This window comes from Actinoplanes couchii, assembly GCF_016862075.1.
Lineage (GTDB): Bacteria > Actinomycetota > Actinomycetes > Mycobacteriales > Micromonosporaceae > Actinoplanes > Actinoplanes couchii.
Window position 1 is genome coordinate 57,672 of sequence record NZ_BOMG01000024.1, and the last position, 57,671, is coordinate 115,342.

Genomic DNA, 57,671 nt, shown 5'->3' on the forward strand with positions numbered 1-57,671 from the left:
CACCTGCGTGGTCACGTCGGTGCGGCGCTGGTCGGCGTGCACCTTGCGGGCCCGCTTGATCACCTCGAGGAGGGCGGCGCGGACCTCCGGCTCGAGGGTCGCCTCGGCCGCGGCGATCGCCTCGGCCGGCACCCGCAGGCGCTCCAGGGCGACACCGTCGAACTTCTCGGTCGCCTCCCGGATCGCGCTGAAGCCATGCTCATGGACCGCCTCGACGAGCGGGCGAATCCTCTCGACGGCCACGGAGACGTCGAGCTGGGCACGGGGCAGCAGACCACGCGGGTCACGGCGGGAGCTGTGCCCGTCCGTGGAGCTGCGAAGGTCGATCCGGTTCAGCACCCGCCCAGTCTATGCGGCCACCCAACCGGGTTTCCGCCCCGACTGCCCAGGCCCAGGCGTTGGGATACCGACCCGATCCCGGCGGGTTGACCAAGGTCCGCCGCGGACTAGGCTGACAGCGTGAGCGATCGGCTACCGGTCTTCCCGCTGAGTACGGTGCTCTTTCCCGGTCTGGTGCTGCCCCTGCACATCTTCGAGGAGCGTTACCGCTCCCTCGTGCGTGAGCTGGTGGCCGCCCCCGAGGAGGAGACACCGCACGAGTTCGGCGTGGTCACCCTCCGGCACGGCAGTGAGGTCGCCCCCGATCCCGGTGAGGACGGCGCCGTCCCGGTGCCCCCGATCGGCGCCGACGACCTCTACGACGTGGGCTGCACCGCCGAGCTGCGGCACGTCACCGAGCTGCCGGACGGCCGGTTCGACATCATGACCGTCGGCCGCCGCCGGTTCCGGGTGCTCGGGGTCGAGCAGGGCGCCGAGCCGTACCTGACGGCCCACGTCGAGTGGCTGCCCGAGGAGGACGAGCCCAGCCCCACCGCGCAGCTCTTCGCGCCACGGGTGCTCGCCGCGTTCCGTGCCTACCTGGAGCTGCTGCGGCCGAACAGCGAGGTGCTCGACCAGGTGCCCGACGACGCGACAGTGCTGTCCCACCTGGTCGCGGCCACCGCCCAGCTCACCGTCGAGGAGCGGCAGATGCTGCTGGCCGCCCCGGACACCGCGTCCCGGCTGCGGGCCGAGTTGAAACTGCTGAACCGGGAGGCCGGCCTGCTGGCCCGGGTGCGCGCGGTTCCGGTCCCGTTGTCCGACCTGGCCCGGCCGGCCAGCCCCAACTAGGGGCCCGGCTGGGGGCGGGACGCCGGATCGGCCTGCTCCCCCTCGTACGGCGCAGGGCCGGTCTCGTAGTGGGGTTCCGGGTGGTTGGCGGCGTAACCCGGCAGCGCGCCCGGGTGGTCCAGGTCGGGGTCGTTGGACCAGCCCGCGAGCAGGGTCAGCACGATCGCCGCGACGAAGGCCGGCACCAGTTTCGGCCCGAGTGACTGCACCTCCGGCGGCGCCAGGTAGGTCGCGCCCTGCACGGCCGTGGCCCGCCACTGGTCGTAGGCGTCGCGCCCGAGGTACTCACCGACCAGCGGGGCCACCCAGCGCCCGGACAGCAGCGTCCCGGCGACCACGCCGAGCAGCAGGAACGGCCCGCGGTCGCGGCGCAGCACCAGCCACGTGCCGATCGTGACGATCAGCCCGAAGCCCAGCCCGAGCAGCGTGAACCAGCCGTCGGCGGCGATGTACTGCTCCGGGGAGGGGTCGGTGACCAGCGTCCCGGCCCGGCCGGCGAAGACCACCGGGACACCCGGGGCCACCCAGGCCCAGAGCAGGCCGAGCAGCACGCCGAGGACCGAGATCGCGGCGGTCACGCCGAAGCCGACCGCCAGGTTGCGCCGCCACGACCGGCGGCTGCCCTGCTGCACCCGGAACCACTGCTGCCACTCCGGTCCGGCCGTGCCCGGCCCGGCCGGGACCGGCTCGCCGGCCGGCTGCTCGACGGCCGGGGGCACACTGACCGGCTGCTCATTCGGATACGCCACCGTACGATCCTTCCAGAACGGTCCGCGCCGTCAGGCCACGGCCGTCGGGCCGAGGATCATCTTGAGGTCGGCGCGCAGGGCCGGCGTCGCCGCCACCCGGAAGGCGCCGAGCCGCATGACCGTGGTCCGCTTGCCGTTCTGCAGGTGAACGTGCACTTCGGTGTCGCCCGGGTGGCTCACCAGGATCTCCTTGAGCTGACCGACCATCGGCGGCGTGCACCTGGTGATCGGCATCGTCAGGGTGACCGGCTTGCTGTCCGGGTTGTGGGTGATGTCCGGGAGGGACATGTCCATCGCCATGATCCGCGGGGTGTCGTCACGCCTGTCGATCCGGCCCTTGACGACCACGATCGCGTCCTCGGCGATGTACTGCCCGACCAGCTCGTACGTGTTCGGGAAGAACAGCGCCTCGACCCCGCCGGCCAGGTCCTCCAGAGTGGCCGACGCCCACGACTTGCCCTGCTTGGTGATCCGCCGCTGGACACCGGTGAGGATGCCGGCCAGGGTGACGACCGCGCCGTCCTGGACCGAGCCCTCCTCGTTGAGCGCGGCGATCGTGGTGTCCGCCGCGTTGGCGAGCATCGCCTCCAGCCCGGCGAGCGGGTGGTCGGAGACGTAGAGGCCGAGCATCTCCCGCTCGAACGCCAGCTTGTCGCGCTTGTCCCACTCGCTGTCACCGATCGGGGGCATGGTCACCGCGGCCGAGCCACCGCCGGCGTCATCGTCACCAAACGCTCCGAACAGGTCGAACTGGCCGGCCGCCTCGTTCTTCTTCACATCCGCGTACGCGTCGATCGCCTCGGCGTGCACGGCGAGCAGACTCTTGCGGCTGTGCCCCATCGAGTCGAACGCGCCCGCCTTGATCAGCGACTCGATCGTCCTCTTGTTGCAGGCCACCGCGTCGACCTTGGACAGGAAGTCGTAGAAGTCCTTGTACTCCGGCTTGTCGGTGCGGCACCTGACGATCGCCTCGACCACGTTGCCGCCGACGTTGCGGACCGCGCCCAGACCGAACCGGATGTTGGTGCCGACCGGGGTGAACGGGCCGGACGACTGGTTCACGTCCGGCGGCAGCACCTGGATGCCCATCCGGCGGCACTCCGCCAGATACATCGCCATCTTGTCCTTGTCGTCGCCGACACTGGTCAGCAGACCGGCCATGTACTCCGCGGGGTAGTGCGCCTTCAGGTAGGCGGTCCAGTACGAGACCAGGCCGTACGCGGCGGAGTGCGCCTTGTTGAACGCGTAGCCGGCGAACGGGACCAGCACGTCCCACACCGCCTGGATCGCCTCGTCGCCGTAGCCGTGCTCCCGGCAGCCGTCCCGGAAGGGGATGAACTCCTTGTCGAGGATCTCCTTCTTCTTCTTACCCATCGCCCGGCGCAGCAGGTCGGCCTGGCCGAGGCTGTAACCGGCCAGGATCTGCGCGGCGCGCTGCACCTGCTCCTGGTAGACGATCAGGCCGTAGGTGGGCTCGAGGATCTCCCGCAGCGGCTCCTCCAGCTCCGGGTGGATCGGGGTGATCTCCTGGAGCTTGTTCTTGCGGAGCGCGTAGTTGGTGTGCGAGTCGACACCCATCGGACCGGGACGGTAGAGCGCCAGGACGGCGGAGATGTCCTCGAAGTTGTCCGGTTTCATCAGCCGCAGCAGCGACCGCATCGGGCCACCGTCGAGCTGGAACACCCCCAGGGTGTCACCCCGGGCCAGCAGCTCGTACGCCTTCGGATCGTCCAGCGGCAGGGCCAGCAGGTCGAGCTTCTGACCGTGGTTCAGCTCGACGTTCTTGTTCGCGTCGTCCAGGATCGTCAGGTTGCGCAGGCCCAGGAAGTCCATCTTCAGCAGGCCGAGCGTCTCGCAGGTCGGGTAGTCGAACTGCGTGATGATCACGCCGTCGCTGGCCCGGCGCATCAGCGGGATGTGGTCGATGATCGGCTCGGCGGACATGATGACGCCGGCGGCGTGCACACCGGTCTGCCGGATCAGGCCCTCGATGCCGCGAGCGGTGTCGATGACCTTCTTGACGTCCGGGTTCTGCTCGTAGAGCGACCGGACCTCACCGGCCTCGTTGTACCGCTTGTCGTCCTTGTTGAAGATGCCACCGAGGGTGATGCCCTTGCCCATCACGTCCGGCGGCATCGCCTTAGTGATCTGGTCACCGACCGAGTACGGATAGCCGAGGACCCGGGCCGAGTCCTTGATCGCGGCCTTGGCCTTGATCGTGCCGAAGGTGGCGATCTGGGCGACCTTGTCCTCGCCCCACTTCTCGGTGACGTAACGGATCACCTCGGCGCGGCGCCGGTCGTCGAAGTCGATGTCGACGTCGGGCATCGAGATGCGCTCGGGGTTGAGGAACCGCTCGAAGATCAGACCGTGCGGGAGCGGGTCGAGGTCGGTGATGCCCATGGCGTACGCGATCAGCGACCCGGCCGCCGAGCCACGCCCGGGACCGACCGCGATGCCGTTGTCCTTCGCCCACTGGATGAAGTCGGCGACCACCAGGAAGTACGCCGGGAAGCCCATCGAGTTGATGACGCCCAGCTCGTAGTCGGCCTGCTTGACGTGGGTCTCCGGGATGCCGTCCGGGAACCGCTTGCGCAGCCCCTCGAACGCCATGTGCCGGAAGTACTCCTCCTCGGTGTAACCGTCCGGGATCGGGAACCGTGGCATCAGGTTCTTGAAGGTGAACATCCCCTCGGTGTCCACCTTCTCGGCCACCAGCAGAGTGTTGCGGCAGCCCTCCTGCCACGCCTCGGACGAGTCGACCGCGCGCATCTGATCGGCCGACTTCACGAAGTAGCCGGAGCCGTCGAAGCGGAACCGGTTCGGGTCGGCGACGTTGGCGCCGGTCTGCACACACAGCAGCACGTCGTGCGCGGCGGACTGTTCCTCGTGCACGTAGTGCGAGTCATTGGTGACCAGCGGCGGGATGTTCAGCTTCTTGCCGATCTCCAGCAGGCCGTCGCGGACCCGCTTCTCGATCGACAGGCCGTGGTCCATGATCTCCAGGAAGTAGTGCTCCTTACCGAGCGCCTCCTGGTACTTCGCGGCCGACTTGAGCGCCTCGTCGAAGTGGCCCAGCCGCAGCCGGGTCTGCACGATGCCGGACGGGCAGCCGGTGGTGCCCATGATCCCCTCGGCGTGCTCCGCGATGATGTCGAAGTCCATCCGCGGGTACTTACCGAGCTGGCCCTCCATGGAGCCGCGCGAGTTGAGCCGGAACAGGTTCTTCAGGCCGACCGCGTTACGCGCCCACATGGTCATGTGCGTATACGCACCGTTACCGGAGACGTCGTCCGACTTCTGCTCCGGACGGCCCCACTTGATGCGCTTCTTGTCCAGCCGGGACTCCGGCGCGACGTAGGCCTCGACCCCGATCACCGGGGTCACCCCGGCCGCCTTGGCCTGCGTGTAGAAGTCGTAGGCGCCGTGCATGTTGCCGTGGTCGGTGATCGCGGCGGCCGGCATGCCGAGCCGTTTCGCCTCCGCGAGCAATTCCTTGATCCGGGCCGCCCCGTCGAGCATTGAATACTCTGTGTGCACGTGTAGGTGCACAAACGAGTCAGACACCCGGACCCCCTCTTCCGCTTTTGCCGACGGCGCAGTTCCCGTCCAGCCCGACGAACTTACTCCGCGAAGGGCTCCAACATCACCGATGCCGCGCGGAGCCAGGCCTGCCGGGTCTCCTGCTGGAGGTCGCCGTACTCGATCGAGGAGCCCACTTCGAGCGCCGGGTCGTACGGCACCACGGCAACCGCCCTGGTCCGGGTCGCGAAGTGCCGCTTGAAGTCCTCCAGCAACGGCAGGTGACCCGGCGACGGGCAGGAGATGAGCGTCACGGCGTTGGCGACCATGTCACCCTGCCCGCCCTCCTCCAGCACGTCGAGCATCCAGTCGGCGGTGAAGGCGGCGTCCTCCCGGGGCACCGTGGTGATCACCAGCTGGTCGGCCGACCGCATCACGGTCTGCCAGTTCACGCTCTCCACGTTGTTGCCGGTGTCGACGCAGATCACGTCGTGGGTCCGGCGCAGCAGGTCCATCACCCGGCGGACGGTGCCCTGGTCCAGCCGCTGGGCGAACCGCGGGTTCTCCTCACCGGCCAGCACGTCGTACGACCCGTCCGAGGCGTGCCGCAGGTAGGCGTCCAGCTCCTGCAGCAGCGCGTCGCCGTGCAGGCTCTCGATCCGCATCAGATCGGCCAGCAGGTGCTTGATCGTCCGGGCGTGGCGGGCGCTGCCGGCCCGCAGGCCGAGGGTGCCGCGCAGCTCGTTGTCGTCCCAGGCGAGCACACCGCGGCCACGGACGCTGCCGATCGTCGCGGCGGCCAGCACCGTGGCGGTGGTCTTGTGCACGCCACCCTTGGGGTTGGCGAACGCCAGCACCCGGGGCTTGCCCAGCTTGCGCCGCATGATCGCGACGGCCCGGTCCATGCCGTCCTCGGCCCGGCTCTGCCGCCACTCGATGCGGGCGCCGGTGGTGGACGGCGAGAGCGGGGCGGGCTGCGCCGCCGGAGCGGGCGGCGGCGGGGCCGGAGCCCGGGTGGGCAGCGGCGGGGGCGGCGCCTGCGGCGACACCGGAGCGACCGGGTACGCCGAGGGCTGCGGCGGGTAGGCCGGGGGCGCCGGCGGCGCATAGCCGTTGGCGGGCGGCTGCTGGTATCCGTTCGGCGGGTACTGAACGGGCGCCCGCGGGTAGGCGGAGGCGCCGTACTGCCCGGCGGGGGGCTGCTGCGGCGCGGGCGGCTGCTGGTGCGGCTGAGGCGGCTGCTGATGCGGTGCCGGCTGCTGCTGATGGGCCGGCTGCTGGTGCTGCGGGGCGGGCTGACGGGCCGGCGGCGGCTGCGGGTCGAAGAAGCTGTGCGACTGCTGCTCCGGCTCGGCGCGGTTCTGCCAGCGCGGGTCGAGCGGGTTGATCGGGCGCTGCGGCACCGAGCGCTGCTGCTCGGACCGGGACTGGCCGCCGAAACCGCCACCCTGCGGAGCGGCCTGGCGGGGGTCGAGCGGGTTGACCGGGCGGCCCACCTGGGCCGAGCCACGACTGCCCTGCTGCTGACCCCACTGCTGCTGCTGTTGTTGCTGAGAGGGTGTCTCCGCCGGTTTCTGAGCCTCGTCGGGCTCCTCGCTGCGGCCACCATGCCGGGCCCGGTCGAGCAGCGCCCGCCAGCGCGGGGCTGGTTCCGCAGGCCGGCCCCAGCCGGTCTCGGTCCCGTCCACGGCTCGTCCTTTCTGCGCCTACCCGATGTCTTTCACGGCGAAAGTCTCGCTCGCCCCTGACAGGCTACGGATGAGAACCCTATTCGGGCCACCTGCGCGGCGCCCATCCTCCGGTCGTTCTTGATCACATGGCGGCACCCCGGCCCTGCACGTGCACCCGGCCGGTCATCGGCGCGGACGGAGAAATCAACGGCCGGAGCCGCCACCGGATGCTGCCGGAGACACATTCGAGCCCTCGTGAGCAGGGTTCGTGTCCGCAGCAGAGGGTACGGCAACGCGGGCCCCGGACGGGAGTACGGCAGCCGGAGACGGCACGCCTGAATTATCGGGTGAGGCAGATGTCACATCGTCCTCGATCGACGATGGTAACGGCGACGGGTCCGGTGGCACCACATCCACGTCCTCCGGGAGCGGTGGCCGGAACTCGGTCCGGTCCAGCTGCCGTACCTCCGGGGCCGGGTCCACCACCCGCACCCAGGGCCGGGCGGAGATCCCGTCCAGCACGTCGGGGGTGGCGCGGACCACCGCGGCGAAGACGCACTCGCAGCCGGCCCGGTAGGCGGCGGCCTCCGCGCCGGCCACCCGCGCCGCGCTGTCGTACGCCGCCCGCAGCCGGGCCTCGTTGCGCCCGCCGCCGGTCAGTTCGGCGCTCAGCCGCAGATAGTCGGCCTGTTCCCGGTCCCGGTCCCGGGCCGCCGCGAGCATCCCCGCGGTCACGTCACCCGGCAGCTGGTAGACCGCGATCCGGGTCACCGCGGTCCGGGTGGTCGCCATCGGCACCCGGGTGTAGACCTGGGCCACCTGGCTGCCGGCCAGCAGTCCGGGCAGCCGGTCGGCCACCGCGTACCCCCGGAAGGTCACCAGCGCCCAGGTCTCGCCCGCGGTCGGGCCGGACGGATCGGCCAGCCGGGACAGCTCCTGCTCCGAGGAGTGCAGGTAGCCGTCGACCGACTGGCCCTCCACGACACCCACCCGGAGCACATCGCCCGTCTCCTCACCTATCGGGAGATCCCGGTCGGCCCAGAAGATGATCAGGACCAGCGCCACGGTAGCGGCCAGCGCCGCTCCGGTCATGATCTGCAACCGGAGCGAGCCGCCCCCGAACCGGACGAGGACTGCCCGCATACGGTGCGCGGGGCCCACGGGTGTCTCCCGACGGTCAGCCGGCGTCCTGGAGGACGTCCAGCGCGTGTGCCAGGTCGTCAGGGTATTCGCTGACGAACCGGACCTCATCGTGTGTCCGCGGGTGCTGGAAGGCCAGCTCGCGGGCGTGCAGCCACTGCCGGCCCAGCTTGAGCCGGGTGGCCAGGGTCGGGTCCGCGCCGTACGCGGTGTCACCCACGCACGGGTGCCGCATCGCCGACATGTGCACCCGGATCTGGTGCGTCCGCCCGGTCTCCAGGTGCACGTCCACCAGGCTGGCCGACCGGAACGCCTCGATCGTGTCGTAGTGCGTGACACTCGGCTTGCCGCTGTTCATCACCGCGAACTTCCAGTCCGCGGTCGGGTGCCTGTCGATCGGCGCGTCGATGGTGCCGCGCAGCGGGTCCAGGTGCCCCTGGACCACGGCGTGGTACCGCTTCTCGACCTCACGCTCCTTGAAGGCCCGCTTCAGGAACGTGTACGCCACCTCGCTCTTGGCCACCACCATGAGCCCGGTGGTGCCGACGTCGAGCCGGTGCACCACACCCTGGCGCTCGGCCGCGCCGCTGGTCGCCACGTTCTGCCCCATCGCGGCCAGCCCGCCGATCACCGTCGGGCCGGTCCAGCCGGGGCTCGGATGCGCGGCCACGCCGACCGGCTTGTCCACCACCACGATGTCGTCGTCGCTGTAGATGACGCCCATGCCGTGCACCGGCTCGGCCACCACCGTGGGCGGGGCGACCGGCGACGGCAGGGTCACCTCCAGCCAGGAGCCGGCCGTGACCTTCTCCGACTTGAGGCGGGTCACGCCGTCGACCATCGCGTCGCCGGACTCGACCAGGGTGGCCGCGGCCGTGCGGGACAACCCGAACAGGCGTGACACCGCCTGGTCCAGCCGCATGCCGTCAAGTCCGTCCGGAACTGGAAGGGACCGCTGCCCACTCACGCCGTCTCCTCCGAGGTGCTCTTCTCGACTGGTTTCTCCTTGGTCAACCGGGTGCCGTCCCGCTGGCGGCCGGTCAACTCCAGCACCACGGCCAGCACGACACCGACGGTGAGGCAGCTGTCGGCGATGTTGAACACCGCAAACTTCTCCCCGTACGGCCCGAACACGCTGATCATGTCGACCACGTGCCCGTGCAGCGGGCCCGGCGCCCGGAACAGCCGGTCGATCAGGTTGCCGATCGCGCCGCCCAGCACCAGGCCGAGCGACAGCCCCCACGGCACCGACCGCAGCCGCAGGGTCATCCAGCCGATCACCCCCACCACCACGAACGTGATCAGCGGGAAGATCCAGGTGTAGTCGCTGCCGAGACTGAACGCGGCTCCGCTGTTGCGCAGCAGCGACAGGTAGACCAGCCCACCGAGGATCCGGACCGGCTCACCGGGCACCAGGTTCTCGGTGGAGAGGTGCTTGGTCCACTGGTCGACCGCCACGGCGACCACCACGGTCGCGGCCAGGACGGCCACCGCGCGGGGTGCGAACCCCGGGGTGGCCTTCTCTTCGGCGTTCAGCGTCTCTCCTCCAACTGCTTGCACTTGACACAGAGGGTGGCGGAGGGGAACGCAGCCAGCCGCTCGACGGGGATCTGGTTGCCGCACCGCTCACACCAACCGTAATTGCCCGAACCGAGCCGGTCGATCGCGTGTTCGACCTGGTTGATCCGCTCGAGCAGGTTGTTGGCCAGCGTGATCTCCTGCTCCCGCTCGAGCGTCTTGGTCCCGGTGTCGGCCTGGTCGTCCCCGGCCGAGTCGATGACCCGCTCGCGCTGCAGTTCGGTGATCTCACTGAGCGCCTGATCGTACTCGGCCTGCAGTTCGCCGAGCCGCGCGACCAGAGCCCGGCGGATCTCATCGGTCTCCGCCTCGCTGCGGTCGCGATCCGTCGTTGCGGGCCGGATGTCGGTTGCCTTGGCCATCGTCGCTCCCTTGGGCCGCGCGGGGCGCGGCGATCGGCGGTCTGCGGAACCGGCCGGCCGCCGTGTCCCCTGGTCTCGGTGATCTCGACCCGGCATCGCCGGGCCGCCGTCGATCTTCCCCCACCTGCGAAAACGGCGCGGCTGGAAAACGGCCGCGCACCCGGTGAGGGTGGCAAGGATACGGAAGGTGACGTGCACCGACAACCGGAGCCGAGCGGGGCGGGTGGCATAAATCCACAAACCACCTGGATGAACCCGCGGTGACCGTATAGTCACCCGGCGCTGTCGCGGAGGGTGGTGAGCCGATCCTGCCAATCCTGAGCCGGAGCGGTCACCGTGAAGACCTTGTCCCGGTTGGTCGCCCCGAGCCGCAGGGCGACCTCGCGGGGACGGATCTCCAGGGCCGCCGCGAGGGCCTTACGGACCGCCTCGGTCGCTTTGCCGTCGACCGCGGGCGCACCCACCGCGATGATCAGCGCGGGGCCGTGCGGGCCCTCGTAGCGGCCGCCGACCCTGGTCCGGCCGGCGCCCGGACGCACCCGGACCGGCACCGAGACGCCACTCACCGCCGCGCTCAACGCTGCTGGGCCACGGCGGCGACCAGACGGTCCACCGGCCGGCACAGTCCGCACGGGCTGAACCCGAGCTCGACCGCCTCGTTCGCCGGCAGCGGCTCGGTCAGCCGGCCGACCAGGTGCGGGCAGTCGGCCATGTGGTAGCGCGGGCGCCCGTCGACCACCAGGACCTCGGTGTCGAACCGGGCGACCAGCACCGCGTCGGCCGGCCGCACCGACTGCGGCAGCGGCTCGTCGTCGGGATCGTCGTCGTCCGGCTCGGCGAACTCGTCGGCCGGCTCCGCGGCGGCCGTGGGCGCGGCGGACGTGGCGGCGGCGGGCCGCCAGGCCTGCTCGTCCTCGTCGGACCGGGGCGGCACCGGCGGTCGCACGGTATCGGAGTGAGAGTCAGAATCGGCATAGTCTGCGCCGGCCGGGACAGAGGCCCCCGGACGGTCACCCGAACGGGTGGTGGCGTCCCGCGCACCGGCCGATCGGGCCTCGGCCACCTCGTCCTCGGAGGGCTCCGCCCACCTGCCGGATTCGCCTGCGGGCGCCGTCGGGGCGGAGGCAGAATCTTCGGCGAAGGCGACCGGCTCGTCGACCTCGGGAGCACGACGGCCGGGATCGTTCTGCCGCCGGGCCGCGGCCTGCCGGGTGCCGATGACAAGAGCGACCGCGGCCAGCAGGCTGACCACGATCGCGGTTATGAGAAGGCTGCTCGACCCGTTGACCAGGCCCAGCGCGAGAAACAGAACCGCGACGGGGATGAGCAGAAAAGTGGCAACGATCATGGCTCATCCTCGTCGCGGTGCGGGGGCTGCGGTCAGCGACCCGATTCGATGGAGGGGGTGCGGCCGCCGCTGTAGGAGCCGGCCAGACCGGCCGCGGCGAGACCGCCGGAGCCGCCCACCGCCCGGCTGGAGTCGGCCCGCGTCAGCTCGGCCTCGAGGCCCTGACCACGACCGTCCAGGTCGCGCAGCTGGCTCTCCAGGTAGGCCTTCAGCCGCGTGCGGTACTCCCGCTCGAACTGCTTCAGCTCCTCGATGTGCTTCTGCAGCGCGGTCCGCTTCGCGTCCAGGCCGCCCATGGCCTCCTGGTGACGCTGACGGGCGTCGCGCTCGAGAGCGTCCGCCTTGGCCCGGGCCTCCCGGGTGACCTCCTCCGCCTTGGAGCGGGCGTCGGAGAGGAGCTTGTCGGCCTCGCGCCGGGCGTCGGCGACGTGGTCGTCGGCGGTGCGCTGGGCCATCATCAGGACCCGCAGGGCCTGCTGCTCGCCGTCCGCACCGGCGGGGCCCGCACCGGGGCCGGGGCCCTGCGCGCGAACCTGCTCCAGCTCGGCCTGCATCTGGCGGGCGGCCTGCTCAGCCGCGGTCTTGTCCCGCTGGACTCGGTCCAGCTGGGCTTTCAGGTCGTTGAGCTCGGCTGCCAGGCGGGGGTCGGCGCCGGGCCCGGCGGGAGCACCGCCGCGGCCGCCGCGTTCCACCTGGGCGCGCAGCTCGTTGTTCTCCTCGATCAGACGGGCGAGTTCGCGCTCCACCTCGTCCAGGAAAGCGTCGACCTCCTCCTCGTCATACCCCCGCTTGCCGATCGGGGGCTTCTTGAAGGCGACGTTATGAACGTCGGCCGGGGTCAGCGGCATCGAAACTCCTCGGGTCAGTCGCGGCCGCGGTTGGGGCTGCTGTCTAGCGCTATTGCTGCAGGATCAGTCTTGCAAGTACCAAGTCCGTGAGCACGAACAGGATAACCAGCAGCACGATGGAAGCCAGGTCCAAACTCACGTTACCAATGCGCAGCGGTGGGATCACACGCCTCAACGCCCTGAGGGGTGGATCCGTGACGCTCCACACGGCCTCGAGGGCGGCCGAAGCGCCCCGGCCGGGCTGCCATCGCCGTCCGTACTGGAGCACCGCACTCAGCACGAACCTGGTGAGCAGCACGATGGTGAAGAGGTACAGCAATATGTAGAGGATCTGTAACACGATCGACAGCACGTCAGGTGGATCCCTCGTTCGGGTCAATCACGGTCGAAGGCGGCCCAGAGCCCGGTCAGCCCTGGGTGAAGAAGCCACCTTCAGCGATCTTGGCCTTGTCCTCCGCGGTGACCTGGACGTTCGCCGGGGAGAGCAGGAAGACCCGATTGGTGACGCGCTCGATCGTACCCCTCAGACCGAAGGCCAGCCCGGCAGCGAAGTCGACCAGGCGCCGGGCGTCCGACTCGTCCATCTCGGTGAGATTGATGATCACCGGAACGCCGTCCCGGAAGTGCTCGCCGATCGTGCGCGCCTCGCGGTACGTGGTCGGGTGCAGCGTGGTGATCTGATACCGCTGCTCGTCCTCGGCCGGCCGCTGGTGGACGACCGGTTGCGGGCGCACCGGCTCCGGCTTGAGGGCCACGTTGTCCCGGGTGGGGTAGGTCAGGGCGTTGGACTGCTCGGCCGCCGCCGTGGGCCGGGTGATGGAGCGGACGCTCGCCCGATCGAGGCGCTCGCTGTCATCCCGGTCACGGTGGTCCCGGTCGAGATCCCCCCGGGCGGTGGAGAGGCGGTCCCGGTCACGGCGCTCGGCACGTGCCCGCGGAACGGCGCGCTCCTCCTCTTCCTCCTCGTCGCTGAACTCGTCGGCGTAACGGTCGGTGGAGTAGCGGTCCCGGTCCCGGTCCCGATCGCGGTCCCGGTCGCGATCCCGGTCACGCTCCCGCGAACGGTAGGAACTCTCCCGGTAACCACGGTCGTCGTACCCGCGGTCGTCGTCCTCCTCGACGAGGCCGAGCCAGACGCCCGCCTTGCGAAACGCGCCGCCGCTCATGCTTTCTCCCCCTCATGAGAGTCGGAAGCACGAACTGCGGATGGCATGAGCTCCCTCCGGTCGCTGATGCCATCACACTCCTGCCGAGAGTCCATGCCCCCACCCTCCGTCCGCTGTACGGCCCGCGCCCCCTGGCGTGCCGCGTCCCCCCTTACGAGCCGGTAACCAGGATCCGTTTCGGACCCTCGACCCGCGCGACGCTGCGTCGTCGGACGCGCCGGCCGCCGATGCGGTTTGCCCGCAAGGCGCGTCGCGTTAAACAACACCTGTGTAGTTTGCTGCCCGCCGCAAGGCTACCGCAGCGAGTTTCGCATCCCGAGTAAAGATGTACCGATCCGTACGTGTGTCGCCCCGCGCTCCACAGCGGCCTCCAGGTCCCCGCTCATGCCCGCCGAGACGGTGCTCGCGCCGGGGTGCCGGGAGGCCATCTGACCAGCCAGGACCTCCAATCGGGCGAACGCCTGACGGGGGTCCTCACCGAGTGGGGCGACGGCCATCAGCCCGCCCAGGCGCAGACCCTCCGATGAGGTCACCGCGTCGGATACCCGCCAGAGATCATCTCCGAACACACCCCCGCGTGCCGGATCACCGTCCAGACTCACCTGGAGGAGCACCTCGATCGGGTTCTCGCGGGCGGCGGCGGCCCGGCCCAGCGCCTCGGCCAGGCGCACCGAGTCCACCGACTCGACGACATCCGCGTACGCGGCAACCGATCTGGCCTTGTTGCGTTGCAGTTGCCCGACGAAGTGCCAGCGCAGCCGAACCCCCTCGGCCCGCACGGCGTCCGCCTTGACGGACGCCTCCTGGTCACGGTTCTCGGCGACGTCGGTCACACCGAGCCCGGCGAGCAACAGGACGTCGCTCGCCGGGTAGGTCTTGGTCACCGCGGTCAGGGTGACCGCGTCCGGTGGCCGTCCGGCCGCCGTGCACGCACGCGCGATGCGATCCCGCACCCGGTCGAGAGAGGAGGCGAGTTCGGCTCGCCGTCCGTTGTCGGTCAAGGTTCAACCTTCTTGAGGGGTACGAGGGGTCGCGCGTGCGTGGCGCGTCAGGAGCCGTTCTTCAGGAAGTCCGGCACGTCCACGTCGTCGAAGAGCACCCGGGTCCGGGGCGGCGGCGTGGTCGTCACCGGCGGCGGGGTGACCGGCGGCGGCACCGGCGGCAGCGAGGCGCCCCCGGTGGACGGCGACGGCACCTTGGTGCGCACCGTCTCGGCCGGCTTGTAGGAGGGCGAACCCCCGTCGAAGCCCGCCGCGATCACCGTGACCCGCACCTCGTCACCGAGGGCGTCGTCGATGACCGCACCGAAGATGATGTTCGCGTCCGGGTGGGCCGCATCGGTCACCAGCTGTGCGGCGTCGTTGATCTCGAAGAGACCGAGATCGGATCCACCGGCGATGGAGAGCAGGACACCGCGGGCGCCGTCCATGCTCTGCTCCAGCAGCGGGCTGGAGATCGCCTTCTCGGCGGCCTCGACCGCGCGGTTGTCGCCACGGGCGCTGCCGATGCCCATCAGGGCGCTGCCGGCGTTGCTCATGACGCTCTTCACGTCGGCGAAGTCCAGGTTGATCAGACCCGGCGTGGTGATCAGATCGGTGATGCCCTGGACGCCGGAGAGCAGCACCTGGTCGGCCTGGCGGAACGCGTCCATCATGCTGATGCCGCGGTCGCCGAGGGCGAGCAGCCGGTCGTTCGGGATCACGATCAGGGTGTCGCACTGGTTGCGCAGTTCGTCGATGCCGGCCTCGGCCTGCACCTGGCGCCGCTTGCCCTCGAAGTTGAAGGGTCGCGTCACCACGCCGATGGTCAGCGCGCCCAGCTTGCGGGCGATGTTGGCGACCACGGGCGCGCCACCGGTACCGGTGCCACCGCCCTCACCACACGTCACGAAGACCATGTCGGCCCCCTTGAGGACCTCCTCGATCTCGTCCCGGTGGTCCTCGGCGGCGTTCTTGCCGACCTCGGGCTGGGCGCCTGCGCCCAGCCCACGGGTGAGTTCCCGGCCGACGTCCAGTTTGACGTCGGCGTCGCTCATCAACAGAGCCTGGGCATCGGTGTTGATCGCGATGAACTCGACGCCTTTGAGCCCAACTTCGATCATGCGGTTGACGGCGTTCACGCCGCCACCGCCGATGCCGACGACCTTGATGACCGCGAGATAGTTGTGCGGAGGTGTCATCGGGCTCAGCCTTCCCTTCCGGGGTTGGCGGATGTCGACGGCCCCTGCGGTCCTGGGAACCGCACTTTCGACATCCACTGTCCTACAAGGGAGGGCGAGGAAACCCTCACCCTCTACTAGAGGTTCACAGTTATGTCAACCATTCGAACCTCTCGAGGCAACGTATGCGGCATTGCCCCCTGAGCCAAAGACCCGGAGCGGCGTGTCGCGTCCGCTAACGAGGTGAGTATCCGACTCACCCGTAACCTCATACCTTTTGATCCGTTCACGATGTTTTGTCCGTTTAATCGGATAGTTAGCGAATGGTCACTACCGCCGGGGCGCTCACATCGATCTCGTCACCCTTCTGCCGGAGCAGCGCGGTGGCGACCTGACTCTTGCGATCGCTGTTGGTGTCGTCGCCCCAGACCACCACCCGGCCCTTGCGGAGCTCCAGCCGGATGTCGACCGCCTTGTCCACCGAGATCGCCACCAGCTGCTCGCGCAGATCGTCGCTGAGCGCGGTGAGAACGGTCAGCGCCGACGTGGTGTTCGCGTCCGCGCTGCCCGGGTTGTCCAGGCGGGCCAGCGGCAGGCCGGCCGGCAGCGCCGCCACCACCCGGAACGGCACACCCTCGTCGTCGATGAGCTGGAACTGCTCGCCGGCCGGCACCGCCGCCACCGGTGTGCGCTCCACCACCTCGATCACCACGGCGGACGGCCAGCTGCGGTCCACCACCACGTGATCCACGGCCGGCAGGCCACGCACCCGCGCGCCCACCTCGTCCAGATCCACCCGCGCCAGCGGCAGGTCGGGCTGCACCGCGGCGGCGGCCCGGATCTGGTCCGCGGTCAGGATCTCGGCGCCGACCACCCGCACGTCGCGGACACCGAGCACCGAGGTCCCGTAGACCAGCCAGGTCAGCCCGCCGACGGCCAGCGCCACACCGGCGCCGATCAGCCAGGGCAACGCGGCACGCAGCCGGCGCTGCCGGGCCCGGGCCATGAAACGCCGGGCCGACGGCGGCACCGCGTCGGTGTCGGCCCGCACCAGCCGCCAGTTACGCGTGCCGCCGCCCGCCATCGCCGGTTACCGGCCCAGATCCGGCTGGTGGTCCGCCTCGGCGAGCGCGGCCAGCAGTTCGTCACCCATCAGCGAGATCGGCGGGGCGCCCATGGTCACCACCACGTCACCGGGACGGCTGCGCCGGACCACCTCGGCCGGCACGTCCTCCCAGTCCGGGACGAAGACCTTGCGCTCGGCGGGCAGCTCGATCGCCGCGGTCAGCGCCCGGCCACCCTCGCCCGGCCCGCGGGTCTCGCCCGGCCCGAACACCTCCATGCAGATCACCTCGTCGGCGACCGCGAGACCGTCGGCCAGCTCGGCCTGCAGGTCCCGGGTGCGGTACACCCGGTACGGCTGGAAGACCACCAGCAGACGGCCGTCGCCGGCCACCTCGCGCAGCGTGCGCAGCGCGGCCTTCACCGAGGTCGGGTGGTAGGCGTACTCGTCGTAGACCCGCACCCCCGCCGCGATGCCCTTGCGCTCGAACCGGCGGCGCACCCCCGGGAACGACTCCAGCGCCTCGGTGATCTTCGGCAGCTCGATGCCCAGCTTCAGCGCGGTCAGCACGGTGGCCGCGCTGTTCAGGCCCATGTGGGTGCCGGGCAGCGCCAGCTTGAACTCGCCCAGCGGCTCGCCGTTCAGCTCCGCGGAGTACCGCACGCCGCTGGTCGACGAGGTCACATCGAAGATCCGGAGATCAGACCCTTCGCTTTCGCCGTACGTGTAGACGGTGCGTCCCGCGGCTTTGAGCCCGGCGATCAGCTCCTCGGTGCCCGGACCGTCGGCGCAGGTCACCACGAAGCCGTCGGCCAGCGTGCCGAACTCCAGGAACCCGGCCTTCAGCGTCTCCAGGTCACCCCAGTTGTTGAGGTGGTCACCCTCGACGTTGGTGATGATCGCGACATGCGGCCGGTAGATCAGGAACGACCGGTCGTGCTCGTCGGCCTCGGCCACGAAGTGCGGCCCGGTGCCGTGGTGCCCGTTGGACCCGGCGGCCGACATCTCGCCACCGATCACGAAGGACGGATCCTGCCCGGCGTGCTGCAGGATCACCGTCATGATCGACGTCGTGGTGGTCTTGCCGTGGGTGCCGGCCACCGCGATGGTCTGCCGGCCGGTCATCGTCGCCGCGAGAGCCTCGGAGCGGTGCAGCACCCGCAGCCCGCGCCGGCGCGCCTCGACCATCTCCACGTGATCCTTCGGAATCGCCGTCGAATAGACGACCGTGTCGACACCGTCGAGGTTGGACGCCTCGTGGGCCATGTGCACCGTGCCACCGAGGGCGCGCAGCGCGGCCAGCGCGGGCCACTCCCGCAGCTCGCTGCCGGAGGTCGGCACACCCCGGGTGAGCAGGAGCCGGGCCAGGCCGGCCATGCCGACCCCGCCGATCCCGATCAGGTGCACACTGCCCAGGTCCTCGGCGGTCATCTCACCGGCCGGCGTCAGCTCCGCCGTGTTCACAGGTCCACTCCCTCGGTAACGCTCATCAGTTCACGGCTTCCAGGCTCATCCCACGGTTTCCCGTCCATGTCACGGTTTCCCGTTCCTCAGTTCACGACTTCCGGTACTTCAGTTCACGGCTTCCAGTACGAAGCGCAACAACTGCTCGTCACCGTCCCGCCGGCCGTACCCGGAGGCGGCCTCGCCCATCGCGGCGAGCCGCTGCCGGTCCCGGGCCAGCGGGATGATGTTGGTCTCGATCCACTCCGGCGTCAGCTCGCTGTTGTCCACCAGCAGGCCACCACCGGACTCCACCACCGGCAGCGCGTTACGCCGCTGCTCCTGGTTGCTGAACGGATAGGGCACGTAGACCGCCGGCATGCCGAGTGCGGTCGTCTCGGCCACCGTGATCGCGCCGCCCCGGCACAGCATCAGGTCGGCGGCAGCGTAGCCGAGCTGCATGTCCGACAGGTAGGGCACCACGACATAGGGCACCGGCAGGTCGTTCGGCACGTCGAACGGGTCGTTGCGCCCACCCTGCACGTGCAGCACCTGGATCCCGGCGTGGGCGAGCCGTTTCGCCGCCGCGGCCACCGCCAGGTTGATGGTGCGGGCGCCGGACGAGCCGCCGGAGACGAACAGCACCGGCAGGTCCGGCCGCAGCCCGAAGTGGTAGAGCGCCTGCGGGCGCAGCGCCGGGCGGTCCATCCGGGTGATCCCGGTCCGCAGCGGCACCCCGACCAGGCGGGCGTTGCGCAGCGACTCGGCCTGCTCCAGCTGGTGCGGGAACCCGACGGCCAGGCGCTTGGTGAACTTCATGCCCATCCGGTTCGCCACACCCGGCGGCACGTTCACCTCGTGGATCACGATCGGCAGCTCGCGGCGCCAGGCGGCCAGGTAGGCCGGGACCGACACGTACCCACCGAAGCCCACCACCACCTCGGCCTGCACCTCGTCGATGATCTCACCGGCCGCGGCGGCGGACTTGATCATCCGGTCCGGCGTACGGAAAAGATCGAGGTTGATCGATCGGGGCAGCTGGAACGCCGGGATGACCCGCAGGTCGTAGCCGGCCGCCGGGATCAGCTGGTTCTCCATGCCCTTGGGACTGCCCAGGGTGGTGATCCGGATGTCCGGGAAGTGACGCCTCAAGGCATCGGCGAAGGCCAGCAGTGGGTAGATGTGCCCACCGGTACCTCCACCAGCGAGAACGATCGACCGCAACGACGGCGCCATGGTCACCGTCTCCTTCCGCCCCCGGATCCAGCGGGCGCCTTCTTCTGGGGGGAAGGGCGCGATGTACCCGGCCGCCGAGGCGGGGGGACCGGCGGCAGCGGGGCCCACACTAGTCGTACCCATCGAGGGGTCGGACGGGCGTTCAGGGCCCGGGCCGCGTCCGGCTCGGCGCGGGCGAACGAGGCGAGCATCCCGATCGCCGCCATCGTCACCACCAGGGCGGTGCCACCGGCGGAGATGAACGGCAACGGCAGGCCGGTGATGGGCAGCAGCTTCACCACACCACCCATGTTGATCACGGCCTGCGCCACCAGCCAGGTGGTGATCGCGGTGGCCGCCAGGCGCCGGAACGGGTCGACCGACCGGCGGGCGATCCGGAACCCGGTGTACGCCAGCACCGACAGCAGCGCCAGCACCACGGTGCAGCCCATCACGCCCAGTTCCTCGGCCACGATCGCGAAGATGAAGTCGTTACCGGCCTCCGGCACCCAGCCCCACTTGAGCGCGCTCTTGCCGAGACCGACCCCGAACCAACCCCCTTCGAAGATCGCCGACCGGCCCTGTACGAGTTGATAGCAGTACTGCCCCGCCGCGCTGGTCGTGTCGCAGTCCTCCAGCGGCTGCAGGAACGCGGTGAGCCGCTTCCACCGGTAGTTCTCCTCGCCGGACGTGCCGGACCCGGCGCCCCGGGAGGCAGCCGCGATCAGCAGCCCCACCCCGGCCAGGCCGAGCACCCCGAGCGCCCCGAACACCTTCAGCCGCACGCCCGCCGTCCAGAGCAGGCCGACGATCAGCGCCAGCAGCACCAGCATGGTGCCCAGGTCGTTGTAGCCGACCAGCACGAACAGCAGGCCGATCACCGGGAACAGCGGCATCGCCAGCTCCCGCCAGTGCCCCAGCTCCGGCCCCTTGCGGGCGATCACGTCGGCACCCCACAGCACCATGCCCAGCTTGGCCAGCTCACCCGGCTGCATGCTGACCGGGCCGAAGTAGAGCCAGTTCAGGTTCGCCCGGACCGGCCCGATCCGCTCCACCACACCGGCGGACTTCAGGGCGGTCAGGGCGGCGAGCAACGTCAGCAGCAGCAGGGCCGCCCCCAACAGCGCCCGGCCCAGCACCCGCAGGGTGGTGGCCGGCAGCCGCTGGCAGATCCAGAACGCCACCAGACCGAGCAGCGCGTAGACGGACTGACTGCTGATCTCGGTGAACGCGTTACCGTTCTCCGCGAACGCCTTCACCGAGGTCGCCGAGAAGACCATGGTGAGCCCGATCAGCAGCAACAGGGCACAACTGGCGATCAGCAGGTAGTAAGACGACAGGGGCCGGGCCAGCATCCCGTGCACAGCGGGCAGCATCTGCCGGCTCAGCGACGGGCGGTCCGCTTGCGATCGGTCGTCCGCCATCCCCCCATCATCGCCGCCCCCTCACACCACGACGCACACCATCGATGGCGTGTCGCGCCGACCTTTGTCACGTGCGACACCAAGCAGCCGGCGGACGGTCTCCCGTCCACCGGCTGAGGCTTCCCCCGTCGCCGCTACGACTACGGGTACAGGGCGCAGAAGACCGTCAGGGTGATGTCCCCCGCCGTCGGGACGTTGGGAACGTCGAACAGCCACCGATAGCGGAACGTGGAATCTCTTCCGACGCTCGTCACCGTCGCGGTCTCGCCACCGTCCCGGGTGTAGATACCGCCGATCGCGTAGGCATTCGAGTTGGTGCAGTTGACCTCAACGTTCGCGAGCGGCACTGGCGTGTAGTTACTGGAAGTCAGGACCACGCTTTCGGTCGTCACCGTCGGTCCGACTCCGGCAGAACCTGAAGGTCCCGGCGAGCCGGAAGGACCGACGGAACCGGAAGGCCCGATGGGACCGGAGGGCCCGACAGGGCCGGAAGGACCGGTGGCACCAGCCGGACCAGCAGGGCCGGGCGGTCCCATGAGACCGACGGCACCGGCGGGGCCGGGCGCACCCACCGGGCCGGCGGGGCCCGCCGCACCGAGAGCTCCGGCAGCGCCTTCCGCACCGTCGTCGCCCTTCTCGCCGGCGACGTTCCACCAGCGCAGGACCTCGCCGGTGCGGCAGGTGGTCGTGCTGGGCAGCACCCAGCGCACGGTGCCGCCCTTGGCCAGCACGCACACTTTGATGACTTCCGGGTCCGCGGCGGCCGCGACCACATCCGGAGTCGGGCTGGGGGCGACATTCGGTTCCGGTGAGGAGCCGACGGCGCCCGCCGCCGCGGTGGCCACTCCGGCCACCGCGAACACCGCCGCCGTCACCCCGGCCGAGGCGAGCAGAGAACGTGAGATCATCGGAGATCAATCCTTCGCGAGTCTTGAGACTGCGGCGAGATCACCCTCAGTCGACCTCAGCCTAGGAACGAACCCCTCTATTCCGGCTGGGAATCCGCAATTCAGGCCCTGCCGATCACCCTGTCGTCGAGACCGCCACAGACCACGAACACCTGTGTGGTGATATCGGTCGGCGCGGCACTGAACTTGAATGGGCCCGGGAGCCCCGGCCGGTCCGGGAGCGCCGACCGGCCCGCCGGGGGCCGGGTCGCCGGGGGCCGGGTCGCCGACGGAACCCTGCCGTCCGGTGGGACCGGGATCTCCGTGGGGCCGACGGGGCCTGGCTTCGGAGCTACGGGAGACGTCACTCGCAGTCGGGGCCAGCCCAGGAACGGAACGGCCGCCCGTACCCGGGATCGAGGTTTTCCAAGGGGGGCGGCCGCCGTAACGGTTCGGCCGGCCTGGACCGGCAGGTGTCACCCGCGAAGACACGTCACCGCACGCAGATGGCCCACGCCGACGCCGGCATGGTCAGGGCGGCGGAGAACTCGAGGACCCATCCCCGGGAGTTGTCCGGGAAGCTCTTGTAAGGGAACATCCCGTCGTCGGCGGTGTCGAGGACATAGCCACCGTTCAGCGCGGTGCCGGTGGAGCAGGGCAGCGTGAAGGCCGCCTGGCCGGACGGCAGCGCGGTCGGCTGGAAGGTCACGGTGATTCCGGGACCGGAGGGGCCGACCGGGCCCGAGGGTCCAGCCGGACCGGTCGGGCCTGCGGGGCCGCTGGGGCCGGCAGGCCCAGGAGATCCCACGGGGCCCGCGGAACCGGCGGGGCCGACAGAACCGGCGGGACCGGCTGGACCGCTGGGACCGGGAACGCCGGAGGGGCCGGGTGGGCCGGACGGGCCGGTGGATCCGGCTGGGCCACGGGAACCCATCGGGCCGGCGGAGCCGACAGGCCCCGCGGAGCCGTTGGGGCCACGGGATCCGGCGGGCCCTACCGAGCCGGCAGGCCCGGCGGAGCCGTTGGGGCCACGGGAACCGGCGGGCCCCACGGAGCCGGCTGGTCCGGCGGGCCCTGGTGAACCGGCCGGCCCGGCGGGCCCCGGTTCGCCGTCGGAGCCGACGGCACCCGCGGCTCCGGCTGCACCGGCGGCGCCCGGTGGGCCGGCCTGGTTCCACCAGCGCAGAACCTCGCCCTTACGGCATTTCTTGGTGTCGGCGGAGACCAGGCGCATCTCGCCGGTCTTCGACTTGACGCAGACCTTGATCACGACCGGGGCGGCGGCCACCCGGACCTGCGAAGGCTGGGAGCCGGCCAGCGCCGCGGTGGTGCCGGCGAGTGCCAGCATCCCCGCGGAGGTGCCGATCGAGACGAGTACAACCCGTGGAATCACCTGGTCAGCGTAGGAAGACCAAGGCCTCGTACGAGGTGGATTCCGGTTATCGGGTCGTCTAGCCCATGACCGCCAGGTGTTCGCTGTAGAACAGGCCGAGGCCGATGGCCGCGCAGATGCCGGCGATGATCCAGAAGCGGACCACGATGTTGACCTCGCTCCAGCCCGCCAGCTCGAAGTGGTGCTGCAACGGCGACATCCGGAACACGCGCTTGCCGGTGGTCTTGAACGAGATGATCTGGATGACCACGGACATCGTGATGATGACGAACAGGCCGCCGATGATGACCGAGAGCAGCGTGGTGCGGGTGGCGACGGCGAGGCCGCCGATCAGGCCGCCGAGCGCGAGCGCGCCGGTGTCGCCCATGAAGATCCGGGCCGGGTTGGTGTTCCACCAGAGGAAGCCGACACATGCCGCGGCGGCCGCGGCGGCGATCATCGCGATCTCGAGGGGGTCGCGGACCTGGTAGCAGTGCTGCGCGGTCAGCGAGCCGGCCTCGCCGACGTAGTCGTCGTCGCCGCACCAGTGCCGGTACTGCCAGAAGCCGATCAGCGAGTACGCGCCGAGGACCAGGATGGACGCGCCGGTGGCGAGGCCGTCGAGGCCGTCGGTGAGGTTCACGCCGTTGGACATCGCCATGATCACGAAGACGAAGACCATGACCGAGCCGACCTTGCCGACGTTCAGCCAGTCCACGTCCCGGATGAAGGAGATGTTCTCGCTGACCACGGTCTGGCCGTTGGTGCTCGGGAAGTTGAGCGCGGCGATGCCGAAGGCGGTGCCGATCAGCAACTGGCCGAGGAGCTTGCCCTTGGCGCTGAGGCCGTCCGAGTTCTTCTTCCGCACCTTCAGGAAGTCGTCCAGGAAGCCGACGGCGCCACAGAACACGAACAGACCGAGCAGGACCAGGGCGGTCATGGTCGGTTTCTCCTGCGCGATCTGCCGGTCCGGCAGGGTGGTCAGCGCCAGGTGCCCGGCCACGTACGCGAAGACGGTGGCGATGATGAATGCCACGCCGCCCATCGTGGGGGTGCCCCGCTTGCCCATGTGGGTGGCGGGGCCGATGCTGCGGATCGGCTGTCCGGCCTTGAGCGCCGAGAAGACCTTGATCGCGATCGGGGTGCCGAACAGCGAGATGAGAAAGGCGACCGCGGCCGCGACGATTACTGCCCTCACGGGCTCAGACCTCCTCGGTACGCCGCAGCCAGTCGGCGACGTCCCATGTGCGGTAGCGGGAACCCTTGACCAGCACGACGTCGTCGGCGCGCAGGTCGGCTTGCAGGATCTCGATCGCGCCGGCCTGGTCGGCGGCGAATCGGGCGGTACCCGTCCAGTCCGGCACTCCGGTGGCGCCGTCCAGGATCGGGCGGGCGTTCTCGGCTACCGCGATCAGCCGGTCCACGCCCAGTTCGGCGGCGAGCCGCCCGACCTCGGCGTGCCCGCTCGTCTCGTGTTCCCCCAGCTCGGCCATGTAGCCGAGCACGGCGGTGGTGCGACGCCCGGATCCCATCGCGGCCAGCGCGCGCAGGGCGGCGGCGGTCGACGAGGGGTTGGCGTTGTAGGAGTCGTCGATGAGAACGGCCCCGTCGGGCCGGGTCACGACATCCATCCGGCGGCCGGACACGATGCCGACCTCCCCGAGCGCGGTGACCAGGTCACCGAACTCCATTCCGGCGGCGAGGGCCACCGCGGCGGCGGCCAGTGAGTTCGCCACCTGGTGTTCGCCGGCCACGGCAAGCCGCACCCGGCCGGACTTTTCGCCGGAGATCAGAGAATATGAGGCTTTTCCGTAGTTATCAACATCCACATCCGTAGCCCGGACGGACGCCGACTCAGCGACACCGGTCAGAACCACCGGGGCCGCAGTACGCGAGGCCATCGCCGCCACCCGCGGGTCGTCCGCGTTCAGGATCGCCACCCCGGACTCCGGCAGCGCCTCGACCAGCTCGCCCTTGGCCTGCGCGATCAGGTCGACCGAACCGAACTCGCCGACGTGCGCGACACCCACGTTCAGCACCACGCCGATCGACGGGCGGGCGATCTCGGTCAGGTACCTGATGTGGCCCACCTTGCGGGCGCCCATCTCCAGCACCAGGAACCGGGTCGCCTCGGTCGCCTGCAGCACGGTGTACGGGAATCCCAGCTCGTTGTTGAGCGAGCCGGGCAGCGCCACGGTCGGGCCGAGACGGGACAGCAGCTGCCCCATCAGGTCCTTGGTGGTGGTCTTGCCGGACGAGCCGGTCACCCCGACCACGGTCAGCTTGTCCAGACGGGACACCACGACCCGGGCCAGCTCGGCCAGCGCGGCAAGGGGGTCCTCGACGACCACCCCGGGGAACGCGGTCTCCCGGGTGCTCAGCACCGCGGCCGCGCCCGCCGCCACGGCGGTCCCGGCGAAGTCGTGACCGTCCACCTTCTCACCGGGGAACGCCACGAACAGTCCACCGGGGCCGATCTTGCGGGAGTCGTACTCGGCGGCGCCGGTGACGGTCACCGAGGCGTCGCCGACGACGCGCCCACCGGTGATCGTGGCGATCTCGTCCAGGGTGAGAGGGATCATGCGCGAGCCTCCAGTGCGGCGGACAGTTCGATGCGGTCGTCGAACGGCAGCACCTCGCCGTTCACCTCCTGGCCCTGCTCGTTGCCCTTGCCGAGCACGGCGATCACGTCACCGGCGGACGCCATCCGGACCGCCTCGGCGATGGCCGCCCCACGACCGGCGACCTCGACGACCTTGGCCGCCGAGTGGGCGGCCTCGGCTCCGGCGCGCACGCCCGACCGTACAAAAGCCGGATCCTCGGTCCTGGGGTTGTCGTCGGTGACGATCACCAGATCCGCACCGTGCGCGGCGGCCTCCCCCATCAGCGGGCGTTTGCCCTGGTCACGGTCGCCGCCGGCGCCGATCACGCAGATCAGCCGCCCGCCGCGGGCCTCGGCCAGGTCACGCAGCGCGGCCAGGGCGGCCACGATCGCGTTGGGTTTGTGCGCGTAGTCGACGACGCCGAGGATCTCGCCGGACGCCGGGACCAGCTCCAGCCGGCCGGGCACACCGCGGCAGGCCGCGATGCCGTCCCCGGCGACCTGCGCGTCCACCCCGGCGGCGACCAGCAGCGCCAGCGCGAGCAGCGCGTTCGCCACGTTGTGCAGGCCGGGCAGCGCCACACCGGTCGCGACGGTGACCCCGTCCGGCCCGTGCGCGGTGAAGCGCTGACCGAAATCGGACGGCCGGACGTCGGTGGCCCACCAGGTGGCGTCCGCCGACCCGGCGGCCGAGTAGGTGATCGTGGCGTCCTTGAAGAGCGGCCGCAGCGCCGGGTCGTCGAAGTTGAGGACCTCGGCGGCGGACCGGCCGTCGAACAGCCGCGCCTTGGCCTCGAAGTAGTCCTCAGAGGTCGGGTGGAAGTCCAGGTGGTCCTGGCCGAAGTTGGTGTAGCCGCCGGCCGCGAACCGGATGCCGTCGGCCCGGCCCATCACCAGCGCGTGGCTGGAGACCTCCATGACGACCGCCTCGACACCACGCTCGACGCCGGCGGCCAGGATCGCCTGCAGGTCGGTGGCCTCGGGGGTGGTGCGCACGCTCTTGACCACCAGGTCGCCGAGCCGCGTCTCCACCGTGCCGACCAGACCGGTGACCTTGCCGGCCGCCCGCAGCCCGGCCTCGACCAGGTACGACGTGGAGGTCTTCCCGGCCGTCCCGGTGATACCGATCATGGTGAGCCGCCGGGACGGGTCGGAGTAGATCGCCGCCGATGCCGCGCCGAGCACCGCCCGTGGATCGTCGGCCACCAGCACCGGCAGCCCGGCGGCGAGCGCGCGGTCACGCCCGGCCGGATCGGTCAGGACGGCTGCCGCACCGGCGCGGGCGGCGTCCGCGGCGAACTCCGCGCCGTGCCGGTTCGCACCGGGCAACGCCGCGTAGAGATCACCCGGACGAACCTCTCGACTACTGTGAGTTACTCCGGTAACCGGGACGTCACCGCCGGTCAGCTCTGCCGATAACAGTTCCGCGAGCCGCGCCACCAGGCACGGCTCCACGGTCTCGGGACGTGGAATGCCGGACACGGCGTCAGACCCTACCCCGTCTCTGGGAGCGCGCTGTCAACGCCATGCGACCCGGGTCATTCCTTGATCTTGAAAGTGGGCGCCTCGGTACCGGACGGCGGCACATGGTTGTGCAGCAGCGCGTACGACATCATCTCGCTGAACGCCGGCGCCGCCACGTCGCCACCACCGCCGGTGCTGACGTCCATCGACACCGCGATCACGTACCGCGGGTTCTCGGCCGGCGCCATCCCGATGAACGAGCTGGCGTTGTGGCTGGTGTACTGCCCGTCGATGAGCATCTTGCCGGTGCCGGTCTTGCCCGCCACCCGGTAACCCTTGACCGCCGCGGCGCCACCCGTGCCACCCTTGACGTCGACCACCGCCTCCATCATCTCGCGCAGTTGCCGGGCCACCTCGGGCCGCAGCACCTCGTGCGTCTTCGGCGCGGCGGCCGGGGTCACCGCACCGTCCGTGCCGGAGATGGTGGCCTTGATCAGGTGCGGCTGGATGTAGGTGCCGTCGTTGGCGATCGCGCCGTACCCGGCCGCCATCTGGATCAGCGTGGCCGAGACACTGTGGCCGATCGGCACCGACCCGTACGACGACCCGCTCCAGTCCTCCGGTTTGAGCAGCTCACCGGCCGCCTCGCCGGGCATGCCCTCGCCGGTCGCCGCACCCAGCCCGAACTTCTGCTGGTACTCGTAGACCTTCTCCTTGCCGAGCTTGTCGGCGATCAGGATGGTGCCCACGTTGGACGAGTAGGCGAGCAGCCCCGGCAGCGTCATCCGGGTGCCGGGATCCTGCGGGTGGGTGTCGTTGAAGGGGGTGTCGCCCTTCTTGATCCCCGGACCGATCGTGATCAGATCGTCCGGCTTGATCAGGCCCTCCTGCAGCGCCGCCCCGAAGATGAACGCCTTGTGGCTCGACCCCGGGTCGGTGATCACGCTGGTCGGCACGTCGATCCGGTCCTCGGCGTCGACCTTCTGCCAGTTCGCCGCGTTGTACGACGGGTAGCTGGCCTGCGCCATCACCTCGCCGGTCCGGGCGTCCAGCACCACCGCGCCGGCGATCGACGCGTTCTTCTTCTTGGCCTCCGCGTCCAGCACCCGCTGCACCTGGTACTGCAGGTCCTGGTCGATGGTGAGCTGCAGCGAGCTGCCCGGCTGGGCCGCGGTGTCCTGCTGGAACCCGTCCGGGATCGGCTTGTTCAGCTTGCTGCCCGCGCCGACCTCGAAGACCCGCTTGCCGTCGGTGCCGTGCAGCAGGTCGTCGTAACGCGCCTCCAGACCCTCCAGGCCGCGCTGCTCGTCGCCCGCACCGGTGAACCCGATCAGGTTCGAGGCCAGATCCTTGCCCGGTACGTCACGCCGCTCGTCCAGGTGCGTGTAGATGCCCGGCAGCTTCAACGCGTCGATCTTGTCGGCCACCGCCACGTTCACACCACGGGCCAGGTAGCGGAACTTCAGCCACCCCTCCACCAGCTTGGTCCGCTGCATGTCCGCGATCAGCTCCGACTGCGCGACGCCGAGCAGCGGCGCGAGCTGGGCCGCCGTACCGGGGACGTCCTTCTGCAGGTCGGGGTTCTCCGGGTCGGCGTAGACGTACCGCGCCTCCACGCTGTGCGCGAGCACGTTGCCGTTGCGGTCCAGGATGCTGCCGCGCGGCGCCGGGAGCGTCATGCTGCTCAGCCGGTTCTCCCGCAGCTCCAGCAGGCTCGCGGCCTCCTCCGGCGACGTCGCCACCTGCAGCACGACCAGGCGCACGCCGATGGTGACGAAGAGCGAAAGAGCCAAGACCGTGCCCAGACGCAGGCGACGGGTGCTGTTGGCGAGTTTCGGCGGTTCGGCGAGGGTCGGCCTTTTTTCCCTGCTGGTACGTCCGGAGGGGCCCCGTCCGCGGTCGGAGACCCGTCTGCCGGTGTCCCTGCGGTCCTTCGGCTCCCGCGACCGCTGCTGACGGTCGTCGCTCGTTCGCCGGGAACGGCCGTCCTCGCGGGACCTCGTCGTGCTCCGGCCGCGCGGCTCGGTGTCCCGCGGCTCGGTCTTTCGCTGCGTCCTCCTGGGCGGCTCGGTGTCCCGTGACGCCCTCTTGACCGGCTCGGTGTCCCGCTGCGTCCTCCTGGACGGCTCGGTGTCCCGCTGCGTCCTCCTGGACGGCTCGGTGTCCCGCTGCGCTCTTCTGGCCGGCTCGGTGTCCCGCTGGGCCGGTGGCTGGTCGGCCTTGCGGCCCCGGGCGCGCTGGGTGGTCTCGCCGCCGTCGAGGACCTGCAGGGCGGGGCGGAACGGGTCGGCGTTGCGGCCGTTGCCGCGGGGCACCCGGCCCCGCTCGGCCACGGTCCGGCCGCGCGGGGTGTAGGCCCGCGCGTCGCCGATGCTGGAACGGCCGCGACGGCCCTCGCGCGGGTCGTCACCCGGCTCCTCGCCGGGCAGGTCGGGTGACGAACCGCGCCGGGTCAGATTCCCCCGGCGCGGTTTCTCGTCGTCTCTCGGCGGCACTGTTCGCCTACTCCCCGGTCTTCGTGGCGTCGGCACCCGGCCCGCTCTGCGCGGTGTCCGTGCCCGAACCACTCTGCGCGGTGTCCGTACCCGAGCCGCTCTGCATCGTGTCCGTGCCGGCCTTCGCATCTCCGGCGCCGGCCTTCGTGGCGTCCGCGCCGGCGTTTGTGGCGTCCGCGCCGGCGTTTGTGGCGTCCGCGCCGGCCTTCGTGGCGTCCGCGTCCGTGCCGGCCTTCTCGGTGCTCTCGTCGGCCGGCTTCTCGCCGAGGCCCTTGCCGCTGGTCGGTGAGGTCGGGCCCTGGCCGGGGGTGAGCGGGCGGATGATGTCGCCGTTCGGCAACCGGAGCACCGCGGGGTCGTCGTGCGCGACCAGGCCCAGCCGGCGGGCGGCGGCGGTCAGGTTGCCCGGACCGGACGCCTCGACCAGCTGCCGTTCCAGCTCCTGCTGCTGCTTGTCGAGGACGGTCTTCTCGTTGCGGAGGGCGTCGAGACGGAACGACTGCTCCATGGTCTTGGTGCTGACCAGCAGGATGCCGACGATACCGACCAGGATCACGGCGATGATCGCGACGGCGAAGGTGGCGCGTGGCGCTTGGATCGGCAGCGGAGGAGCCACCCAGAGGCGGGGACGGCCACCCGGCACCGGTGGTGTCTCACCGGTCACCTCGATGGAGAGCGCGGCGGCGCCGTCGACGGGTGCGGCCGTGTCCCGGCCCTTCCCGCTCCGGATCCCTGACCGGCGCGTGTCGGCCCCCTCGGATCGGCGCGCCCGTGCGCCGCCGGTCCCGGTGTCGGCATCGCGGCTCACCCGGCGCTCCGGCCCCCCGGCCGTACCCCGCGTCCGCTCCCGGCCCCCCGACCGCGACGCTGTGGATCGCTCGCTCATGCTCTTCCCTCCCCCTCTTCTCTTCTCGCCCCCGGGCGTAACCGCCGCGTTCCCCCACCCGTTGGGAACTCGGTGTTACTCAGGCATCCCGGTCCGGGGATGCCCGGCGCTCCGGGACCGCTCGCGGCCGGCCCCCGGCGCCTTGCCTTCCGTCCCGGACCGCTCGCGGTCGGCCCCGGACGCCCTGCCTTCCCTTCGGGGCCGCTCGCGATCGGCTCCGAACGTCTTGCCTTCACTCCGGGGCCGCTCGCGGTCGGCTCCGAAGGCCTTGCTGAACTTCTGCGCCTGTTCCTGCTCGTCGATCCGTTCCACCGCCCGCAGCTTCACCGAGGCCGCCCTGGGATTGGCGGCCACCTCGGCCTCGCTCGGCAGCTCCGAACTCCTGGTCAGGAGTTTGAGGCTGGGACCGCTTCCGGGCAGCTCGACCGGCAGGTCGATCGGCCCGGTGCTGCGCGCCCTCGCGGCGAGCGCGCGCTTCACGATCCTGTCCTCCAGAGATTGATAACTCATCACCACAAGTCGCCCACGAGGCGCCAGAACGTCCAACGCCGCCGGAACCGCCCCTTCCAGGGCCTCCAATTCGGCGTTGACCTCAATACGTAGTGCCTGAAAGGTCCTTTTTGCCGGATTTCCACCTGTTCGCCGCGCGGCGGCCGGGATCGCGTCCTTGACCAGCTCGGCCAGCCGTGCCGTGGAGGTGATCCGCCCCTTCGCTCGCTCCCGCACGATCGACTGGACGATCCGCGGAGCGAACTTCTCCTCGCCGTACTGCCGCAAAACGCGAACAAGATCACCCGGCTCGTACGAGTTCACGACCTCCTCCGCGGTCACGCCCCGGGACTGGTCCATCCGCATGTCCAGCGGAGCGTCCTGGGAGTACGCAAAACCGCGGTCCGCCTCGTCCAGCTGCAACGAGGACACCCCGAGATCGAAGAGCCCACTGTGGATCGACGGAATGCCCAGCTCACCGAGGACCCGCGGCAACTCGTCGTAGACCGCGTGAACCAGATGCGCCCGATCACCGAACCGGATCAGCCGATGACGGGCGTGCGCCAGCGCCTCGGTGTCCCGGTCGAGTCCGACCAGGACGACGTCCGGGTACCGCTCGAGAACCGCTTCGGCGTGCCCGCCCAGACCCAGCGTGAAGTCGACGTGAACGGAACCAGGCAACCTGAGGGCGGGATCGAGCAGTTCCAAACAGCGCTCGAGCAGCACCGGCACGTGTGTGCCCCGCGGCTCCCCCATGAAGACCCCCATTGCCGTAACCGCTCGCGTTTCACTCGTTTGTTCCATGTCGCCGTTCGGCCCGGTCGCCCGTCCGTACCGCCAGATCCCCATCCGCTCTGAAGCCCCGGGCCGGCGAACCGGCCCCGGACACGCGCCTGGCGCCGGGGAAGAGGCGCCAGGAGCGGGAGCGGCTGGAGATCTCGCAGTACGGCGGCAGTGGCGTCCGGGCCGAAACAGCAGCCCACCGAGTGCCACGCCTTACAGTCCGCCGGGCAGCACCCCCTCCTCGATGTCGGCGAACTCTTCTTCGCTCGCCGAGAGGTAGTCGTCCCAGGACTGCTTGTCCCAGATCTCGACACGGGTGCTCGCACCGATCACCACGAGATCGCGATCAAGACTGGCATAACCCCGCAAATGGGCCGGAATCGTCACCCGGCCCTGCTTGTCGGGAACCTCGTCGTGCGCGCTCGCGAAGAACACCCGGCTGTAAGCCCGGGCGGCCTTGTTGGTGACCGGAGCCTCACGCAGCTGACCGGCGATGCGCTGGAACTCCGGCATCGGGAACACGTAAAGACAGCGCTCCTGCCCCTTCGTGATCACGACACCTCCCGCCAGCTCATCACGGAACTTCGCCGGGAGGATCAGCCGGCCCTTCTCGTCGAGGCGCGGAGTGTGCGTGCCGAGAAACACCGGCCCCCACCCCCTTGCCGTGGCGGCCGCCCCATCGCGGAGGGAGCGGATCGCCTGTCAACTCGGGCCGGCAGGTCCGGCGTCGCTCCTCCGCCCTGCCACTGTGCTCCACTCTACTCCACTTCCCTCCACCTGCAACCCGAACGCAACCCTTCCCGAGCCGTTTTCGCAGACGTAATCCCAGTTCAAAGGCGGTGGAGCGAACGCACCCCCACAGCCATGATCAACTCCGTCCAGTTTCCGACATCGAGCGCTCCCGGTCGCAAAACGCCCACACTTTCCCCCACCACTGACCGCCCCCCTTCCCCCACCCCGTCCCGTTCCGCCCGTTTTCCAGCCCACAAACCACCCCACCCCCACCACCGACCCCCTACCACCACCCACCGGTGGAGGGAAGTGGAGCGCCCCCGTGGAGGAAAGTGGAGCACCCTCAGGGAGCGAAGTGGAGCATCCCAGCGGAGTGAAGTGGAGCCACCGAGCAGAACGAAGTGGACCACCCTGACCGCCGAAAGTGGATCCCGCCTGGAGGGCCGCCCTGGAGGGCCACCCGCCTGGACCCCGAAAGACAAATCCCTCCAGGAGGCCGCCCCGCCGAAAAGCGGTCCCCACCAGAAGGCGGTCCCACCGAACAGCGGTCCCGCCGAAGGACGGAGCCCTTCAGGACGCTGCCTCACCAGAAAGCCGTCCTACCGAACAGCGGTCCCACCGGAGGACGGAGCCCTTCAGGACGCTGCCTCACCAGAAAGCCGTCCTACCGAAAGGCGGGATCCACCAGAAGGTGGTCCCACCGAGAGGCGGGGCCGCCAGAAGGTGGTCCTACCGAAAGGTGGGGCCGCCAGAAGGTGGTCCTACCGAAAGGTGGGGCCGCCAGAAGGTGGTCCTACCGAAAGGTGGGGCCCGTCAGGACGCCACCCCACCAGAAAGTGGTCCTACCGAAAGGCGGGGCCCACCAGAAGGTGGCCCTACCGGAAGACGGTCCTTTGGGAAGGCGGGGCCCGCCAGGACGCCGCTCCACCGGAAAGTGGCCCTACCGGAAGACAGTCCTTCGGGAAGGCAGGGCCCGCCAGGAGGCAAATCGCCGGCCAAGGGCGGAGGGTCGCCGGTCGAGCAGCCTGGAGGATTGAAGGCCCGGCCGACCTCGCGACGCGAGCCAGCCGCTCGACGCGAGGCCGACCGTGCAACGCAGGCCGGTTGTGTAACGCGGGCCGACCGTGCAACGCAGGCCGATTGTGTAACGCGGGCCGATTGTGACGCAGGCCGACCATGCGACGCGGAACAGCCCGCCCATCGATCCCTTGCGCTGTCCGGTTTCGGATCCCGCGCTTGCCGAGCATCCACCGGCCCACTCCCCCGCGTTGTCACCACGCCCACTCATCCCTGCCGTTGCCGTGCACATTCCTCGCTTCGCTGAGCGGGTTCCGTCTACTTCGCAAACCCACCACACCAGGACACGGCTGACGTCGAAGGCAGGTTGCACCCCAAACAGCCCAAGTTTCGCGATCGCCTGAAGGCAACCCTGGCTCAGCGAACCGCGAGGAAGAACCGCCGCAACGCGGGCCGCTTACGGTTCAGTTCGCGCCCAAACTCAACGTGGTGTGTTGCGGCCTGACCACCTACCACTCACCACACGCGATCGAGCTTTGGAGCACACGAAACAGGCCCGAGACGCGTGGTGAGGTTCGGATCCGGGACCGCGCCATGCGGGAGGCGCCGGCCACCACCCAGGCGCGCGGGGCGAAGGAGGGCGTGGGGCGTGGGGTGCAGAGGGCACGGGACGCGAGAGCACGGGGCGGGGGCGAGAGAGCGGGGCCTGAGGCAAGGCGCCTGGAGGCAAAGGTGCCTAGGGCCGCCCGGCCTGGGAGCGCCCGGCCTGGGAGCGCCCGGGTCCGGGGCCGCACGAACCTAGGAACGCACGAACCTGAGAGCGTGAAGGCGAAGGAGCCTGGGGCGCTGGGGCGGCGGGGCGCTCGCGTGGAAACCGGTTCGGACATGCCTGTGGGGCGTGACCCGAACCGGGTCACGCCCCACAGGAAGGCGTTGCTATTCCTTACTTACTGCAGCCGCTGCGCGACGCAACTCACTGGAACTGTTGCGCTGGGGAACCCGCTGCGGCCGTTGCGCGACGAAACCTACTGCCGCCCAACGACGAAACCTGCTGTCGCACCTAGACGAGTAAGTCCTAACCGGGGTCAGTGGTCGTAGGCGATCAGTGACCTGGTCAGGGGCTGACCGGTGGTGCGGTTGTGCCAGATCGCGGCGGTCATGGCGAGGATGCGCTGGGCGATGCGGACGGTGACGCCTTCGATGCTGCGGCCGCCGTGTAGTTCGAGGTCGAGTTGGCCTTTCAGCGTGTCGTTGACCGACTCGATCAGTTGGCGTACGGGTTTGAGCAGGTGCTCGCCGGGTCGTGGGGTCCGGTTGCGGTAGGACGGCCGTAGGAGTCGGGCTCCGCGTTCGGCGAGCCAGCGGTCGAGTTCGGCGGAGATGTATCCCTTGTCCGCGATGATCAGCTGTCCGGGACGTGTGGCGAGAAGACCGGGATCCTCTTCGAGGGCTGCGGCCAGGACCTGCCGGTCGTCTGCCTTGGCGTCGGCGAGCGACCAGCTGATCGGCAGACCGGAGGGTGTGCAGATCAGGTGCAGGCGCAGTCCCCAGAAGAACCGTGAATGCGATGCGCAGTAGCCGTAGACGGCCCAGCCGGCCAGGTCGGAGCGTTTCACGGTCGGCCTCGACCGGCCGCATTCGACCGGGGTGGAGTCGGTGACCCAGACGTCGTCGAACCACAGATCGGTGTCCGCCGCCACCAGGCGGATCGCCTTCTTCAACAGCGGCAACGCGGCCCGTAGCCGCTTGTTGTAACCCGACTGGCCCGGTAGGTACGGGAACGCTCCGGGCAGATGCCGGGGCAGAAACCGCAGCCACCGCGCCTCCGACCTGATCCCGAGCAGTGCCTGGGCGACGGCCATCGTGATCAGTTCAGCATCGGACAGTTTCGGCGGACGGCCGGTCCGGCGGGGCTTGTCGAGCCAGTCGTCGATCTTCACGTAGAGTGCGGTGAGAAGGGTGTGGATGTCTGTCGTCACAAACAGATCATCGACACCCTTCACCTTTACCCGGGTCACGCGCCCAACTGAGCGCTGGTCCCGCGTACAGGTCTCACACCGCAACTCACCAAGCCAACGAGTTAGGACTTACTCGTCTAGACCTGCTGTCGCACCAGGAAGGGCGTCGCACGTAGACCTGCTGTCGCATCAAGAAGGGCAACGGATGCCTGCCGCCACGCAACGGGGGACCTTGCGGGGCAGGCGCCGATGCCTGCTGTCACGCGACCGACCTGGTGTCGTACACCAAGCTGGGCCTTGTCGCCGTTGAAGTGGGAAACCGTTGGGGATGTCGGGGGAACGGTTCCCGCCGGAACGATGGCGCGGTGGGGCGATGGCGCGGTGGGATCAGCCGCGCCCACGCGACATCAGCCGCGCCTAGGCGGCGACAAGGCATCAGCTATCGGCGTACTAGGCGACCAGACGCCGTACGACATAGTTGCTGTTCCAGATCTTGTGCTTGCCGACCCGCGCACCGGTGTGGGGCGAGTCGTAGATGTAGCCGTTGCCGGCGTAGATCCCGGCGTGGTAGCCGTACGAGCCGTTGCGGAAGATGATCAGGTCGCCGACCTGCTTCTTGCTCTTGGCAACCGACTTGCCGTACTTCTGCTGCGAGTTCGCCTTGTGGGGCAGGCTCTTCCCGGTGGTCTTCTTGTAGACGTACTTGGTGAAGCCCGAGCAGTCGAACCGCTTCGGTCCGGACGCCCCGTACTTGTAGAGCGCGCCCTTGTGCTTCTTCGCCTCGGCGAGGACCTTGGCGCCGCTGGCGACGACCTTGACCTTGACCTTGGTCGTGACCTTCTGGTTGTAGCCGGAGCCGGTGAAGATGGTCCGGACCCAGAGGGTCGACTTCGGCTTGGCGGTCAGGGTGACCGCGCCGGTCTTGACGGTGTCGGTGTCCAGGTTGCGCCATGCGCCGTTGCTGTAGCCCTGGAGACGGACGGTGCCCTTGGCGACCTTGCCGGTGGCGGGGTCGATCACCTTGGCGGTGACCTTGAGGGTGGAGCCCCACTTGAGCTTCCGGGTGCTGGTCGTGGACGCCAGCGAGGGTGTGACCTTGACCGCGGCCGTGGTAGCGGCGACCGGGGTGACGGCGGTGGGCGCAGTTGCCGCCGAAGCGGGCGAGGCTGCGACCAGCTGGCCGGCACAAAGGCAGAGACCCAGGGACAGTGCGACGGTGCCGGGGCCGAATGCGGGCATGCGGCTGCGACGGCTCGAACTGTGTTCGTGCACGGTAGAGAGTTCCCTCCGGCACACCTGCGAGGTTAGCTGTCGGGTTCGGGCGGAAGGGCTTGCCCGGCCGCGGGTGGGCGGCTTCACCCCAAGGTCCGTCCCGGGGACGCCGCAGTGGAGCCGGCGTTTCGGGAAGGACCGCAATTGGGTCCCCCGTCCCTGCCCCCGATTGCCTGGTTGTCGGCTTGCTTGCTGTGTCGCACCGGTCCGGCCCGGGGCAGGGCTCGGCGTGAACCGATCCGGTGCGGCCGTCGGCGAAGTGCCGTCGGCGGATTCCTTGGTACCCGACTCAGCCCATGATCGTCAGCATGAAAACCATCACCCTCGGTAATTGCTCAAAATTCTCATGTCCATTTTGTAAGCTCCCGGAAACAAATGCCGTGACTCAAAGTGATTGGTTCACTACGAAAAGCATAAGGTTACGGGTGAACCAGAACACATAAAAAGTCCGGCACCGCCCCGACCGGGGAAATGACCGAAAGGATCATGATCTTGCCGGTCTGGCAACTCGCGGTAATGTTCCGTTCCGGTACCCTCGCTGGCGTGACGGACGGAATGCCTCTCATCGCCAAGGTCGCGACCTCCGTGTCGAAGACAGCCGCGGCACTCTCCAGGGCCGCGGGACGCGGCGACGGTTCGGTGATCGGGGGCTGGATCGGCCTCAAGATCGACCCTGACCTGCTCGCCCACCTGGCGGCCGGACGTGCCGTCGCGCTGGTCTCCGGCACCAACGGCAAGACCACCACGACCCGCTTCACCGCGGCCGCCGTCGGTGTCCTGGGCCGGGTCGCCACCAACGGTTACGGCGCGAACATGCCGACCGGCCACACCTCGGCGCTGGCCAAGGAGGGGCACACCCCGTTCGCCGTCCTGGAGGTCGACGAGCACTACCTGGGCCAGGTCATCGACCAGACCAAGCCGCAGGTGGTGGCGCTGCTCAACCTCTCCCGCGACCAGCTGGACCGGGCGAAGGAGGTGGCGATGATGGCGCAGATGTGGAAGACCAAGCTCGCCGCCCACCCGGAGATCAAGGTGGTCGCCAACGCCGACGACCCGCTGGTGGTCTGGGCGGCCAGCGGCAGCCCGCAGTCGGTCTGGTTCAGTGCCGGCCAGCGCTGGCTGGACGACTCGTTCGTCTGCCCGGAGAGCGGCCACCCGATCGAGCGCGCGCAGGGCGACTGGTGGTGCACCGGCTGCCCGCTGCGCCGGCCGCGCCCGTCGTGGGTGGTCGAGGACGGTGGCGTGTTCGACCCGAACGGTGACTGGCACCTGGTGCAGCTCCAGTTGCCCGGCCGGGTCAACATCGGCAACGCGGCCACCGCGCTGGCCGTGGCCGCCCAGTTCGGGGTCCGGCCGATCGAGGCGGTCCACACGCTCAAGCAGGTCGCGTCGATCGCCGGCCGCTACGCGCAGGTGGACAAGGAGGGCCGCAACATCCGGCTGCTCCTGGCGAAGAACCCGGCGAGCTGGCTGGAGGCCTTCGACATGGCCGACCAGGCGCCGACACTGCTCTCCATCAACGCGCGCGACCCCGACGGGCTGGACACGTCCTGGCTCTGGGACGTCGACTTCGCCCCGCTGCGCGACCGGCCGGTGCTGATCACCGGGGACCGGGCGTTCGACCTGGCCGTCCGCCTGCAGGTGAACCAGGTGCAGTTCCGGCACGTACAAACTTTCGACGAGGCGCTGCGGTCCGTGCCGCCCGGCCGCCTCGAAGTGATCGCCAACTACACGGCGTTCCAGGACATCCGAGCGGAGTTGGACCGTGTCAACTGAGGCCCTGCGGATCGTGTGGATCTACCCCGATCTGCTCTCGACCTACGGCGACCGCGGCAACCTGCTGATCCTCGCCGCGCGGGCCGCCGCCCGGGGCATCCCGGTGGAGACCTACGAGGTCCGCTCGGACCAGCGGATGCCGAACTCGGCCGACATCTACCTGATCGGTGGCGGCGAGGACGGCCCGCAGGCGCTCGCGTCCCAGCGGCTGATCGCCGACGGCGGCCTGCACCAGGCGATCCAGCAGGGTGCCTCGGTGCTGTCGATCTGCGCGGGTTACCAGCTGCTCGGTCACTCGTTCTTCGCCAAGGGGGTGCAGTGTGCCGGGCTGGGTCTGCTCGACATCCACTCCGACCGCGGCGAGACCCGGGCGGTCGGCGAGCTGCGCGGCGACATCGACCCCCGGCTGGGGCTGCCGCCGCTGACCGGCTTCGAGAACCACGGTGGCCGCACGCACCTCGGCCAGCACGCCGCCCCGCTCGCCCGGGTGACCGGCGGCATCGGCAACGACGGCCAGACCGAGGGCGCCTGGGCCGGCAAGATCCTCGGGACGTATTCGCACGGCCCGGCGCTGGCCCGCAACCCAGCTATCGCCGATCTGCTACTGAAGTGGTCGACCGGCGCGGATAGGCTTGCCCCTCTCGACGACACCTGGAGCGAGAAGCTGCGGGGAGAAAGGTTCGCGGCAGCGATCCCGGCATGACCTTGACCTGAGCCGACGACAGTGGGGCGGTAGGCCTGCATGACCGACAACCTGAACGCCCCTGAGCAGGCCAAGGCCGGCGGGTGGAAACGGCGCGCGATCCGTTTCACCCTGCTCGGTCTCGCTGTCGGCGCTCTCGCCGCCGCCGCGGCCGTCCTCCCCTTGCGGGAGATCGGCGACGCAGTGGTCGGCCTGGGCCCCGGCGCCGTGGTCGCGGTGGCGGTTCTGGGCGGCATGCTGCTGTCGGCGCTGGTCCCGCGGACGCTCATCACGATGACCTGCGGCGCGCTGCTGGGCGCCGCGGACGGCATGGCGGCCGCTCTGGCCGCCGCGGTGATCGCCGCGGTGGCCACCTATTACGCGGGCCGCTGGGCGGGCCGGGGCGCACTGCAGGCCCGGGCCGGCAGTCGTCTGGCCCGCTTGGACGGCTGGCTCAACCGCCGTGGCCTGGCCGCCGTGCTGCTGGTCAGGTTCCTGCCGCTGGCCCCGTTCGGCCTGGTCGGCTACGCCTACGGCACCACCAGCGTCTGCCAGAAGCGCTACCTGCTCGGCACCACGATCGCCGCGATCCCGTCCACGGTGACCTACGCCGTGATCGGCGCCGCAGTGGTCAAACCGGGCGAGATGAGCATGATCACGCTGGCCCCGGCGATCTTCAGCTTCGCCCTCTCCACCGCGATCATCCTCCGCTGGCGCCACACCGCCCGCCGCGACGCCACGCTCCGGCCGGCCGGCGCCTGACAAGCTGTCCCTGTGCCCCGCCCGGTCCGTCCGGCGCGGGGCACAACCATGTCAACCCCATTGCTCTTGTACGCCCCACGGCCCCACAAACGCAGCACTCCGTCCCGCTCCGACGACGCGAGGCGGTCCCGGCTCAGGGCCGAAGGCGCGACCGCCGGGCCGAATGCGTTCCAGACGCCCGTCTCAGACATTCGAACCAGACAACTGTCTGAGACGTTTGTCTGAGACGTCCGCCTGGTACGGGCGTCTGAGACGCCGGCCCAAGACAGGCGTCTGAGACGCCCAGGAGAAGACAAGCGTCTGAGACGCCCGTTTGAGACGGCCGTTTGAGACGCCCGGCTGAGACAGGCGTTTGAGACGGCCGTTTGAGACGCCCGGCTGAGACAGGCGTTTGAGACGGCCGTTTGAGACGCCCGGTTGAGACGGGCGTTTGAGACGCTCGGTTGAGACGGGCGTTTGAGACGCCCGGCCGAGACGGACGTTTGAGACGTCCGGCCGAGACGCCTGGCTGAGACGGGCTTCTGAGATGGGCGGCTCAGCCGGGCAGCTGAGACGGGCGACGGCTGTGTGCGGGGCTCAGGTGAGGGCTGTCAGGTCGGTGAAGAAGTTCGGGTAGGTCTTGGCCACGCAGCTCGGGTCGGCGATCTCGATGCCGGGGGTGCGGAGGCCCAGCAGTGACAGGCTCATCGCCATGCGGTGGTCGTCGTAGGTGGCGAAGCGGGTCGGGCGGGGTGTGCCGGGGCGGATGGTGAAACCGTCCTCGTCCTCGGTCGCGTCGATACCGGCCCGGCGGAGCTCGGTGACGATCGCGCCGATGCGGTCGGTCTCCTTCTTGCGGATGAAGCCGATGCCGCTGACCCTGGTCGGTGAGTCGGCGAAGACCGCGACCGCCGCCAGGGTCTGCGCGGTGTCCGAGATGTCGGCCATGTCGATGTCGATGCCCCGTAGCCGGTCGCTGCCGTGCACGGTGATCGAGTCGGTGGTCCGGACGACCGTGGCACCCATCCGTTCCAGGGCGTCGGCGAAACGCACGTCGCCCTGCAGCGAACCCGTGCCCAGCCCGGAGACCGTGACCCGGCCGCCGGTGACCGCCGCCGCACCGAGGAAGTAGGAGGCCGCGCTGGCGTCCGGTTCGATCGTGTAGTCCGCCGGGCGGTAACCACCGGACGCCACCGTCAGCCCGTCGACGTCCACGACCGCGCCGAAGGCGGCCATCACCGCCGTGGTCATCTCCACGTACGGCACCGAGACCAGCGGCGACGTCACGTCGACGGTCAGACCGCCCGGCATCAGCGGACCAGCCATCAGCAGACCGGACAGGAACTGGCTGGAGATGTGACCGCTGACCTCGACCCGGCCGCCGCCGGCCGGGCCGTGCACGGCCACCGGCAGGAAGCCGGGCTCACCCAGCTCCTCGATCGTCACGCCGAGCTGCCGCAGTGCCTCGATGACCGGGCCGAACGGGCGGGCCCGCAACTGCCCGGAGCCGTCCACCACGATCCGCCCGGTGAACAGGGCGGCGGCGGGGAGCAGGAACCGGGAGGTCGTTCCGGACTGACGGCAGTCGACCGCCGGCGGGTTCCCGGCAGAGCTGGGGAGAACCCCGGACACTTCCACCGTACGGGCAAGGGAATCGCTCTTGATCTCGGCGCCGAGCGCGGCGACCGCGCCCGTCATCGCTTCCGTGTCGTCCGCGAAGAGTGCCCCGCGCAGCGTGGAGGTGCCCGGAGCGAGGGCGGCGCAGAGCAGCGCGCGGTTGGTGATGCTCTTGGACCCGGGTGGTCGCACGGTCGCGTCCAGAGGCTTTGTCAGCGGCGTCACGGCGAAGGCGTCGGTCATGCCCCCGATCCAAACAGGCGAACGGCCCGCCCCTTCCACAAGGAGCGGGCCGTATCAGCAGATGATCAGACGACGACGCTGACCAGGCGACCCTTGACGACGATGACCTTCTTGGGCTCCTTGCCCGCCAGGATCTCCTCGACGGCGGCCAGTGCTGCCGACCGTACGTCCGCCTCGGGGGTGTCCGGGGAGACCTCGACCCGGCCGCGGACCTTGCCGTTCACCTGCACCGGGTAGGTGATCGCGTCGGCGACCAGCTGCGCCGGGTCGGCGACCGGGAAGTCCGCGTAGGCCAGCGAACCCCGGTGGCCCAGCTTGCCCCACAGCTCCTCGGCCATGTGCGGCGCGAACGGCGACATCATCAGCACCAGCGGCTCGATCGCCTCACGGGACACCGACGGCAGCGGGGTCAGCGTGTTGGTCAGCTCGATCAGCTTGGCGATCGCGGTGTTGAACCGCAGTTCGGCGATGTCCTCCCGGACGCCGGCGATGACCTTGTGCAGGACCTTGCGGGTCTTCGGGTCCAGCGGCTCGTCGGTGACCCGGACGGCGCCGGTCTCCTCGTCGACCACCAGGCGCCAGGTGCGCTGCAGGAACCGCTGCGAACCGACGACGGCGCGGGTCTCCCACGGGCGGGAGACGTCCAGCGGGCCCATCGCCATCTCGTACACCCGGAACGTGTCGGCGCCGTACAGCTCGCACATCTCGTCGGGGGTGACGACGTTCTTCAGCGACTTGCCCATCTTGCCGTAGCTGCGGGTCACCGCCTGGTCGCCGTGGAAGTACTTGCCGTCCCGCTCCACCACCTCTTCGGCGGGTACGTAGAAACCACGGTCGTCCTGGTACGCGTACGCCTGGATCATGCCCTGGTTGAACAGCTTCTTGAACGGCTCGAACGACGAGACGTGACCCAGGTCGAACAGCACCTTGTGCCAGAACCGCGAGTACAGCAGGTGCAGCACCGCATGTTCGACACCACCGACGTACAGATCGACGCCGCCGCAGTCGCCCTCGGCGCGCGGGCCCATCCAGTACGCCTCGTTGGCCGGGTCGACCATCGCCGACTCGTTGTGCGGGTCCAGGTAGCGCAGCTCGTACCAGCAGGAACCGGCCCACTGCGGCATGGTGTTGGTCTCGCGGGTGTACGTCTTCGGCCCGTCGCCCAGGTCCAGCTCGACCTGCACCCAGTCCTTCTTGCGGGACAGCGGGGTCTCCGGCTCGGTGTCGCCGTCCTCCGGGTCGAAGGTGCGCGGCGAGAAGTCGTCGGTGTCCGGCAGCACGACCGGCAGCATCGAGTCGGGCAGCGCGATCGGCAGGCCGGTCTCGTCGTAGACGATCGGGAACGGCTCGCCCCAGTAGCGCTGGCGGCTGAACAGCCAGTCCCGCAGGCGGTAGGTGGTCGCGCCCTGGCCCTTCCGGGAGGACTCCAGCCACTCGATCATCGCGGCCTTGGCGTCGTCCTTGTTCTTCCCGTCCAGGAAGCCGCTGTTGATCACCACGCCGTCGCCGGTGTAGGCGCCTTCGAAACCCTCGGGCGTCTCGATGGTACGGACCACCGGCAGCGCGAACGCGGTGGCGAACTCGTAGTCACGCTCGTCGTGCGCCGGAACCGCCATGATCGCGCCGGTCCCGTAGCCGGCCAGCACGTAGTCGGCGATGAAGACCGGGACCAGTTCGCCGTTCACCGGGTTGGTCGCGTAGGCGCCGGTGAAGACACCGGTCTTGACCTTGGCGTCGGCGGTCCGCTCCTCCTCGGTCTTGGCGGCCGCGGCGGCCCGGTAGGCGACGACGGCCTCGGCGGGCGTCGCGTGTCCCCCGGTCCAGACTTCCTTGCTGTTCGCCGGCCAGTTGCCGGGCACGATGGTGTCGACCAGCTCGTGCTCCGGCGCCAGCACCATGTAGGTGGCGCCGAACAGCGTGTCCGGGCGGGTGGTGAAGACGGTGATCTTGTGGTCGCCCAGGGCGAAGTCGACGTGCGCGCCCTTGGACCGGCCGATCCAGTTCCGCTGCATCAGCTTGACCGGGTCCGGCCAGTCCAGCGTGTCCAGGTCCTCGATCAGCCGGTCACCGTAGGCGGTGATCCGCATCATCCACTGCTTCAGGTTGCGCTTGAAGACCGGGAAGTTGCCCCGCTCGGACCGGCCGTCCGGGGTGACCTCCTCGTTCGACAGCACGGTGCCCAGGCCGGGGCACCAGTTGACCGGGGCCTCGCTCATGTACGCCAGGCGGTGGCCGTCGATGACCTTGCGGCGTTCGGTGGCGGACAGACCGGCCCACTCCGGGCCGCGCTCGCCCGACTCGTACGCCGCAATCAGGTCCTTGATCGGCTTGGCTTTGTTCTCCGCCGGGTCGAACCAGGAGTTGAAGACCTGCAGGAAGATCCACTGGGTCCAGCGGTAGTACTCCGGGTCGGTGGTCGAGAAGGACCGCCGGTCGTCGTACGCCAGGCCCAGGCGGCGCAGCTGCTGGCGGTAACGCTCCACGTTCGCCGCGGTGGTGACCGCCGGGTGGGTGCCGGTCTGCACCGCATACTGCTCGGCGGGCAGGCCGAAGGCGTCGAAGCCCATCGGGTGCAGCACGTTGTAACCGGCCATCCGCTGGAAGCGGGTGTAACAGTCGGTGCCGATGTAGCCCAGCGGGTGCCCGACGTGCAGGCCGGCACCGGACGGGTACGGGAACATGTCCTGTACGTGCAGCTTGGGGGCGCCCGCCCGGGGATGATCAGGATCGGCCAGCTCACCGGTGGGGTTGGGCGCGTGGAACGTCCCGTTGGCGGCCCAGAAGTCCTGCCAGCGCAGTTCGATCTCGCCGGCCATCGCGGCGGTGTACCGGAAAGGCGGGGTCTCGGTCTCGCTCATCTTCACCATCTCGTCTTTGTCGTCTCGTCTCGAGGGCACAAAAAAGCCCCTCGCACAGGAGGGGGTAGCCGTGCCTGGCCCGCGGTTTCAGCGGATCAGCACGGCCGGCTAAGGAGCAGAACGGACCGAGCCATGGCATGGATGATACCCCTCGCTCATCACGCACGGCGACCGGTATAGCGGGCGCGTGACATACTCCCCGCTGTCCACAGGCGACCGGCCTGGGACGGCGGAAAGCAGCCCGTTCGTCCGGATTCCCCCGAAAGCATCATCCACAGGGCCCCGATCAGGGCTTTCGGTGATGCGCAGGGACGGGGATAACCTGTCATGACGGGCGGCGAGTGCCGGAGGCCCACGGCCGCTGGGCGCCCGCGACCTTACGGTGCCCCTTGACGGTGGGTGATCACCGCCTGACGGGCGAGACACGTTATGGAGGAGGCCCGTGACAACGCCGACCTGGGGCGAGCCGGCAGGCCCGCTGACGAACGCCGAGTTCCGCACTGCGGCTCAAGCCATCATGGCCAACATCGAGCAGGTCATCGAGGGCAAGAGCGCAACCGTGCGACTGGCTGTCGCGGTGCTGCTGGCCGAGGGCCATCTACTGATCGAGGATGTGCCGGGCGTCGGGAAGACGAAACTGGCCAAGGCCCTCGCCCGCTCCATCGACTGTTCGGTGCGGCGTATCCAGTTCACCCCCGACCTGCTGCCCAGCGACGTGACCGGGGTCAGCGTCTACAACCAGGAGACGCGCGACTTCGAGTTCAAGCCGGGCGCCGTCTTCGCCAACCTGGTGGTCGGCGACGAGATCAACCGGGCGTCGCCGAAGACCCAGTCCGCCCTGCTGGAGTGCATGGAGGAGCGGCAGGTCACCGTCGACGGCACCACCTACGAGCTGCAGTCGCCGTTCATGGTGGTCGCGACGCAGAACCCGATGGAGATGGAGGGCACCTACCCGCTGCCCGAGGCCCAGCGGGACCGGTTCACCGCCCGGATCGCGATGGGTTACCCCGACCCACGCGCCGAGCTGGCGATGCTCACCTCGCACGGCGACCACGACCCGCTCAACGACCTGCGCGCGGTGGCCGACGCCGCGATGGTCCGGCGGCTGATCGAGACGGCCCGCGCGGTGCACGCCGCCGACGCCGTCCAGCAGTACGCGATCGCCCTGGTCACCGCCACCCGGGAGGCTCCGGAGATCCGTCTCGGCGCCTCGCCCCGGTCGACGCTGCAGCTGCTGCGCACCGCCAAGGCGGTGGCCGCGCTCGAGGGCCGGGACTACGTGCTCCCCGACGATCTGCAGGCCTTGGCCGTGCCGGTGCTCGCCCACCGCCTGATCCCGACGGCGGACGCCCAGCTCAATCGGCGGACCACCGACACGATCGTCTCCGAGATCGTGCACCGGCTGCCGGTGCCGCACGACCGCAACCGGAGCCCGTACGACGCCCGTGACGGTCGCGCTACGACGTACGAGTCCCGGGGGCGGTGAGCATGCGGGAGGCGCTGCGGGGACTCACCACGCGCGGCCGCTCGTTCCTGGCCGCGGCGATCGCCGCCGCGGTCTCCGCCATCATCCTCGGCGAGCGTGACCTGCTCCGGGTCGCGGTGCTGCTGGCCGTGCTGCCGCTGCTCGCCGCGTGGTACGTGGGGCGGAGCCGGTACAAGCTGGCCTGCACCCGGTCGCTGGAGCCGGGCCGGGCGCCGGTCGGGTCCAGCGCCCGGGTCGTGCTCCGGCTGCAGAACATGTCCCGCCTGCCCACCGGCACCATGCTGCTGGAGGACCGGTTGCCGTACGCGCTCGGCAGCCGTCCCCGGGTGGTGCTGGAGCGGCTCGGCGCGCACCAGGCCAGTTCGGTGGCGTACACGGTGCGTGCCGACATCCGCGGGCGGTACTCGATCGGCCCGCTGATGGTCCGGCTCACCGACCCGTTCGGGCTGTGCGAGCTGACCCGGTCGTTCCCGAGCATCGACAAACTGACGGTGATCCCGCAGGTCACGGCGCTCCCCCGGGTCCGCCTGGCCGGGGAGTACGCCGGCACCGGCGAGAGCCGGGCCCGCTCGGTGGCGGTGCACGGCGAGGACGACGCGGCCACCCGGGAGTACCGGCGCGGCGACGACCTGCGCCGGGTGCACTGGCGCTCCACCGCGCGGACCGGCGAGCTGATGGTCCGCCGCGAGGAGCAGCCCTGGGAGAGCCGGGCCACCGTGGTCCTCGACACCCGGGGCTACGCGCACCGGGGCGAGGGCCCGACCGCGAGCTTCGAGTGGGCCGTCGCGGCGGCCGCCAGCATCGCGGTGCACCTGCGCGAGAGCGGCTACAAGCTGCGGATGGTGACCGGTTCGGGCATCGACATCGACGCCGCCGAGGGCGGTGGGGAGGGCCTGATCCTGGACACCCTGGCCGATGTGAAGGCGGAACCCGACGGTGACCTGTCGTCCCTGGTCGAGCACGTCCGGCGGCGCAACGACGGCGGGCTGGTGATCGGGCTGTTCGGCGCGCTCACGGTCGCCGAGGCCGAGCTGCTCAGCCAGCTGCGCGGCAACGGGGCGTCCTGCATCGGCTTCACCATCGACAGTTCCACCTGGGTGCCGTCGTCCGGGAACGCGCCGGAATCCGACCGGGAGCACGCGGCCGCGTCACTGGCGCTGGTACGCAGCGGCTGGAAATCGGTGCCGGTGACGCACGGTGACTCGCTGGCGGCCCTGTGGCCGAGCGTGGCCCGGGGCTCGCAGGGCTTCGCGTACCGCGCGGCGATGGCCGAGACGGTCGGCGGGGTGATCCGATGACCGGGCGACGCCGTCTCGGACTGGTGGCCGCGGCCGCCACCATGCTCGCCGCCGCACCGCTGACGGCGATCTTCGAGTCGTGGACCTGGATGATCCAGTGTCTGCTGGTGGTGATCCTGATCGAGGGCGCGGCGGTCGCCACCCGGACCTTCCGGTTCCCCACCTGGGCCCAGGCGCTCAGCATGGTGATCGCCCTGGTCCTGGCCCTGACCTGGATCTTCCCGGCGGGCGGCGAGATGATCGTCCCACAGCCCAAGACGTTCGCCCACTTCGCCGACCTGATCTCCCAGGCCGGCGAGGAGACCCGGACGTACGGGGTGCCGGTCCCGGACCGGGACGGCCTGCTCTTCGTGGCCGCCCTCGGCATCGGCGCGGTCGCCATCGTGGTGGACCTGCTCACCGCGGTGTTCCGCCGGCCGGCCCTGGCCGGGCTGCCGATGCTGGCCATCTACTCCATCCCGGTCGCCGTCTACCTGGACAGCGTCCCCTCGCTGCCGTTCGTGGTCGGCGCGGCCGGCTTCCTGTGGCTGCTCGTCGCCGACAACGTGGACCGGGTGCGCCGCTTCGGCCGCCGGTTCACCGGTGACGGGCGCGACGTCGACGTGTGGGAGCCGTCCCCGCTGGCCTCAGCCGGCCGGCGGATCGGTGTGGTCGGCGTGCTGGTCGCGGTGACCCTGCCGCTGGCCGTGCCGACCGTCAGCGGTGGCCTGCTCACCCAGCTCACCCAGAGCGGCGCCGGAGTCGGCACCGGGCAGAACGGCACCGGCGGCGGGCGGATCAACCTGTTCGCCTCGCTCAGCGGCCAGCTCAGCCAGCCGACCACGGTGCCGCTGCTGAAGGTGCAGACGACCGAGCCGGATCCGTTCTACCTGCGGTTCGGGGTCGCCGAGGTGCTGACCGAGAACGGGTTCGGCAACGAGTCGCCGAAGGGCACCGCGCTCTCCCAGGGCCTGCCCGACCCGGCGCAGTCGTCGGCGCCGGAGGCCTCGTTCAGCAGGTACAACGCGACCATCGAGGTCACCGAGAACCTTCAGCAGAACATGGCTCCGCTCTATCCCTACGCCACCGACGTGAAGAACCTCAAGGGCGCCTGGGCGTACGACGAGAACCAGATGGTCCTCTTCTCCGGCCGCACCACCACCCGGAGCCAGCAGTACGAGATCACCTACCAGCGGGCCCGCTACACCCCCGCGCTGCTGCGGCAGGCCGCCCCGCTCAGCGCGAGCAGCCCGCAGCTGGCGTTCACCGCCACTCCCCCGGACCAGAAGGTCGAGGCCGAGGTGGCCCGGCTGATCAAGGGCGAGGACACCGACTACGACAAGGTCCGGGCGATCTACGACTCGTTCTCCACCAAGAACGGGTTCAAGTACAGCCTGACCACCGAGAGCAGCGGTGACGCCTCGGAGATCTCCGCCTTCCTGAACAACAAGACCGGGTACTGCCAGCAGTACGCCGCGGCGATGGCGTGGATGGTCCGGGCCGCCGGGATCCCGGCCCGGGTCGCGTTCGGCTTCACCCGGGGCACCCCCGGTGGGCAGGGCATCTACACCATCACCAACCGCAACGCGCACGCCTGGACCGAAGTCTGGTTCGAAGGCTTCGGCTGGGTACCGTTCGACGCCACCCCGGCCACCGGCGTCTACGGCAACGCCCGCTCCGCCTGGGCCCCCGACGTCGACCGGCCCACCGCCGCCCCGTCCGTGGGCAGCGACGGTGCCAGCGTCGCCCCCGAATCGTCGACCGACCCGGGCGCGGCCGGCGGCCCCAACCAGATCGACCGCGAGGGCGACGTCAACGGCGCCACCGGGCCGGTCGCCGAGGCCACCAACTGGACCGCCCTGTGGATCGTCGCCGGGCTCTCCCTGCTCATCGCGTTGCTGCTGGTCCCGGCCCTGCGCCGGGTCCTGGTCCGGCGGCGCCGGCACGCGGCCACGGCACCCGCCGCACCGGCCGTCGTGGCGGTCAGCGGCGCGCCCGACGCCGACATCACCGTCTCCGGTGACGTGGGGCGGGCGCGGGAGGACGCCCACGCGGCCTGGGACGAACTCATCGACTCGATGGTCGACTTCCAGGTGCCGGTGGATCCGGCGGAGACCCCGCGGATCACCGCCCAGCGGCTGATCCGGGACTCCGCCCTCACCGGCGAACCGGCCGAGGCGGCCGCCCTTCTGGGCACCGCCGAGGAACGGGCGCGGTACGCCCGGCAGCCTCTGCAGGGTGCCGAGCTGACGTCGGCGCTGACCCGGGTCCGCACCGGCATGGCGGCCACCGCTCCCACCAAGACCCGGCTCCGGGCCACCCTGCTCCCGCCGTCGGTCATGCTGTCCTGGCGCCGGGGCATCAGCGACTGGTCCACCCGGGTGGCGGAACGCCTGACCCGCCTGGCGGAGTCGGCATCCCGCCTCAACCCCCGCCGGTTCCTCACCCGGGCCCGCTGAAGCGCGGCCCCTGTCCGCGCTGTGAAGCGGCGTCGTCCTCTCCCGGAGGCCGGCGCCGCTCCTTTTTCTTTTCTCCCGCCGCAAAAGGAGGTCCCGCCGCAAAAGGGAGGTCCCGCCGCAAGAGGAAGTCCCGCCGCATGAGGAAGGGCCGCGCGGGATGAGACAGCCGTCGTCCAGGAACGAGGTGGGAGACCGCCGGTCAGGGTGGGACGAGGGCCGCGATGACGACGACGGTCGGGCGGCGGGAGGGCCGGGGTGCGCGGAGGGCGGCGGCCAGAGGCGGGAACGACGAAGGCGGCCGGGGTGCGGCCGCCTTCGTCGGGAGCCGGCTCAGCGGGCCGGCTCGGCCTGGGTCAGCGATGTCCTTCCGGGCGCTGGCGCCACCGGTCCTCGAGTCGTTCGAGGAAGCCGCCGCTCTTGCGGCTTGAGCGGGTGCGCCGCGATGCGGTGCCGCCGACCGATTTCAGGTCGGGGGCCTGGACCCGGCGTCGCGACTGCATCGCGAACGCGGCCGAGCCGAGCATGACGACGAAACCGGCCACGCCGAGCGGCGGGTTCTGGCTGACGGTCCCGTAGACGACCACTGCCAGACCAAGGACGATCACGAACGCGGCGATGAGGAGCCGGCGCCGTGCGTGGAAACGCGGGTCGCTGGCCCGCACAGCCGAGGCGAACTTGGGGTCCTCGGCAAGCGACCGCTCGATCTGATCGAACAGCCGCTGCTCGTGCTCCGAGAGCGGCACGGCATTCCTCCCCGGGCGCATGTCCGGCCCCGCGGCGGGGTCGGGGGTGGTACAGGTGTGGTGATGCGGGGCAGCCGTCGGCTGCCTTAACACGCAAGTCTACGAGCGGGTCGGCGGGTCGGAAAGCGGGACGACCGCCGAGTGCGGGTGATTTTCCGTGTCCGTAAGATCGGTTCGTCCCAAAAGACCGATGATCCGGCCGCGGATCGGCTCCGTGTGGCCCTGATCACGGCCGGTGACCTGCCTCAACACATGATCCGGAAAGTCAGCGCCGGAGGACGGCCAAATCGACTGACGCAAATCCACCTTACCGGGCGATCAGCAGCGGCACGGTCATCTCGGCCGCGGTGGCCGACCCGTGGTAGGCGATCAGCCGGCCGGTCGACGCCGGTTCCCAGTCGTTCGCCGTGACGATCGTCCGCTCCTGGCAGATGACGACCACGTCGCCGATGCGGGCGGCGTGTTCGGGCGGGACGATCGGGCCGAACCATCCCTCGGCGACCGCTTCCTCGCGTACCAGAACCCGGGCCTGGTCCTGCAGAACCGACCGGCACGCGGCCGTCACGTCGTCGCGGGCCCCGTCGGCGGTCCACAGGTAACGGACCCGCGGCTCACCGGCCGCCGCGACGATCCCGCCACCCAGGTCGGCCACGTCGTGACGCCCGTCGAGTGGCACGTTGAACTGCCCGTGGTCGGCGATCACCAGCAGGGCGGCCCCGGCCGGCAGCTCGTGGACGAGCCGGTCCAGGAGCCGGTCCACGCCGCGGGCGGCAGCCTCCCACTCCGGGGAGCCGACACCGGCCTCGTGACCGGCCTTGTCCAGGTCGGGGTGGTAGCCGTAGACCAGCCCCGGCCCGGCCCGCAGCGCCGCCAGCATCCCCTCGGCGACGGCCGGACCGTCGTCGGCGACGTGGTAGCGCCCGCCCCGGTTGGCCGCGACGCTGAGCCCGGTGCCCCGGTAGAGGCCCCGGCTGACCACGGTGACCGGCACCCCGGCGGCCGTGGCGAGTTCCAGAGTGGTGGGCACCGGCTGCCACCGGCGCGGATCGGGGTCGTCGGCCCAGGCGATGTGGTTGAGCACCCGCCCGTCCGGCCGCCGCACGGTGAACCCGAGGACGCCGTGCGCGCCGGGCGGCACACCGGCGCCGACGGTGACCAGGCTGACCGGCGTGGTCGACGGAAAAGCGCTGGTCAAGGTGCCGCCGCTGAGCTCACCGAGGACCGGTGCGTGCGGTTTCATCAGCGGCAGGTTGTACGCCCCCATGCCGTCCACCAGCAGCACGCCGACCCGGTCCACGCCGTCCAGCCGGGCCCCGAGCCCGAGGGTGTCGGTCATCCCGGGCACCCCGAGCACCGCGCACACGCTGGGCAACAGGTCGGCGAGGCTGCCGCCGCCGTAGGCCGGGGTGACGACCCGGAAGGCGTCGGACGGCAGGTGGTCGGCGGCCCCGGTCATGACTTGCGGGCGAAGAGGTGCAGCTGGGAGGCGATGTCCCGGAACGGGGCCCGGGCACTGAGCTCGATCTCCAGCTCCAGCACCGCCTGCGGATCCTCCTCCAGGACGGTGGCGGGCAGCAGGTCCGCGATCACCCGGACACCATGGGTCTCCTCGACCTGGAGCCCGGCCGCGGTGAGCAGCTCGCCCGCGGTGTCCGCGTCGTACCGCCGGAGCAGGGTGTCGCGCGGCCCGGCACGGCCCGCCGGGTCGGTGACCAGCGCGGCCGCCGCCCGCAGGTGCCCGTTGACGGCCCGGCCGAGGATCGCCGCGGCCCGGCCGGCCACCAGCACGCTGACCGCGCCACCGGGCCGGAGCGCCGTGGCGATGGCGGAGACCACACCGGACGGATCGTCGACGACCTCGATGACCGAGTGGCAGAGGACGAGGTCGGCGCTGCCCGGCTCGACCAGGGTGGCGAGCGCGTCGCCGTCGCCCTGCACGGCCCGGATCCGGTCGGCCACGCCGGCGTCGGCGGCCCGGCGGGTGAGGGCGGCCAGCGCGTCGGGGCTGGCATCGATCACGGTGACCCGGTGACCGGCTTCGGCGAGCGGCACGGCGAACCCGCCGGTGCCGCCGCCGACGTCGAGAACGGTCAGCTCGCGGCCGTCCTGCCGCTGCAGTTCACGCCGGAGCACGGCCCAGACGGCGGCGGTGCGGGCCGTGACGTGCGGTCGGCCGGTGCGCGCAGAAGTTTCCACCCGAGCAGCCTATAGCGCCTGTTTCGAAAGGGGAGCTGGGCTGCGGCGTGGCTCAGCCGCCGTCTGGCCGCACGGCGTGGGCGCCCGGATACAACCCCGGTATCCGGGCGCCCACGCCGCACACCCAGACGACACCTGAACCTCGCCTCGCTCCTGCTCCCCTTTCGAAACAGGCGCTGGTGCATCCGGGTCAGAACTGGAACAGCACCCCGGTGGCCCGGCCCATCTCGCAGCTGTTGCCGTACGTCCGCTGCCATTTCACCGTCCTGCCTCGCCAGGTGCCGGTCAGCCGGGCGGTGACCGGCCGGTAGAGCAGGATGCAGAACGCGTCCCCCGATCTCATCCGGGTCGGGTCGCCGCCGATGGCGCGCAGGACGGCGCAGGCCTCGTCCGCCTTCGGATGGCCGCCGCCGACCGGGCCGCAGGTGAGGCGGACCTTCTTGTCGGCGTAGGTGAGGGTGAGGCTGGAGTCGGCCGGAACGCCGAGCGCGGCGACCATGGTGACGATGACGGGCAGCAACATGGTGCACCTTATACCGGATTTATCGGAAATCGCGTGATGTTGACACGACCGGGGGAGAGACCGCGTCCAACCGGTCCGCGACCAGGTTGAGCACCCCCGCCACCTTCTCCAGACGGCCCCGGACCAGCAGCGCCGTGCTGGTCCGGGCCACCTTCCGGTACCGCTGCCACAGCCCCGGCGAACAGGTCACGTTGAGCATCCCGGTCTCGTCCTCCAGGTTCACGAACGTCACCCCGCCCGCGGTGGCCGGCCGCTGCCGGTGCGTGACGATCCCGCCGGCCCGGACCCGGGTGCCCGATTCCACCTCGGTGAGCCGCCCGATCGGCAGCGCCCCGGCCCGGTCCAGCTCGGCCCGCAGGAACCGGGCCGGATGCGTCTCCGGCGACAACCCGGTCGCCCACACGTCCGCGACCAGCACGTCCACGTCGCTCATGCCGGGCAGGGTGGGCGCCTCGGTACCGGTCACCGTCCCGGGCAGGCGGTCCGGCCGGTCCTGCGAGGCGGCCCCGGCGGCCCAGAGCGCCTCCCGGCGGGACAGCCCGAAACTCGCGAACGCGTCCGCGGTGGCCAGGGCCTCCAAGTGGCCGGTGGTGCATCCGGTCCGCCGTGCGAGATCCGTCATCGACCGATAAGGACCATGCTCGCGGCGCTCTTTCTCGATCTTCTCGGCCAGTTCGGCGCCGATCGTCCGGATCCGGGACAGCCCCTGCCGCACCGCCGGCCCGCCCAGCCCCCACTGCTGCGGCGACTCCCCCGGCTCGCTGCGGTGCCGGGTCTGTGGGGTCTTCTCCAGGGTCGCCGCCGCGTCGCTGAGGTTGATGTCCGGCCGGCGCACCTCGACCCCGTGCCGCCGCGCGTCGTCGACCAGGGTCTGCGGCGAGTAGAACCCCATCGGCTGGGCGTTCAGCAGCGCCGCGCAGAACGCTGCCGGGTGGTACCGCTTCAGCCAGGCGCTCGCGTAGACCAGGTAGGCGAAGCTCATCGAATGGCTCTCCGGGAAGCCGTAGCTGGCGAACGCGGAGAGCTTGACGAAGAGATCATCGGCCAGTGTGCCGGTGATCCCGTTGGCGGCCATCCCCTCGTACAGTCTGCTTCTGATCCTCTCCATCTTCTCCATCGACCGTTTCGAGCCCATCGCGCGGCGCAACTCGTCGGCCTCGGCCGGGTCGAACCCGGCCACGTCGATCGCCAGCTGCATCAGCTGCTCCTGGAAGAGCGGCACCCCCAGGGTCTTGGCCAGCGCGTTCGCCATCAGCGGATGCGGCACATCAGGTTTCTCCAGACCGTTCTTCCTTCTGATGTACGGGTGGACCGAGCCGCCCTGGATCGGCCCCGGCCGGATCAGCGCCACCTCGATCACCAGGTCGTAGAACTCCCGGGGCTTGAGCCGGGGCAGCGTGGCCATCTGGGCGCGGCTCTCCACCTGGAACACCCCGACCGAGTCGGCCCGGCAGAGCATCTCGTAGACCTCGGGGTCGTCCAGCGGCATCGTGCCGATGTCCAGCTCGTCCTCGATCAGGTCGTACGCGTAGTGCAGCGCCGACAGCATCCCCAGCCCGAGCAGGTCGAACTTGACCAGGTCGACGGCCGCGCAGTCGTCCTTGTCCCACTGGAGCACGGTGCGCCCCGGCATCCGGCCCCACTCGACCGGGCAGACCTCGATGATCGGGCGGTCGCAGATCACCATGCCGCCGGAGTGGATGCCGAGGTGCCGGGGGAAGTCCTGGATCTCGTTCGCATACTTCACGACGTCGTCCGGAATGTCGTTGTCAGTAGTCGCCACGTCGCCCCAGCGGTCGATCTGTTTGCTCCACGCGTCCTGCTGGCCGGGGGAGAAACCGAACGCGCGCGCCATGTCCCGGACCGCCGACCGGGGCCGATAGGAGATCACGTTGGCGACCTGGGCGGTGTGCTCCCGCCCGTATTTCCGGTAGACGTGCTGAATGACCTCCTCCCGCCGATCCGACTCGATGTCGACGTCGATGTCCGGTGGACCGTCCCGCTCCGGAGTCAGGAACCTCTCGAACAGTAATCGGTGCTTCACCGCGTCGACGTTGGTTATCCACAGGGCGAAGCAGACCGCGGAATTGGCCGCCGAACCCCGCCCCTGGCAATAGATCCGGTTGTCCCGGCAGAACTGCACGATGTCGTGCACGACCAGGAAATAGCCGGGAAAACCCAGCTCCTCGATCATGCGCAATTCGTATTCCAGCTGCTGGTAGGCCTTGGCGTTGTCCCCGTACCGCTGCCGGGCCCCTCGCATCGTCAATTCGCGCAGCCAGCTCATCTCGGTGTGCCCCGGCGGCACCGGATGATCGGGCAGCCGCGGCGCCACCAGATCCAGGCTGAACGCCAGGTCGCGGCCGTACATCGCGGCGTTCGCCACCGCGCCCGGATAATCGGCGAACCGGCGGGCCATCTCCTCGCCGCTGCGCAGATGCGCGGTACCGGCCGCGGGCAGCCAACCGTCCATCTCGTCCAGACTCCGCCGCGCCCGCACCGCCGACAGGGCCGTCGCCAGCCGCCGCCGCGCCGGAGTCGCGTAGTGCACGTTGTTCGTCGCCACCACCTCCAGACCACGGCTGCGGGCCAGATCGAAAAGAGCGTCATTCCGGTCGCCGTCGTACGGATCCCCGTGATCGGTCAACTCGACGGCCACGTTCGGGGCGCCGAAGTTCGCCACCAGCCGATCCAGCTCGTACGCCGCCGCGGCCGGGCCCCTCGTCGCCAGCGCCAGCGGCACCGTGCCCTTGCGGCAACCGGTCAGCACCAGCACGTGGTCACGCAGCAGCTCCGCCGCCCGTTCCACACCCTCGTAGTCGGGCAGGCCCTTCTCGCCACCCCGCAACTGGGCCTCGGAGATCACCCGGGCCAGCCGGGCGTACCCCTCGTGGCCGTGCGCCAGCGCCAGCAGGTGCGGGCCCTCCGGATCCGGTTCGCCACTGCGCGGGCGGGTCAGGCCCAGCGACAACTCGGCGCCGAAGATCGTGGGCAGGCGCAGTTCACGAGCGGCCTGGGAGAACCGGACCACCCCGTACAGGCCGTCGTGGTCGGTGACCGCCAGCCCCGTCAGCCCGAGCCGGGCCGCCTCCTCGGCCAGCTCCTCCGGATGACTGGCGCCGTCCAGGAAACTGAAGTTGGTGTGGCAGTGCAGCTCCGCGTACTCGACCCGGCTCTCCCGCCGGACCAGGGCCGGAGCCTGGTACGGCTCCCGCTTGCGGGTCCAGGCCGGCGAATCGCCGCCGTCCCCTTCCATCGCCTGTCCATCGGTTTTTCCGGTGAGCGCCGCTTCCAGCTGCCGCCACGGGACATCCGGATTGTTGAATCCCATCACCACACCCGCTCAGTCATAGAGGGCCTCGACCATCCACCGGCCGGCGGACAGCGACAGCAGCAGCGCCCGGCCGTCCTCCAGCACCATCTGGAACCGGACCCGCCGCCGCGCCTCGGCTGCCGCCCACCAGCGCTCGTCCACCGGCCACGGGCCCGCCCACCCGGTGATCGCCACCGGCGCCTGCCTGGCGATCCGCAGCACGTCCGGAGTTCCGGACAATTCCAGGCGGGCGGTGACCGTCACCAGCTGTCCGTTCTCGTCATGCACCGCCGCCGGCAACGGATGCGGCAACACGATCGCGGGCAGGGGTTTCGGGAGCCGCCCCGGCCAAGGCGGCGGCTCGGCGGGTTTCGCCGCCCGTTTCCTCCGGCGGCTCACCTCGATCATGGTGAAGCCGTCCCTCGAACCGTCCGTCCACTCCAGACGCAACGGCGGGCGCTCCGTCTTGTCGAGCAACGGGACCGTCTCCAGCCCCGGAATCGGGTCCTTGTGCCCGGTCGCCGGGCGCTCCGGCACCCGCTCGTCACCCCACGGCACCAGCCGCACCTGGTCGTCGCCCGAACGGCCGCCGCCGATCACCGCGGTCAGCACCGAATCCGGCCCGAGCAGGCCCTGCACCCGGCTGAACGCCCGATGCGCCCGTTCCCGCTCGTCACCGGTCTCGCCCCACAGCCCCGGCTGCAGCCCGACATGGGCCAGCACCCCGTCCGGGACCAGGCGCAACCGGACCAGTCCGGCGGTCGGTTGCGCCGCCTTCCCGAGCCGTGCCCCGGTCAGCCAGCCGTCCAACTGCCACCGGACCCGCTCGGCGATCGCCGCCGACGTCAGCAGCCCGTCGTGCCGCCACACCCGGAACAACTCCTGCCCGTCCGCCGTCACGGCTTCGATCCCGAGACGGGTGCAGGCCAGGCCGTACGCCGCAA

At 70.4% G+C, this 57,671-nt stretch carries 45 protein-coding genes and 1 riboswitch (2 of these 46 cut by a window edge); of the genes, 7 read left to right on the plus strand and 38 right to left on the minus strand.

Going from position 1 to position 57,671, the window contains the following annotated elements; genetic code table 11:
- On the minus strand, positions 1-339 hold the 5' end (the start) of the coding sequence (gene hisD / locus Aco03nite_RS06150) for a histidinol dehydrogenase (RefSeq protein ID WP_203793779.1). It extends 987 nt beyond the left edge of the window; only the first 339 of its 1,326 coding nucleotides appear in the window; it begins with the start codon at positions 337-339; the stop codon falls past the left edge of the window.
- A gap of 120 nt (positions 340-459) precedes the next feature.
- On the opposite strand from hisD, the gene Aco03nite_RS06155 reads away from it, so the two are divergent.
- Positions 460-1,170 (plus strand): LON peptidase substrate-binding domain-containing protein, encoded by a 711-nt coding sequence (locus Aco03nite_RS06155; protein WP_203793780.1) that lies wholly within the window; start codon positions 460-462, stop codon positions 1,168-1,170.
- Here Aco03nite_RS06155 and Aco03nite_RS06160 read toward each other — a convergent pair.
- From Aco03nite_RS06160 to Aco03nite_RS06295, 29 genes are all read right to left on the minus strand, one after another.
- Complete coding sequence (locus tag Aco03nite_RS06160; protein WP_203793781.1) at positions 1,167-1,919, minus strand: hypothetical protein; 753 nt, start codon at positions 1,917-1,919, stop codon at positions 1,167-1,169. The two genes, Aco03nite_RS06155 and Aco03nite_RS06160, sit on opposite strands and share 4 nt — an antisense overlap.
- Before the next feature lie 30 nt (positions 1,920-1,949).
- The gene (dnaE, locus tag Aco03nite_RS06165; RefSeq protein WP_203793782.1) at positions 1,950-5,486 is read right to left on the minus strand and encodes a DNA polymerase III subunit alpha; all 3,537 of its coding nucleotides are present in this window, start codon (positions 5,484-5,486) and stop codon (positions 1,950-1,952) included.
- Positions 5,487-5,542: 56 nt separating this feature from the next.
- Positions 5,543-7,129, minus strand: a complete 1,587-nt coding sequence (locus Aco03nite_RS06170; RefSeq protein WP_203793783.1) for a MinD/ParA family ATP-binding protein — start codon at positions 7,127-7,129, stop codon at positions 5,543-5,545.
- Between the two features lie 186 nt (positions 7,130-7,315).
- Positions 7,316-8,254 carry a hypothetical protein gene (locus Aco03nite_RS06175; RefSeq protein WP_239144946.1) on the minus strand — a complete coding sequence of 313 codons (939 nt, stop codon included), beginning with the start codon at positions 8,252-8,254 and terminating at the stop codon, positions 7,316-7,318.
- 34 nt (positions 8,255-8,288) lie between these two features.
- Positions 8,289-9,173, minus strand: a complete 885-nt coding sequence (locus Aco03nite_RS06180; RefSeq protein ID WP_203793877.1) for an RluA family pseudouridine synthase — start codon at positions 9,171-9,173, stop codon at positions 8,289-8,291.
- Between the two features lie 41 nt (positions 9,174-9,214).
- The gene (lspA, locus tag Aco03nite_RS06185; RefSeq protein ID WP_239144960.1) at positions 9,215-9,787 is read right to left on the minus strand and encodes a signal peptidase II; all 573 of its coding nucleotides are present in this window, start codon (positions 9,785-9,787) and stop codon (positions 9,215-9,217) included.
- Positions 9,784-10,191 (minus strand): TraR/DksA family transcriptional regulator, encoded by a 408-nt coding sequence (locus Aco03nite_RS06190; protein WP_203793786.1) that lies wholly within the window; start codon positions 10,189-10,191, stop codon positions 9,784-9,786. Before Aco03nite_RS06190 ends, lspA begins: the two co-directional genes overlap by 4 nt.
- A gap of 272 nt (positions 10,192-10,463) precedes the next feature.
- Positions 10,464-10,757: a DUF167 domain-containing protein gene (locus tag Aco03nite_RS06195; RefSeq protein ID WP_239144947.1), complete on the minus strand. Its 294-nt coding sequence runs from the start codon at positions 10,755-10,757 to the stop codon at positions 10,464-10,466.
- Between the two features lie 8 nt (positions 10,758-10,765).
- On the minus strand, positions 10,766-11,539 hold the full coding sequence (locus Aco03nite_RS06200) for a hypothetical protein (RefSeq protein WP_203793788.1): 774 nt from the start codon (positions 11,537-11,539) through the stop codon (positions 10,766-10,768).
- A 32-nt stretch (positions 11,540-11,571) separates the two neighbouring features.
- Positions 11,572-12,387: a DivIVA domain-containing protein gene (locus Aco03nite_RS06205; RefSeq protein WP_203793789.1), complete on the minus strand. Its 816-nt coding sequence runs from the start codon at positions 12,385-12,387 to the stop codon at positions 11,572-11,574.
- Between the two features lie 49 nt (positions 12,388-12,436).
- On the minus strand, positions 12,437-12,739 hold the full coding sequence (locus tag Aco03nite_RS06210) for a YggT family protein (RefSeq protein ID WP_203793790.1): 303 nt from the start codon (positions 12,737-12,739) through the stop codon (positions 12,437-12,439).
- A gap of 55 nt (positions 12,740-12,794) precedes the next feature.
- Positions 12,795-13,553 carry a cell division protein SepF gene (locus Aco03nite_RS06215; protein ID WP_203793791.1) on the minus strand — a complete coding sequence of 253 codons (759 nt, stop codon included), beginning with the start codon at positions 13,551-13,553 and terminating at the stop codon, positions 12,795-12,797.
- Positions 13,554-13,846: 293 nt separating this feature from the next.
- Complete coding sequence (locus Aco03nite_RS06220) at positions 13,847-14,554, minus strand: YggS family pyridoxal phosphate-dependent enzyme (protein WP_203793792.1); 708 nt, start codon at positions 14,552-14,554, stop codon at positions 13,847-13,849.
- 47 nt (positions 14,555-14,601) lie between these two features.
- A complete protein-coding gene (gene ftsZ / locus Aco03nite_RS06225) occupies positions 14,602-15,732 on the minus strand; it encodes a cell division protein FtsZ (protein ID WP_203793793.1) in 1,131 nt (376 codons plus the stop codon).
- Positions 15,733-16,027: 295 nt separating this feature from the next.
- Positions 16,028-16,795, minus strand: coding sequence for a cell division protein FtsQ/DivIB (locus Aco03nite_RS06230; RefSeq protein ID WP_203793794.1), 768 nt, complete (start codon positions 16,793-16,795; stop codon positions 16,028-16,030).
- A gap of 6 nt (positions 16,796-16,801) precedes the next feature.
- Positions 16,802-18,238 (minus strand): UDP-N-acetylmuramate--L-alanine ligase, encoded by a 1,437-nt coding sequence (gene murC, locus Aco03nite_RS06235; RefSeq protein ID WP_203793795.1) that lies wholly within the window; start codon positions 18,236-18,238, stop codon positions 16,802-16,804.
- A 108-nt stretch (positions 18,239-18,346) separates the two neighbouring features.
- On the minus strand, positions 18,347-19,453 hold the full coding sequence (gene murG, locus Aco03nite_RS06240; RefSeq protein WP_203793796.1) for an undecaprenyldiphospho-muramoylpentapeptide beta-N-acetylglucosaminyltransferase: 1,107 nt from the start codon (positions 19,451-19,453) through the stop codon (positions 18,347-18,349).
- Positions 19,454-19,455: 2 nt separating this feature from the next.
- Positions 19,456-20,856, minus strand: coding sequence for an FtsW/RodA/SpoVE family cell cycle protein (locus Aco03nite_RS06245; protein WP_203793797.1), 1,401 nt, complete (start codon positions 20,854-20,856; stop codon positions 19,456-19,458).
- Between the two features lie 140 nt (positions 20,857-20,996).
- A complete protein-coding gene (locus tag Aco03nite_RS06250) occupies positions 20,997-21,731 on the minus strand; it encodes a hypothetical protein (protein ID WP_239144948.1) in 735 nt (244 codons plus the stop codon).
- Between the two features lie 505 nt (positions 21,732-22,236).
- Positions 22,237-22,452: a hypothetical protein gene (locus Aco03nite_RS52705; protein WP_239144949.1), complete on the minus strand. Its 216-nt coding sequence runs from the start codon at positions 22,450-22,452 to the stop codon at positions 22,237-22,239.
- A 742-nt stretch (positions 22,453-23,194) separates the two neighbouring features.
- Positions 23,195-24,313 carry a phospho-N-acetylmuramoyl-pentapeptide-transferase gene (gene mraY / locus Aco03nite_RS06260; protein ID WP_203793800.1) on the minus strand — a complete coding sequence of 373 codons (1,119 nt, stop codon included), beginning with the start codon at positions 24,311-24,313 and terminating at the stop codon, positions 23,195-23,197.
- A gap of 4 nt (positions 24,314-24,317) precedes the next feature.
- Positions 24,318-25,697: a UDP-N-acetylmuramoyl-tripeptide--D-alanyl-D-alanine ligase gene (locus Aco03nite_RS06265; RefSeq protein WP_203793801.1), complete on the minus strand. Its 1,380-nt coding sequence runs from the start codon at positions 25,695-25,697 to the stop codon at positions 24,318-24,320.
- Entirely contained in the window at positions 25,694-27,199 is a 1,506-nt protein-coding gene (locus Aco03nite_RS06270) for a UDP-N-acetylmuramoyl-L-alanyl-D-glutamate--2,6-diaminopimelate ligase (protein WP_203793802.1), read from the minus strand. Before Aco03nite_RS06270 ends, Aco03nite_RS06265 begins: the two co-directional genes overlap by 4 nt.
- Before the next feature lie 56 nt (positions 27,200-27,255).
- Complete coding sequence (locus Aco03nite_RS06275; protein WP_239144950.1) at positions 27,256-29,676, minus strand: penicillin-binding transpeptidase domain-containing protein; 2,421 nt, start codon at positions 29,674-29,676, stop codon at positions 27,256-27,258.
- Positions 29,677-29,683: 7 nt separating this feature from the next.
- Positions 29,684-30,484 carry a cell division protein FtsL gene (gene ftsL, locus Aco03nite_RS52710; RefSeq protein WP_239144951.1) on the minus strand — a complete coding sequence of 267 codons (801 nt, stop codon included), beginning with the start codon at positions 30,482-30,484 and terminating at the stop codon, positions 29,684-29,686.
- A 153-nt stretch (positions 30,485-30,637) separates the two neighbouring features.
- Positions 30,638-31,819, minus strand: coding sequence for a 16S rRNA (cytosine(1402)-N(4))-methyltransferase RsmH (gene rsmH / locus Aco03nite_RS06280; protein WP_203793804.1), 1,182 nt, complete (start codon positions 31,817-31,819; stop codon positions 30,638-30,640).
- A 228-nt stretch (positions 31,820-32,047) separates the two neighbouring features.
- On the minus strand, positions 32,048-32,479 hold the full coding sequence (gene mraZ, locus Aco03nite_RS06285; protein WP_203793805.1) for a division/cell wall cluster transcriptional repressor MraZ: 432 nt from the start codon (positions 32,477-32,479) through the stop codon (positions 32,048-32,050).
- A 2,189-nt stretch (positions 32,480-34,668) separates the two neighbouring features.
- Positions 34,669-35,562 carry an IS982 family transposase gene (locus tag Aco03nite_RS06290; RefSeq protein WP_203793806.1) on the minus strand — a complete coding sequence of 298 codons (894 nt, stop codon included), beginning with the start codon at positions 35,560-35,562 and terminating at the stop codon, positions 34,669-34,671.
- Between the two features lie 429 nt (positions 35,563-35,991).
- On the minus strand, positions 35,992-36,780 hold the full coding sequence (locus tag Aco03nite_RS06295; RefSeq protein ID WP_203793807.1) for a C40 family peptidase: 789 nt from the start codon (positions 36,778-36,780) through the stop codon (positions 35,992-35,994).
- 39 nt (positions 36,781-36,819) lie between these two features.
- Positions 36,820-37,009: riboswitch (cyclic di-AMP (ydaO/yuaA leader) on the minus strand.
- Positions 37,010-37,368: 359 nt separating this feature from the next.
- Here Aco03nite_RS06295 and Aco03nite_RS06300 point away from each other — a divergent pair.
- From Aco03nite_RS06300 to Aco03nite_RS06310, 3 genes are read left to right on the plus strand one after another with little or no spacing between them, the layout of a single operon-like run.
- Complete coding sequence (locus Aco03nite_RS06300; protein ID WP_203793878.1) at positions 37,369-38,589, plus strand: Mur ligase family protein; 1,221 nt, start codon at positions 37,369-37,371, stop codon at positions 38,587-38,589.
- Complete coding sequence (locus Aco03nite_RS06305) at positions 38,579-39,292, plus strand: type 1 glutamine amidotransferase (RefSeq protein WP_203793808.1); 714 nt, start codon at positions 38,579-38,581, stop codon at positions 39,290-39,292. Before Aco03nite_RS06300 ends, Aco03nite_RS06305 begins: the two co-directional genes overlap by 11 nt.
- Positions 39,293-39,331: 39 nt before the next feature.
- Positions 39,332-40,033 carry a TVP38/TMEM64 family protein gene (locus Aco03nite_RS06310; protein WP_203793809.1) on the plus strand — a complete coding sequence of 234 codons (702 nt, stop codon included), beginning with the start codon at positions 39,332-39,334 and terminating at the stop codon, positions 40,031-40,033.
- Between the two features lie 576 nt (positions 40,034-40,609).
- On the opposite strand, the gene aroA is transcribed toward Aco03nite_RS06310, so the two are convergent.
- Positions 40,610-41,872, minus strand: coding sequence for a 3-phosphoshikimate 1-carboxyvinyltransferase (aroA, locus tag Aco03nite_RS06315; RefSeq protein ID WP_239144952.1), 1,263 nt, complete (start codon positions 41,870-41,872; stop codon positions 40,610-40,612).
- A 65-nt stretch (positions 41,873-41,937) separates the two neighbouring features.
- Entirely contained in the window at positions 41,938-44,739 is a 2,802-nt protein-coding gene (gene leuS, locus Aco03nite_RS06320) for a leucine--tRNA ligase (protein ID WP_373872578.1), read from the minus strand.
- Positions 44,740-45,172: 433 nt separating this feature from the next.
- Between leuS and Aco03nite_RS06325 the strand changes: the two genes are divergently transcribed.
- The 3 genes from Aco03nite_RS06325 to Aco03nite_RS06335 are packed head-to-tail and all read left to right on the plus strand — an operon-like array spanning position 45,173 to position 49,952.
- Complete coding sequence (locus Aco03nite_RS06325) at positions 45,173-46,216, plus strand: AAA family ATPase (protein ID WP_203793811.1); 1,044 nt, start codon at positions 45,173-45,175, stop codon at positions 46,214-46,216.
- A gap of 2 nt (positions 46,217-46,218) precedes the next feature.
- On the plus strand, positions 46,219-47,514 hold the full coding sequence (locus Aco03nite_RS06330) for a DUF58 domain-containing protein (protein WP_203793880.1): 1,296 nt from the start codon (positions 46,219-46,221) through the stop codon (positions 47,512-47,514).
- Entirely contained in the window at positions 47,511-49,952 is a 2,442-nt protein-coding gene (locus tag Aco03nite_RS06335) for a transglutaminase TgpA family protein (RefSeq protein WP_203793812.1), read from the plus strand. Before Aco03nite_RS06330 ends, Aco03nite_RS06335 begins: the two co-directional genes overlap by 4 nt.
- Positions 49,953-50,305: 353 nt before the next feature.
- Here Aco03nite_RS06335 and Aco03nite_RS06340 read toward each other — a convergent pair whose 3' ends face one another.
- From Aco03nite_RS06340 to Aco03nite_RS06365, 6 genes are all read right to left on the minus strand, one after another.
- Positions 50,306-50,695 carry an SCO2097 family morphological protein gene (locus tag Aco03nite_RS06340; protein WP_203793813.1) on the minus strand — a complete coding sequence of 130 codons (390 nt, stop codon included), beginning with the start codon at positions 50,693-50,695 and terminating at the stop codon, positions 50,306-50,308.
- 307 nt (positions 50,696-51,002) lie between these two features.
- Positions 51,003-52,151, minus strand: a complete 1,149-nt coding sequence (locus Aco03nite_RS06345; RefSeq protein ID WP_203793814.1) for an alkaline phosphatase family protein — start codon at positions 52,149-52,151, stop codon at positions 51,003-51,005.
- The gene (locus Aco03nite_RS06350; RefSeq protein ID WP_203793815.1) at positions 52,148-52,891 is read right to left on the minus strand and encodes a methyltransferase domain-containing protein; all 744 of its coding nucleotides are present in this window, start codon (positions 52,889-52,891) and stop codon (positions 52,148-52,150) included. The genes Aco03nite_RS06345 and Aco03nite_RS06350 overlap by 4 nt, the downstream gene beginning before the upstream one ends.
- Before the next feature lie 190 nt (positions 52,892-53,081).
- On the minus strand, positions 53,082-53,414 hold the full coding sequence (locus tag Aco03nite_RS06355; protein ID WP_203793816.1) for an SSI family serine proteinase inhibitor: 333 nt from the start codon (positions 53,412-53,414) through the stop codon (positions 53,082-53,084).
- A 19-nt stretch (positions 53,415-53,433) separates the two neighbouring features.
- Positions 53,434-56,745 carry an error-prone DNA polymerase gene (locus Aco03nite_RS06360; protein ID WP_203793817.1) on the minus strand — a complete coding sequence of 1,104 codons (3,312 nt, stop codon included), beginning with the start codon at positions 56,743-56,745 and terminating at the stop codon, positions 53,434-53,436.
- 12 nt (positions 56,746-56,757) lie between these two features.
- Positions 56,758-57,671, minus strand: the 3' portion of a protein-coding gene (locus Aco03nite_RS06365; protein ID WP_373872581.1) for a DNA polymerase Y family protein. The gene runs 799 nt beyond the window's last position; only the last 914 of its 1,713 coding nucleotides appear in the window; its start codon lies beyond the right edge, outside the window; its stop codon occupies positions 56,758-56,760.

Bases quoted from the DNA above. Each gene is read 5' to 3' on its own strand.
- Aco03nite_RS06175 (WP_239144946.1), bottom strand. From the start codon at position 8,254: ATGCGGGCAGTCCTCGTCCGGTTCGGGGGCGGCTCGCTCCGGTTGCAG.
- Aco03nite_RS06180 (WP_203793877.1), bottom strand. From the start codon at position 9,173: ATGCGGCTGGACCAGGCGGTGTCACGCCTGTTCGGGTTGTCCCGCACG.
- Aco03nite_RS06190 (WP_203793786.1), bottom strand. From the start codon at position 10,191: ATGGCCAAGGCAACCGACATCCGGCCCGCAACGACGGATCGCGACCGC.
- Aco03nite_RS06200 (WP_203793788.1), bottom strand. From the start codon at position 11,539: ATGATCGTTGCCACTTTTCTGCTCATCCCCGTCGCGGTTCTGTTTCTC.
- Aco03nite_RS06205 (WP_203793789.1), bottom strand. From the start codon at position 12,387: ATGCCGCTGACCCCGGCCGACGTTCATAACGTCGCCTTCAAGAAGCCC.
- Aco03nite_RS06215 (WP_203793791.1), bottom strand. From the start codon at position 13,553: ATGAGCGGCGGCGCGTTTCGCAAGGCGGGCGTCTGGCTCGGCCTCGTC.
- ftsZ (WP_203793793.1), bottom strand. From the start codon at position 15,732: ATGACACCTCCGCACAACTATCTCGCGGTCATCAAGGTCGTCGGCATC.
- Aco03nite_RS06230 (WP_203793794.1), bottom strand. From the start codon at position 16,795: ATGGCGGGCGGCGGCACGCGTAACTGGCGGCTGGTGCGGGCCGACACC.
- murG (WP_203793796.1), bottom strand. From the start codon at position 19,453: ATGGCGCCGTCGTTGCGGTCGATCGTTCTCGCTGGTGGAGGTACCGGT.
- Aco03nite_RS06245 (WP_203793797.1), bottom strand. From the start codon at position 20,856: ATGGCGGACGACCGATCGCAAGCGGACCGCCCGTCGCTGAGCCGGCAG.
- Aco03nite_RS06265 (WP_203793801.1), bottom strand. From the start codon at position 25,697: ATGATCCCTCTCACCCTGGACGAGATCGCCACGATCACCGGTGGGCGC.
- rsmH (WP_203793804.1), bottom strand. From the start codon at position 31,819: ATGGGGGTCTTCATGGGGGAGCCGCGGGGCACACACGTGCCGGTGCTG.
- Aco03nite_RS06295 (WP_203793807.1), bottom strand. From the start codon at position 36,780: ATGCCCGCATTCGGCCCCGGCACCGTCGCACTGTCCCTGGGTCTCTGC.
- Aco03nite_RS06300 (WP_203793878.1), top strand. From the start codon at position 37,369: ATGCCTCTCATCGCCAAGGTCGCGACCTCCGTGTCGAAGACAGCCGCG.
- Aco03nite_RS06310 (WP_203793809.1), top strand. From the start codon at position 39,332: ATGACCGACAACCTGAACGCCCCTGAGCAGGCCAAGGCCGGCGGGTGG.
- aroA (WP_239144952.1), bottom strand. From the start codon at position 41,872: ATGACCGACGCCTTCGCCGTGACGCCGCTGACAAAGCCTCTGGACGCG.
- leuS (WP_373872578.1), bottom strand. From the start codon at position 44,739: ATGGTGAAGATGAGCGAGACCGAGACCCCGCCTTTCCGGTACACCGCC.
- Aco03nite_RS06330 (WP_203793880.1), top strand. From the start codon at position 46,219: ATGCGGGAGGCGCTGCGGGGACTCACCACGCGCGGCCGCTCGTTCCTG.
- Aco03nite_RS06335 (WP_203793812.1), top strand. From the start codon at position 47,511: ATGACCGGGCGACGCCGTCTCGGACTGGTGGCCGCGGCCGCCACCATG.
- Aco03nite_RS06345 (WP_203793814.1), bottom strand. From the start codon at position 52,151: ATGACCGGGGCCGCCGACCACCTGCCGTCCGACGCCTTCCGGGTCGTC.
- Aco03nite_RS06355 (WP_203793816.1), bottom strand. From the start codon at position 53,414: ATGTTGCTGCCCGTCATCGTCACCATGGTCGCCGCGCTCGGCGTTCCG.
- Aco03nite_RS06360 (WP_203793817.1), bottom strand. From the start codon at position 56,745: ATGGGATTCAACAATCCGGATGTCCCGTGGCGGCAGCTGGAAGCGGCG.